A 45,968-nucleotide genomic window follows, 5' to 3' on the forward strand; every position below is an offset into this window, starting at 1 on the left:
GCGGAGATTTGTATAAGAGACAGAGCTGCTGGCCCGCGACACGGCCTCGCGGCGCAGCGTGGTGAGCGCGGCCGACATCGTCGGCATCATCGTGCAGCCGAGCCCGATGCCCCGCACGACCAGCGCGCCGCCGAGCAGCCAGTAGGAGGTGTCGGCCGTGACCAGGGCGAACGGGACGGTGCCGAGCACCAGCAGCGCGATGCCGAGCGGCACGATGCGGCCGGCCCCGAACCGGTCGGTGACCACACCGGCCACCGGCATCGCGAGGGCCGCGCCGATGCCCTGCGGGGCCAGCAGCAGGCCCGCGGCGAACGCCCCCTCGCCGTGCGCGGTCTGGTAGAAGAGCGGGATCAGCAGCATCGAGCCCATCAGCGCGATGCCGACGAGGAACACCGCGGCGGACGCGGTCGCGAACGTCCGGTCGGTGAACAGCCGGACGTCGATCAGGGAGCGCTCGCGGCGGCGCAGGCTGTGCAGCACGAACAGGCCCACCAGGACCGCGCCCGCGATCAGCCAGCCGACCGTCGTGGCGTTGCCGAAGCCGCCCTCGCTGCTCGCGGTGGACAGGCCGTAGATCAGCAGCGCGAACCCGGGCGGCAGCAGGAGCAGACCGCGCAGGTCCAGCGCCGACGCGCCGCCCTCGCCCCGGCCGCGCGGCACCTTCCACCAGGCGAGCGCGAAGGCGAGCGCGCCGACCGGCACGTTCACGAAGAAGATCCAGCGCCAGTCGACGTCCTCGACCAGCCAGCCGCCGATCACCGGGCCGAGGACGGGCCCGAGCAGCATCGGCACGCCGACGATGCTCATGATCCGGCCGAGCCGGCGCGGTCCGGCCGCCATCGTCAGGATGGCCATCCCGGTCGGCATCAGCATGCCGCCGCCGAGCCCCTGCACCACCCGGAAGACGATCAGCGAGCCGATGTTCCAGGCCGAGCCGGACAGCACGGACCCGGCCACGAACAGCACGATCGAGGTCAGCCACACGCTCCGCCCGCCGAACCGGTCGACGGCCCAGCCGGTGAGCGGGATGACGCTGCCCATGGCCAGCAGGTAGCCGGTGATGACCCACTGGATCGTGGACAGGTCGGTGTGGAAGTCGCGCCCGAGCGTCTCCAGGGCCACGTTGACGATCGTGGTGTCCAGGATCGCCATCACGGTGCCGGCGACGATCACGAGGCCGAGCACGATCGTGCGCCGGTCGAGCCGTTCGCCGCCGGTGCCGCCCGGCGGCGCCACCTTGGTGGACGGGCTTTCGGCCATGTCGCCCCCCTTGCCTGAAGGTCCGGTAGCCCGGAGTCCCCGTGGCTCAAGACGTGAAACATCTTGAAGTTCAATGTTTTGCAGTGCATCACGAAATATGTTGAACTTCAAGGTATGTCCGAGGACGGATTCGCCGCCGACGCGTCGATCGACGCCGACATGGAGACGATGGTGCAGCTCCTGAGCCGGACGATGCGCGGCATGAAGGGCGCGCGCCCCGAAGCCGAGGACCTCATCCACCGGGTGAAGGAGGCCGGGCTCGGGCCCCGGCACGTGCCCGCGCTGATGCAGCTCGTCCTGCACGGCCCGGCGCCGGTGGGCGTCCTCGCCCGGCACATGGCGCTCAACCCCGCCACGGTCAGCCAGCTCGTCGGCGAGCTGCAGCGCGGCGGCTTCGTCGAGCGCCGGCCGGACGAGCGGGACCGCCGCCGCATGATCGTCAGCCTGGCCGAGGCGCACCGCGCGGCGATCGAGCGGTTCGCCTGGCGCCGGCTGCGCCCGCTGCGCGCCACGCTGGAGGCGCTGACCCCGACCGAGCGGAGCCACTTCCTGCACGGCTGGCGCACGCTCGCCGAGAACATGGAGCGCGGGTGATCACCGCGGGCCGCGGTTCGGCGGCCGGGGTCAGCCGCGGCGCATGAGGCGGCCGACGGCGGCCATCAGCTCGGTGGACATCGCGTCGCCCTTGCCCTCCTCGGCGCCCTCCGCCACGCAGTGCCGGACGTGCCCGTCCAGCAGGCCGAGCGCCACCTTGTCCAGCGCGGCCTGGACGGCGCTGATCTGGGTGAGGATGTCGATGCAGTAGCGGTCGTCCTCGACCATCCGGTCGATGCCGCGCACCTGGCCCTCGATCCGGGCCAGCCGGGTCTGCAGCTGGTCCTTGGTGGCGGTGTACCCGCGGGTGGGGGTCTCGCTGGTCGCCATTACCGTCCTCCGCAATCCTTCCGAGGGCGCACGCCCGGGTACCCCTGGGGGACATCCCCCAACAGGTACCTTATGCGCTGCCCGGGGTTACGGCGGCGGGACGTTCCAGGCGCTGACGACCGGCCGGTCATGCTCGGTGCCGAGCGCCGAGAGCGTGCCGGTGCCGAGCATGAACAGCCGCCCGAGCGCGGGCTCCAGGCCGAGCCACCGCGCCGTCAGTACCCGCAGGAAGTGGCCGTGCGCGACGAGCGCTACGTCGCCCTTCGCGAGCAGGCCCTTCGCGAGCAGGCCCTCCGCGAGCAGGCCGTCCGCGAGCGGTCCGACCCGCGCGAGCACCGCGTCGGCCCGCGCGCCGACCTGGTCGACGGTCTCGCCCGGATGCCCGGCGTCGCCGGGGACGACCCCGTCGTCCCAGAGGAACCAGCCGGGGCGGGTCTCCCGGATCTCGGCCGTGGTGATCCCCTCGTAGCCGCCGTAGTCCCACTCCCGCAGGTCCGGGTCGGTCTCCGCGGCCGGCAGCCCGGCGAGCCCGGCGGTCCGCCGCGCCCGCTCCGCCGGGCTGACCAGCGTCCGCACGATGCGCCGCTCCTTGAGCGCCGGGCGCAGGGCCCGCGCCTGCTCCTCGCCGCGCGCGGTCAGCGGCACGTCCGTCAGCCCGGTGTGCCGCCGCGCCCGGCTCCACTCGGTCTCCCCGTGCCGCACCAAGATCAGCTCTCCCATGGTGGAGTGTCTACCCGGCGGGCGGGCGCACCGGAACCCCGGGAAGGGTGAGGACGCGGGGGAGATCCGTGTCAGTCCAGGACCGACGTGAGCGGGGTGTAGGGGAGGCCGTGGGCCTCGGCGACGTGGTCGTAGACGAGGTCGCCGGCGTGCGTGTTGAGGCCCCGCGCCAGTGCTCCGTTCTCGCGGAGGGCCCGGTGCCAGCCCTTGTCGGCGATCTGCACGGCGTAGGGGAGCGTCACGCCGGTGAGGGCGTAGGTCGAGGTGTTCGGGACGGAGCCGGGCATGTTCGCCACGCAGTAGAACGTCGAGCCGTGCACCGTGTAGGTCGGGTCGGCGTGCGTGGTGGGGCGGGAGTCCTCGAAGCAGCCGCCCTGGTCGATGGCGATGTCCACCAGGACGGAACCGGCCTTCATCGCGGCGACCAGGTCATTGGAGATCAGCTTGGGCGCGCGGGCCCCGGGGATGAGCACGGCGCCGATGACGAGGTCGGCGGCGCGGGCCTCCTGCTCGACGGTGTAGGAGTTGGACACGAGCGTCCGGAGCCGGCCCTGGTAGATCGCGTCGATGTGCCGCAGGCGGTCGACGTTCACGTCCATGACGGTCACGTCCGCGCCCATCCCGACGGCGATCTGCGCGGCGTTGAGGCCGGACACGCCGCCGCCGATGACGACGACCTTGGCCGGGGCCACGCCCGGCACGCCGCCCGGCAGCACGCCGCGCCCTCCGTTGGACGCCATGAGGTTGTAGGCGCCGACCTGCGGGGCGAGCCGCCCGGCGACCTCCGACATGGGCGCGAGCAGCGGCAGCGACCGGTCCGGCAGCTGGACGGTCTCGTAGGCGATCGCGGTGACGCCGGCGGCCAGCAGCGCGTCGGTGCACGCGCGGGACGCGGCGAGGTGCAGGTAGGCGAACAGGACCTGGCCGCGGCGCATCCGGTGGTACTCGGCCGCGACCGGCTCCTTGACCTTGAGGATCAGCTCGCCCTCGGCCCACACCTCGTCCGGGCCGTCCAGGATCTTGGCGCCGGCGGCGGCGTAGTCGTCGTCGGGGATCGCCGATCCGAGGCCGGCGCCGCGCTCGGCGAACACCTCGTGGCCGTGCCGGGTCAGCTCGTGCACGCCCGCCGGTGTGATCGCCACCCGGTACTCGTGGTTCTTGATCTCTCGCGGCACGCCGATCTTCACCGGGGGCTCCTCTGTCCACGCTGACCAGGACCTGTGCTTCCAGCGTGCGGTCGGGGGCCCGCCTCCGGCTACGAGCAGTGTGTCAAGGCATCGGCCCCATCGGCGACACTCTGTAAAGGCCGGCGGGCCCGGCGGCCGGTGGAACGTTGCACGCTACGGGCGCGTCGGCAGCCACTCGTCGGCGATCGCGACCGTCAGCTGCTCCAGCAGCGGCCCGGTCCGCCGGACGCGGCGCTCCTCGTCCGGCTCGATGTCGGCCAGCGCGTACGCGGCCTGGATCCGCGCCTTGCGCAGCTGCTCGCCGGTGAGCGCCCGGCGGCCGGCCACCGCGACGACCGGCGCGCCCGCCCGGGCGGCGGCGCGGGCCGCCCCGATCGGCGCGGTGCCGCGCAGCGACCGGGTGTCGAGCGTGCCCTCGCCGGTGACGACGAGGCGGGCGCCGCGCGCCTTGCCGGCGAAGCCCAGCAGGTCGAGCAGCAGCGCCGGGCCCGGCTCGATCGTCGCGCCGAGGAAGGTCAGCGCGGCGAACCCGACGCCGCCGGACGTCCCGGCGCCCGGCAGGTCGCGGGCCGCCCGGCGGGCCGCCGCCTCCGCGAGATCGGCCCAGCGGCGCAGCCCGGCGTCCAGCACCCGCACCTCGTCGCGGCTCGCGCCGCGGCGCGGGCCGTCCACGGCGGCGGCGCCGGTGCGGCCGAGCAGCGGCCCCGCGGAGTCGCCCGCCACCACCACCTCGACCCCCGACAGGTCGGGCAGCCCGCGCAGGTCGAGGGCGTGCAGCGAGCGCAGCGCCGCCCCGCCCGGCGGCAGGTCCTTGCCGAGCGCGTCCAGCAGCCGCCCGCCGAGCCCCTGCACGAGGCCGGCGCCGCCGTCGGTGCAGGCGCCGCCGCCGAGGCCGAGCACGATCCGGCGGGCGCCGAGCCGTAACGCGTGCGCGACCAGCTGGCCCGTCCCGAGGCTGGAGGCGGTCAGCGGGCGCGGCTTGCCGCCCGGCAGCCGGCGCAGCCCGGACGCCTCGGCCAGCTCCACCACCGCGCTGCGGCCGTTCAGCGCCAGCCGCGCGGTGACCGGCCGCCCCGTCGGCCCGCACACCTCGACCTGGACCCGGCGCCACCCGGCCGCGACCGCCGCCTCCACGGTGCCCTCGCCGCCGTCGGCCACGGGCAGCTCCACCAGCGGGACGTCCGGCCGGGCACGGCGCAGCCCGGCCGCGAGATGCCGGGCCGCCTGCGCCGCGGTCAGCGCCCCCGGGAACCTGTCAGGCGCCAGCAGGACGTGACCCGGCGGAGACGGACGGGAGGGAGAGTCCGCGGACACCACAGCCACGCCTTTCACGCCGGGAGGTAAAGCCCTACCTTCTGCTTACGCCATGACGGCACTATTTGACACCCGCAAACGCGTCCCAGAGTCTCAAATGGCCGCAGAGCCGTGTTCTCCCGGAGCGGCTACCGCACGTCCAGCCACTGCTCGATCGGGTTGATCGCGAAGAAGACCAGGAACAGCAGCACCACCGGCCACAGCCAGACCGACACCTCGCGGATCTTGCCCTTGGCCAGCTTGATCAGCGCGTAGGCGACCATCCCGCCGCCGATCCCGATGGTGATCGAGAACGTGAACGGCATCAGCACGATGGTGAGGAACGCCGGGATCGTCAGCTCCAGGTCGCTCCAGTCCACCTTGGCGACCTGCGTCATCATCAGCGCGCCGACGACGACCAGCGCGGGCGCGGCGGCCTGCGCGGGGACGGTCGCGGCGAGCGGGGTGAGGAACAGCGTCACCGTGAACAGCGCGCCGGTGGCGATGTTGGCGAGGCCGGTCCGGGCGCCCTCGCCGACGCCGGCCGCCGACTCCACGAACACCGTGTTGGCGGACGAGCTGGTGACGCCGCCGAACGCGGCGGACAGGCCGTCCACCGACAGGATCCGGCCGAGCCGCGGCACCTCGCCCTTCTCGTTCAGCAGGCCCGCCTCGTCGCTGACCCCGAGGATCGTGCCCATCGCGTCGAAGAAGCCCGACAGCACCAGGGTGAACAGCACGACCAGCGCGGTGATCACCCCGGCCCGGCCGAACCCGCCGAACAGGTCGATCTCCCCGAACAGTCCGAAGTCGGGCGCGGCGAACAGCTTGTCGGGCATGTTCGGGGTGACGATGCCCCAGCCGCCCTCCTTGATGGAGGCGTTCTCCTGGATGGCGACCGCGCCGATCGTCCCGGCGATGATGCTGATCAGGATGGCGCCGGGCACCCGCCGCACGTACAGCACGATCATCAGCAGCAGGGTGAGCGCGAACACCAGCGTCGGCCAGGTGGCCAGGTGGCCGCCGGTGCCGAGGGACAGCGGCGGGCTCGTCGCGCTGGAGGTGACGAACCCCGAGTCGTAGAGGCCGACCAGCGCGATGAACGCGCCGATGCCGACCGCGATCGCGTGCTTGAGCGCCAGCGGGATCGAGTTCATGATCCGCTCGCGGATGCCGGTCAGCGCGAGGACGATGATGACCACGCCCTCGATCACCACCAGGCCCATCGCCTGCGGCCAGGTCATCACCGGCGCCGCCTGGAACGCCACCACCGCGTTGATGCCGAGGCCCGCGGCGAGCGCCAGCGGCGCGTTCCCGACCAGGCCCATGATCACCGTGGTGACCGCGGCGGACAGCGCGGTCATCGTGGTCAGCTGCGGAATCGACAGCGTCGCACCGGTGACGTCCTTCGCCCCGCCGAGGATGATCGGGTTCAGCAGGATGATGTAGGCCATCGCGAAGAACGTGGTGACCCCGCCGCGCAGCTCGCGCGGCACCGTGGTGCCCCGCGCGGTGAGTTCGAACAGCCGCTCCAGCGGCCCGCCCCCGCCGGCCGGCGGCGATTCGTCGGTCTTCGCGGTACTGATCTTGGACATGGCGGGCGCTCATCTCTGCGCGGCGGTGGTTCCGGCGGCGTGGACGGGATTCGGGCGAGCACAGATTAGCCGGTGCGGACTCCGCAGCGTGACGGGGGCGATGGCGGGGCGGGGACGCGCCCTCCAGCCTGCCCCGATAGCCTGCCGTGGTGCGGATTCGAACACGCTTCGGTACCGAATACGGCGAATCGCGGGCCTGACCGGCCGGGGTATCGGCACACTTGAGGACCTGAGTCGGCTTCTTCCTCGCCCCGCGCGCGGCGATTACCTGGTAGGCGGTGGTCACACGATGGATCGGGAGACACTGGGGCAGCGCATCCGCGCCCTGCGGATCCGGCAGGGCGTGAGCCAGGCGCAGCTCGCCTTCCCCGAACTGTCCGACAGCTACATCTCGCTGATCGAGAGCGACAAGCGGGTGCCGGCCCCGAGCGTGGTGGAGCTGCTGGCCGCGAAGCTGAACTGCTCGGCGACCTACCTCGTCAGCGGCGTCAGCGAGGACGTCGTGGACGAGCTGCGCGTCACCCTCGACTACGCCGAGATCGCGCTCAGCAACGGCGCGGCGGCCGAGGCGCGGGCCCGGTTCGCCGAGGTCCTCGCGAGCGCGGACGCGGTCGCGCTGCCCGACATGCTGCACCAGGCGCGCTGGGGGCACGCGCTCGCGCTGGAGGCCGCGGGCGAGCTGGAGGGGGCGATCGCCGAGCTGACCGCGCTGACCGAGGAGGCCTCCGCCGAGGCCGACCTCGACCACTGGGCGAAGGTGCACGTCGCGCTGAGCCGCTGCCTGCGCGAGCGCGGCGACGTCAGCGCCGGCGTCGAGGCGGCCGAGCGCGCGCTGCGGCACCTCATCGCCACCGGCGCCGACTCGACCGACGCGGCCGTGCTCCTCGGCGCGGCGCTGCTCGCCGCGTTCATCGAGCGCGGCGACCTCGTCCGGGCCCGCCAGCTCGCCGCCCAGCTCGTCGAGCGGGCCGAGCGGATCGGCAGCCCCCGGGCGCGGATGGTCGCCTGCTGGGAGGCCGCCTACGTCGCCGAGATCCGCGGCGAGTACGAGGAGGGCGTCACGCTCGCCGAGCGGGCCCTGATGCTGGCCGGCGACGGCGAGGACCCCCGCGACCTGAACCGGCTCCGCGTGATCTACGCCGGGCTGCTGCTGCGCGCCCGCCCCGACCAGGCCGCCCGCGCCCGCGAACTGCTGGCCCGGGTGCGCGGCGAGATCAGCGCCAGCTCGTCCGGGGAGATCGACGTCGCCTGGTGCCTGACCGAGCTGGCCCGTGCGGAGACCGCGCTCGGCCGTCCCGCCGAGGCGGTGGCGCTCGCCGAGGAGGCCCTCGACCTGCTCGGGGACGCCCCGCGCCGGGCCACCGCCGGGGCGCTGACCGTGCTCGGCGAGGCGTCGGTGCGGCTCGGCCGCCGCGACCGGGCCGTCGAGGTGCTGACCCGCGCCGCGACCTGCCTGGAGCAGATGGAGTCCTCCCGCGAGGCCGCGCAGGCGTGGTTCGACCTCGCCGAGGTCCTGTCCGAGGCCGGCACCGCCGAGGAGCCCCGGATGGCCGCCTACCGCCGCGCGCTCACCTGCGTGGGGGTGTAGCCGAACCATCCCGAACCATCTCGGACGGCGCCGCGTCCATAATGCTGCGAATTGTTCGAGGTGGGGGAGTTGCTGGTGTTCGGTGTGGTTCGTCCGTGCAGGCATGTGCTGTGCGGCTCGCTGTTCAAGGACTGGACGGCCCACCTGTGCGGGCTGTGCCTGACGCTGCGGGCCGAGCACGGCCAGGCCGCGCGGCTCGTCACCAACTACGACGGGCTGCTGGTGTCGGTGCTGGTCGAGGCGCAGGCCCCGGAGCTGTCGCCGCGCCGCAAGGCCGGGCCGTGCGCGCTGCGCGGGATGAAGACCGCCGAGGTCGTCACGGCGAAGGCGCAGGGCGCGCAGCTGGCCGCCGCCGCGTCGCTGCTGCTCGCCGCGGGCAAGACGCGCGACCACGTCGCGGACGGCGACGGGCCCTACGCGCGCCGCCTGGTCGCCGCCGCGGCGGGGCGGATGGCCGACCGGTGGGACGCCGCCGGCGGCCGGACGGGCGCCGCGGTCGGCTTCGACCCGTCCGCGCTGCGCGACGCGGTCGCCCGGCAGCCGCTGCTGGAGTCGGCGCCGGGGCTCGGCCTCCTCGACCTGACCGAGCCCACCGAGACGGCCGTCGCCGCCGTGTTCGCGCACACGGCCGTCCTCGCGGGCCTGGAGGGCAACGCGGAGGCGCTCGCCGAGGCCGGCCGCTTCTTCGGCCGCGTCGCCCACCTCGTCGACGCCGTCGAAGACCTCGCGGACGACCGGGAGGCCGGCGCCTACAACCCCCTCCTCGCCACCGGCACCACCCTCGACGAGGCCCGCCGGCACGCGGACGACGCCCTGCACGGGCTCCGCCTCGCCCTCGCCGACCTGGAGCTGGAGCGGCCGCGGCTCGTCCGGGCGCTGCTGGACCGGGAGGTGGGCCGCTCCGTCGACCGGGTCTTCGCCGATCCGGAGAACCAGTCCAGGCACGGCCCCCGGCCGCCGCGCCCCGGCTGGCCGATCCCGTGTTTCACCGGGGCGGCCGTGTGCGTGACCTGCGGCGTCTTCCAGCCCGAGTGGAGCGATCACCACGGCGACTCGTGCGGCGACCGCTGCTGGTGCACCCGGCACTGCGACGCCTGCGACGGAAGCTGCTGCGACTGCTGCGAGTGCTGTGACTGCGATTGCGACTGCGACTGCTGCGACGGCTGCTGCTGCGACTGCAGCTGACCGCGCTCCCTCCTGGAACGTGGTAGCGCACGACCCGGAACGTGCCATGGCGACCGGCTCAGTAAGGTGGACGCAGCCCTTCAACTCACTACAGAACCCGGCCCTCCATGAACATCCGCAAGCCCCGCCGGGCCGTGCGGCGCCTCGGCGTCGTCGCGGCCCTCGCCCTCGCCCTCGGCACCGTGACCGCCACCCCCGCGCTCGCGCACACCCGGCTCCTCGACAGCACGCCCGGCAAGGGCGCGTCCGCCGAGTCGGTCACCGAGATCAAGCTGGTCTTCAGCGACAAGATCAGCCTGGCGAAGGTGGTCGTCACCGACGCGCAGAAGAAGACCTACCAGTCGGGTGAGGCGGAACGCTCCGGCACGACGGTGACGCAGAAACTGGCGGGGCCGCTGCCCGCCGGGTCCTACACCGTGGCCTACCGGGTCGTCGGCGAGGACGGGCACCCGATCGAGAACGCCGACCTGACGTTCACCGCGACCGGGGGCGAGGCCGCGGCGCCCGCGCCGTCTGCGGGCGCGGTCGGCGCCGAGGAGCAGGCGGGCACGGCGGCCACCACCGACGAGCAGCCGCTCAAGGCCGACCAGGAGGCCGCCGAGAAGAAGGACTCCGGCTCCGGGAAGATCCTCTGGACGCTGATCGTCGCCGGCCTCATGGTCGGCATCGGGATCGGGGCGGGCATCGTGTTCCGCGCCCAGCGCAAGCAGCGGGCGGCAAGCGGACGTGAATAAGGGCAGCCTGGTCGTCTGGCGGGCCGCCGCGGTCGCGGTGGCCGCGGCCGGGGCCGGCCTCGTCGCCGCCCTGGTCCTCGGCGGCTCGGTCACCGAGAAGGTCATCCCCGGCCTCGGTGACGCCGGCGCGCTGACCCGGTGGGGGCTGCCGGCCGCCCGCATGGCGATGGACCTGCTGTCCGCGCTGACCGTCGGCGCCCTGCTCGCCGCCGCCGCGTTCCTGCCCGCCGAGGGCGGGCGGGGTGCGTCGCGGCTGTCCAAGGACGCGATCGGCTACCTGAGCGTGGCGTCCTGGACCGCCGCCGGATGGGCCGCCGCCGCGGCCGCCACCCTCGTCTTCACCGTCGCCGACGTCCTCGGCCGGCCGGTCGGGGAGGTCCTCACCGGCAGCGAGCTGAGCAGCTATGTCGGCTCGCTGCCGCAGGGCACCGCCCTCATGATCGTGGTCCTGCTGGCCGTGGTCGTGGCGCTGCTGGCGCGCACCACGACCACGCCCGGCGCCGCCTTCGGGCTGCTCGCGATGGCCGCGATCGCGCTGTTCCCCGCGCCGCTGACCGGTCACTCGGCCTCGGCCGCCAACCACGCCACCGCGACGACCGGCGTCGCGCTGCACGTCGCCGCGGTCGCGCCGTGGGTCGGCGGGCTCGCCATCGTCGGCGCGCACGCGCTGCTGCGCCGCGACGGGCTCGCGGTCATGGCGGACCGGTTCAGCCGGATGGCCCTCTGGTGCTACATCACCGTCGGCGTCAGCGGCCTGGTGAACGTCATCGCCCGGCTGCCCGACCCCGCCGAGCTGGTGACCACGAACTACGGGCGGCTCGCCCTCGGCAAGATCATCGCGTTCGCGGTGCTCGGCTGGTTCGGCTGGTGGCACCGGGAGCGGACGCTGCCCGCCCTGCACGACCGCAAGCCCCGCGCCTTCGCCCGGTTCGCCACCGTCGAGGCGGCGGTGATGGCGGCCACCATGGGCCTCGCCGTCGCGCTGGCGCGCACCGCGCCGCCCCCGCCGACCGAGCCGGAGTCCGCGGTCAAGTCGCTGCTCGGCTACGACATGCCGCCCGAGGTCACCCCGGTGCGGCTGCTGACGCTGTGGCAGTTCGACCTGTTCTTCGCCGCCCTCGTCGCCGTCCTCGGCGGCCTCTACCTCGGCGCCGTCGTCCGGCTGCGGCGGCGCGGCGACTCCTGGCCGGCGGGCCGCACCGCCGCCTGGCTCCTCGGGCTGGTCAGCATCATCGCCGTCACGCAGACCGGCGTCGCCAAGTACGCGCCGATCCTGTTCAGCGTGCACATGGCGCAGCACATGGTGCTGAACATGCTGACGCCGATCCTCCTCGTCGTCGGCGCGCCGGTGACGCTGGCGCTGCGCGCGCTGAAGCCCGCCCGGGTGCGCGGCGACCGCGGCCCGCGCGAGTGGCTGACCGCGCTGCTGCACAGCCGCTACCTGCGGGTGATCGCGCATCCCGGGGTGGCCACGGTCATCTTCGTGGTGAGCCTGTTCGCGCTGTACTTCACGCCGCTGTTCGAGGCGGCGATGCGCAACCACCTCGGCCACATCGCGATGATGGTGCACTTCCTCGCGGCCGGGTCGCTGTTCTTCTGGGTGCTGCTCGGCGTCGACCCGGCGCCGCGGAAGCTGCCCTACCCCGCCCGGCTCATCCTGCTGTTCGTGACGATGCCGTTCCACGCGTTCTTCGGCATCGCCGTGATGAGCATGAGCCAGGCGCTGGCGCGCGGCTGGTACGCGGCCGTCGACCCGCCGTGGGGCACCACCGTCCTGCACGACCAGCACACCGGCGGCGCGATCGCCTGGGCGTTCGGCGAGATCCCGACGTTCATCGTCCTGATCGTGATGGCGTGCCAGTGGTACGCCGACGACCAGCGGCAGGCGCGGCGCTCGGACCGCAAGGCCGACCGCGCCGCCAGGCCGGGCGGCCGCCCCGAGGACGACGAACTGGCCGCCTACAACGCCCGCCTCGCCAAACTGGCCCAGCTGGACAGGGCCGCCGAAGAACAGGGCAAGGCGTAGGACCGCACTCCCTCTCACGGGGGAGGGGCATGGAGGAGCGGTCTGCCAGGATCGGGGGTGTGGTTCGTGTGCTGCGGCCGCTGATCGAGCGGACGACCTGGCAGCGCTGGTCGCACCTCGTGGTGGGCGGCGCGCTGCTGATGCCGTACTGGTTCCTGGCGATGAGCCTCTCCCCGCTGCTGCCGATCGGCAACACCGTGGTGGCGGTCGTGCTGATGCTGCTCGTGCTGCCGGCGGCGGCGACGTTCGTCACCGGGCTCGTGCCGACGGTGCGGCTGCTGGAGGCGTCCCTCGCCAGGGAACTGCTCAAGGGGCCCGCCGCGGCGCTCGTGCCGGGGTCGGCGCGCTCGTGGGAGAGCCGGCTCCGCGCCGCGGCGTGGTTCAGCCTGCATCTCGGCGCCGGCGTGGTGGTCAGCGGGCTCAGCCTGGCGGTGCCGCCGTTCGCGGTCGTGATGACCCTGGCGCCGGTGGTGGCCTGGGACACCCAGTTCCTGGAGGTCTGGGGGTGGCAGGACGACTGGCAGCAGTGGACGGCGCCGGCGATCGGGCTGGCGGCGCTGGCCGTGCTGCTCGCGCTGATCGTGGCCGCGGGCACGCTGCTGTCCGGGCTCGCGCCGTGGTTCCTCGGCCCGTCCGCCGCCGAGAAGCTCGCCGCCGCCGAGGACAGGGCGGTGAAGCTGGCCGAGCGCAACCGGCTGGCCAGGGAGCTGCACGACTCGGTGGGCCACGCGCTCAGCGTGGTGACGCTGCAGGCGGGTGCCGCCGGGCGGGTCCTGGACGCCGACCCGGCGTTCGCCCGGGAGGCGCTCGGCGCGATCGAGGAGTCGGCCCGCGCCGCGCTGGAGGACCTCGACCACGTGCTGGGGCTGCTGCGGGAGGACGCGTCCCGCCCCGCGCCGCAGGCCACGCTGAAGGACCTCGGGCGGCTGCTGGAGCAGACCCGGCTCGCGGGCGTGAAACTCGACGCGGAGGTGGCGGCGGAGGTGGAGCAGGTTCCGGCGGCCGTGTCGCGGGAGGCGTACCGGATCGTCCAGGAGGGGCTGACGAACGCGCTGCGGCACGCCGGGAAGGTCCCGGTGCGGCTGCGGCTCGGCATCGCGGGAGACAGGTTGGAGATGGAGATGAGCAACCCGCTCGGCGCGTACCGGGGCGACGGCGCCGACCACGGCGGCGGCCGCGGCCTCGCCGGGGTCCGCGAGCGCGTCACCGTGCTGCGCGGCGACATGGCCGCGGGGGCCGACGGGGACGCCTGGCGGTTCCGCGTCTCACTGCCGCTAAGGTCCGGGACATGACGATCAAGGTGCTGCTGGTCGACGACGAGCGGCTGATCCGCGCGGGCCTCGCCGCCATCATCGGCGCCGAGGACGACCTGGCCGTGGCCGGCGAGGCGGCCGACGGCTCCGAGGTGCCGGACGCGGTGCGGCGGCTGCGCCCCGACGTGGTCCTCATGGACGTCCGGATGCCGCGGCTCGACGGCATCCAGGCGACCCGCCGCATCCTGGAGACCGTGCCGGAGCCGCCGCGGATCATCGTCGTCACCACGTTCGAGAACGACGAGTACGTCTACGACGCGCTGAAGGCCGGCGCGCACGGCTTCCTGCTCAAGCGGACGCGGCCCGAGGAGATCCTGCGGGCGATCCGGATGGTCGCGCACGGCGACAGCCTGCTGTTCCCGGCGGCGATCCGGGAACTGGCCGCGCGGCACGGCGGCTCCGCCGGGGGCGGCGGCGCCGGCTGGCACGCGCAGCTCACCGAGCGGGAGGGGGACGTCCTGCGGCTGATGGCCAAGGGCCGCTCCAACGCCGAGATCGCCGGGGACCTGTTCGTGAGCCCGCAGACGGTGAAGACGCACGTCGGCAACATCCTCGCCAAGCTGCAGGCCCGCGACCGGACCCAGGCCGTGATCCTCGCCTACGAGACGTCCTTCATCACGCCCGGCTGAGCTGCCAGGGTGGGGGCATGAGGGACTTCCGCTTCGGGTTCAACTTCTTCGACATCGCCTCCCGCGAGGACTTCACCGAGCGGTGCCGGCGCGGCGAGCGGTACGGCTACGACATCGCGCTCGTGCCCGACCACCTCGGCGCCCCGGCGCCGTTCCCGACGATGGTCGCCGCCGCGGACGCGACCGAGCGGCTGCGCGTCGGCACGCTCGTGCTGAACGCCGGGTTCTGGAACGCGCACCTGCTGGCCCGCGAGGTCGCCACCGCCGACCGGCTCACCGGCGGGCGGGTGGAGCTGGGGCTCGGCGCCGGGCACATGAAGTGGGAGTTCGACGCGGCCGGGATCGCGTGGGAGCCGTTCGGCGCGCGGGCGGAGCGGATGGCCCGGCTGATCGAGGAGCTGGGCGGGCTGTTCGGCGGCGACGGCTACGAGCGGCACCGGCCGGTGGCCGAGCACTTCGGGCTGGCGCCGCTGGAGCCCGTGCAGCGCGGCGGGTTCGGCGGGTCCGGGCCGCCGCTGCTCGTCGGCGGCACCGGCGACACGGTGCTGCGGGCCGCCGCCCGGTACGCCGACATCGTCGGGATCGCGGGGGCGTACCAGGTGAAGGGCGAGGAGCCGGGGACGTTCCGGCTGGGCACCGCCGCGGAGGCGGAGGAGCGGGTCCGGTTCGTCCGCGAGCACGCGGGGGAGCGGGCCGCCGGCATCGAGTGGAACGTCCTGGTCCAGCACGTCCAGGTGACCCCGGACCGGCGCGCCGAGGCCGAGCGGATCCGGGCCGAGCGGCTGCCGTACCTGACCGCCGAGGAGATCCTCGACACCCCGTTCGTGCTGCTCGGCACGGAGGCGCAGATCGCCGAGCAGCTCCGGGAGCGGCGCGAGCGCTTCGGGTTCTCCAACGTCACCGTGCACGCGCCGTTCCTGGACGTCCTCGGCCCCGTGATCGCGCAGGTCTAGGCGGCCCCATCGGGCGGGGCTTACACCTGGTTTACCTGCCGGTAGCTACAAAAGAGACATAAGAGACATGGCTGACCGATCGGGGGATCATGGACGCCGTTACCCTGTCCGAGCTGCGCAAGCCGCGCGCCTATCCGGCGGTGTCGGTGCTGATGCCGACGCACCGGTCCGTCCCGGACAACCGCCAGGATCCCATCCGGCTGCGCAACCTCCTGTCCGAGGTGCGGCGCCGGCTGCACGACGACGCCCGGGTCGCGCCGGACGCCGCCGAGCACGTGCTGCGCGGGCTGGAGCGCGCCGCGGACGAGGTCGACCTGCGGCACGCCTCCGACGGCCTCGTGCTGTTCGCCGCGCCGGACGGCGAGCACCACGCGTTCGCGATCGGCCAGCCGGTGGACGAGCGGGTCGTCGTGGACACCGGGTTCGCGACCCGCGACCTCGTCGCCGCCTACACCCGCACCCCGCGCTACTGGCTGCTGTCGCTGTCGGACCAGCGGGCGCGGCTGTGGGACGGCCACGGCGAGGAGCTGGCCGAGCGCGCCGCCGCCGGGTTCCCGATCGCGCCGGAGCCGATCGACGAGGCCGGTTCCGGGCGGCAGGCGCGGCGCGCCGCGCAGGGCGGCGACGGCGAGCGGCAGCGCCAGGTCATGCGGGACGTGGTGGCCGCACTCGACCGGGTCCTCGCCCGCGACCGCCGCCCGCTGATCGTCGCCGGCGTCACCCGCCACCAGGCGTTCTTCGACGAGGTGGCCGGGCCGCACATCACGGTGGCGGGCCGCGTCGACGGCAGCTTCGAGGGCGCCTCGCCGAGCGCGCTCGCCGAGGGGGCCCGCCCGGCGCTCGCCGCCTACGAGGACCTCCGCGAGGTCGGCGTGCTCGCCGAACTGGAGGCCGCGCGCAGCATCCAGCGCTACGCGGGCGGCCTCTGCGAGGTCACGCCGCTGGTCGAGGAGGGCCGCGGCGAGCACCTGGTCGTCGAGCGCGGCTACTACGCGCCCGCGGTGAAGTCGCACGGCGAACTCGTCCCGGTGGACGGCATGCCGGGCGTCCTCAAGGGCGCCGACGTCGTCGACGACGCCGTGGACGACGTCATCGAGACGGCGCTGGAGTACGGCGGCGAGGTCACCTTCGTCTCCGACGGCTTCCTCGTCGACCACGGCCGCATCGCCCTCGTCACCCGCTACTGAGTCACCCGCCACCGCGCCCGCCACCGCGCCCGCCACCGAGCCGCCCGCTACCGAGCCGCCGCGCAGGCCGGGTCGTGCCAGGCCGCCCAGCCGGGCCGCGCGTGCACCCGCCAGCCCGCCGGGTGGGCGGGCCATGACGCCTCCGGGGACGTCCCGTCCGGCACCGGCACCACGACCGTGCACACGCCGGGCGCGGGCGGGCGGCCGTCGCGGACGTCGATCCGGCCGATCCGCGTCCACCACACCGGGTACATGAGCTTGGTCCGGGTCGCCCAGCCGAGCGAGACGTCTGCGACGACCCCGCCCGCCGCCGGGCCGGGCAGCGGCGGGACGGGCCGGACGCGCTCGCGCGACGGCGTCATGACGAAGGTCATCGCGGCCAGGTTCACCCCGGCCAGGGCGATGGCGGCGAGGGGCGCGCGGTCCACCCGCGAGAACAGCAGCAGCGCGCCGAGCAGTGCGGTCGCGGCGAGCGTCGCCTCCGGCAGGTGCAGTGCGGTGCGGTCGCCGGTCAGGAACATGATCTCGGGGAAGTCGAACGCGATGAACACGTGGGTGCGCAGCCGCTCGCCCGCGTAGCCGGTCACCCAGAGCCCGGTCCCGGCCAGGACGAGGACGGACGACGCCGCCGCCCCGAGCGCCGTCCGCGCGCCCGCGCGCAGCAGGACCGCCGCCCCGGCCAGCGCGTAGACGAGGGCGAGGCACGACAGGTACCGGCCGTAGGCGAAGTTGCCGACCCGGTGCTCGTCCGGCAGTGCCGCCGACGACGCGTACGCGATCCCGCACGTCGCGGTCAGCAGCACGGCCGCCATGAACCGGTCGGCGGCCGGGGCCCGGCGCCGCGCCAGCGCCGCCGCGACCGCCGCCAGCCCGGCGCCGGCCAGCCCCCACGTCGAGGCCACCAGGTACCAGAGCTGCCCGGCGGCCCCCGACAGCGCCCATCCCTGCCCGGCCACCGTGCCGAGCCTGGACTCCAGGATCCCGGCGAGGTCGCGCACGCCCCCGGGGTACAGCGCGTCCATGATCCGCGCGTTCAGCATCGAACCCGCCGCGTATCCGGCGAGGGCCGCACCTCCCGCGATCAGGCCCGCGCGCCGCCGCAGCGGGTGCAGCGCGAGGACGGCGAGCGCCAGCGCGTGGACGGCGAGCAGGACGGTTCCGCGCGTGTGCACGGCCGCCGCGTAGGACGCGACCGCGCTCGCGAGGACCGCGTCGCCCGCCCGGCCGCTCCGGGCGAAGCGGTCGAGGCTCAGCAGCCATCCGACGACGAGCGCTGGCAGGACGGCGTCCGCGAGCGCGAACGCGCCGAAGAACGTCGTGGCCGGCAGCAGCGCCGCCGCGAACGCCAGTGGCAGCGCGGTCCGGCGGCCGAGCCCGAACCGCCGCGCCGCCGCGTACCCGAGCGGGAACAGCGCGGCGCCCGCCAGCGCGTTGATCACCATGACGGCGGCGTAGACCGCTGCCGGATCGCTGGTGAACCAGTGCACGGGGGCGAGCAGCAGCGGATATCCGCCCTGGTAGAAGGTGTTCCCGGACAGGTCGGCGCCCGGCCCGCCGGCCAGCCGGCGGGCCGCGATCAGGTAGCCGGTCTCGTCCGGGTCCGCGGCCGGTCCGGTCCGGGTGCGGGCGAGCCACAGGCGCAGCGCCACCTGCGCGAGCACCCCGGCGGCGAGCAGCCAGCCGAGCGCGCGCCGGCGGTCCGCGCTCGGGGGAGCGGCCGGCGCGTGGGGACGTGCCGGGATGATCACGAGAGCCATGGGGCCCACCGTCCCCGTGCGGTGTCATCGTCCGGTGCGGGAAGTGTCCGGATTTCGTGACACAGCCCGGAGCTTGATCACAAATATCCGATAATGACCTGGTGGCGAGCATTCTCTTCGTGGAGGACGACCCCTCCGCCCGCGCGGCGCTGGAGCTGGCGCTGACCCGCCAGGGGCACGGGGTGACGTCCCGGGCCACCGGCGAGGACGGCCTGGCGGCGCTGCGCGCGCGGCGCCCCGAGATCGCGCTTCTGGACGTGATGCTGCCGGGCATCGACGGGATCGAGGTGTGCCGGCGCATCCGCCGCGAGGACTCGCTGCCGGTGATCCTGCTCACCGCGCGCGGCGACGACCTCGACATCGTCCTCGGCCTGGAGGCCGGTGCCGACGACTACGTGGTGAAACCGGTCGAGCCCCGGGTGCTGGACGCCCGCATCCGGGCCGTGCTGCGTCGCGCGGACCAGACGCGCACCGACCGCTCCGTCTACGGCGACCTGGTCATCGACCGGTTGTCGCTGAAGGTGACCAAGGCCGGCACCGACCTGCGCCTCACCCCGACCGAGCTGCGGCTGCTGCTGGAGCTGACGCGGCGCCCCGGGCGGGTCCTCACCCGCCGGCACCTGCTCGCCGAGGTATGGGAGCACACCTATCCGGGCGACTCCCGGCTCGTGGACGCGTGCGTGCAGCGCGTCCGCGCCAAGATCGAGGACGAGCCGGCCGAGCCGCGGCTGATCGAGACCGTCCGGGGGTTCGGCTACCGGTTCACCGCGCCGTGACGGGCCGGCGCCGGTTCACCGGCCTGCGGATGCGGCTCGCGGCGGCGTTCACGGCGGTCGCGCTGCTGGCGTCGGTGCTCGCGTCCGGGATCTCCTACGTGCTGATGCGGCGGGTGATGCTGCAGCGCGCCCAGGACGCGGTGCTGACCGACGTGCGCACCACGCTCGCCCAGCGCGTCCCCCAGCGCCTCCCACCGGAGGTCCAGGACACCCTCGGCGCGGACATGGCGATCGCGCTCGCCGCCGAGGGCCGCGAGGCGGTATGGGTGCCGGTGCCGCTGGACGGCACCGTCCCGCGGCCGGATCCCGACCTGCTGGACGTCCCCGTGAGCGAGGAGTTCGCGCGGCGCGCCATGCGGGGGATGGTCTTCCAGCGCATCGTCCGCAAGGACCGGGCGGACCGGAGCCATCCCTATCTCCTGATCGGTACGCGCGTCACCGGCTACGAGACGACGGCGGACGAGCCGTGGCGCACCACCCCGCCGATGGTCTTCGTCTCGGCGAGCCTCGCGCGGGAGGAGGCCGACCTGCGCTCGTTCACCCGGGTGCTGTCGGTCGCCGACGTGCTCGCGCTGGCGGCGGCGCTGCTGCTCGCGCTGCTGGCCACCCGCGGCGTGCTGCGGCCGGTGCGCCGCCTCGCCGCGGCCGCCGGCGCCCTCGGCGCGGGCGAGCTCGGGACGCGGGTCCAGGTGCGCGGCCGGGACGAGCTGGCCGACCTCGCGCGGACGTTCAACGGCACCGCGGCGGCCCTGGAGCGGACGGTCACCGAGCTGCGCGCGATGGAGGCGGCGTCCCGCCGGTTCGTCGCGGACGTCTCGCACGAGCTGCGCACCCCGCTCACCTCGATGATCGCGATGACCGGCGTGCTGGCCGAGGAGGAGGCGGACGGCCCGGACGGCGGCGCGGCGCGGCTCGTCGCGGCGGAGACCCGTCGGCTCGGCCTGCTGATCGAGAACCTGGTCGAGATCAGCCGGTTCGACGCGGGCGCCGCCGCGCTCGTCCTCGACGACGTCGACCTCGCGGACGCGGTCGCCGGCACGCTGGCGGCGCGCGGCCTGGCCGGCGGGGTCGCGGTGGAGGGGCCGGACGGCCTGCTCGTCCGGTGCGACCCGCGCCGGCTCGACGTCATCGTGGCGAACCTCGTCGGCAACGCGGTCCGGCACGGCGGCCCGCCCGTCACGCTGCGCTTCGGCCCGGCGTGCCGGGCGGGCGAGCGGGGCGTGGAGATCGCCGTCGCCGACCGCGGACCGGGCGTGCCGGAGGAGCTGCTGGGCGCGGTCTTCGACCGGTTCGTCAAGGCGGAGGCGGCCCGGTCCCGCAGTGACGGCAGCGGACTCGGGCTGTCGATCGCCAGGGAGAACGCGGTCCTGCACGGCGGGACGCTGGAGGCGGCCAACGGCCCGGACGGCGGCGCGGTGTTCACGCTGTGGCTGCCCGCCGGGCCCGACGGCGCGGAGGCGGTCGATGAGTAGGCGCCGTTCCGGGACCGCCGTGGCGGCTTTCGCGCTCGCGGCCGTGCTCGCGGCCGCGGGCTGCGGCGTGCGGCCCACCGGGATCCTCAGCGCGGGAAGCCACCCGGTCGCGGACGGCCAGGCGCCCACCATGACGCTCTACCTGGTGCGCGGGAAGCGGCTGGCGCGGGTCGCCCGCCCGGGGCTGGCCGGCCATCCGTATCTGCCGCTGGCCCAGCTCGGCCTGCCGGTCACCGCGGACGAGCGCCGCAGGGGCCTGCACAGCGAGATCGACGACTCCTCCGCCGTGACGGTGTACGAGGTGCGGCGCGGCGTCGTGGGCGTCCAGCTGCCGGGCCTCCGGTTCGCCGGCGGCCGGGCCGAACCGGGAGGCGAGTGGTCCCGCACGGCGCTGGCGCAGGTGGTGTGCACCGCGGAGGCGATCCCCGGCGTGTCCGCCGTCCTGGTCTCGAACGCGTTCGAGGAGGGGGAGTCGCAGACGATGCGCTGCGACCGGTTCGCCGACCTGCTCGAATGATCAGTTCCTGGTCAGCCACTGGGCGGTGACGTCGCCGAGGACCGACCGGACGGCGAGGATCGCGATGCCGAGGGTCAGGACGGGCATCACGACCCAGCGCTCCACCTTGCCGTCCGTCCTCGGGACGATCGGGACGTCGATCCGCCAGGGCAGCGGCCAGAACACCGGACAGCCCCGCGGTGTCAGGCAGTCTCCGGCGACGTGCGCCAGGCAGCCGAGTGTGACGGCGAACCCGACGAAGCTCATATCGATCTTGTGCATGAGCCAGACGGCGACGAGGGCGAGCGCGCAGTCGGCGAGCGCCGACTGGGGCTCCTTGCCCTCGAAGTCCAGCCCGACGCCGCGCAGCCCGAGTCCGACGATCATGAACAGGCAGGCCCACCAGGCGTAGACGTAGTGGGTCGCGAGGGTGTCCATCGCCCAGCCGATGCCGACCGCGAACAGGATCGAGTGGGTCGCGTGCCGGTGCCCGCCGGACAGCTTCCCGATCCACTTGCACATGTGGTGGGTGATGGGGCCGAACGTGTTGGCGATGCGGCCGTTGTGGTGGTCGATGTCCGGCAGGATGGCCGCGCCCGCGCAGACCACGGCGCCCGCGGCGACCTGCTCCACCGACAGCGAGACCGCATGGTCGCCGAGCAGCCGTTCGTAGCCGAGCACCGGGACGGCGGCCAGCCACGCCAGCGCGCCGCTCAGGGCGTGCGTCTTGCCCATCATGTGCCGTTCCCCCGCCTTTCAGAGCGCCCGCCGCCCGTACTCAGGGCGGGACTCTAACCCGCGCATGATCGGTTTCTGTGGCGACGCGCCGAAGCGGGTGCAACGTCCCTTTGATGCGGGGGAGCGCGGTCCGGTTCCGCCGTCAGGCGTGCGCCTCGCGGGCGGACAGGACGGCCCCGACGTTCTCCTCCGCCCAGTCGGCGACGGCCTTGATCGGCGTCTGCAGCGACAGGCCGAGCGGGGTGAGGGCGTACTCGACCCGGGGCGGCACCTCGGCGTAGACCGTCCGGACGAGGAGCCCGTCGCGCTCCATCGCGCGCAGGGTCTGCGTGAGCACCTTGGGGGTCACTCCGCCGATCGTGTCGCGGAGCTGGGTGAACCGGCGCGGGCCGCCGGTCAGGCTGAGCACGACCAGCACCGACCACTTGTCGCCGATGCGGTCGAGGATCAGCCGGGTCGGGCAGTCGGGGTCGAACGCGTCGCCTCTCATAGTTCCCAAAGGGTACCAATGGCACGTTGAAGTAACCAGTATCCGATGGATACCGTCGAAAGAACGACGTTCGAGGAGGTCACGTGAAGATCCTGCTGATCGGTGCGACCGGGATGGTCGGGAGCCGCGTCGCGGACGAGGCCCGCCGCCGCGGCCACGAGGTCACCGGCGTCACCCGCAGCGGCGGCGCGGGGACGGCGAAGGCCGAGGCGGGCGACGCCGCCGCGATCGCCGGGCTCGCCGCCGGGCACGACGCCGCGGTGCTGTCGGTCCCGCCGCCCCGCGACGGGTCGGAGACGACCGGCCCGCTGCTCGCCACCACGCGCGGCGTGCTCGACGGGCTGCGGCGGGCCGGCGTCCGCCGGCTGATCGTGGTGGGCGGCGCCGGCAGCCTGGAGGCCGCGCCCGGCGTCCGCCTCGTGGACACCCCCGAGTTCCCCGAGATGTACAAGGCCGAGGCGCTCGCGGCGGCGGAGCAGCTCGGCGTCATCCGGGCCGAGGCCGGCGACCTCGACTGGACCTACATCTCGCCCGCCGCCGTCATCCAGCCGGGCGAGCGCACCGGCGCGTTCCGGCTGGGCGGCGACCAGTTGCTCACCGACGCCGAGGGCAACAGCGCCATCAGCGCCGAGGACTACGCGATCGCGCTGATCGACGAGCTGGAGAAGGGGAACGCCGTCCAACGCCGCATCACCGTGGCCTACTGAGGCGGGGCCTGCCGAGACCCGCCTACGGGGACGAAGCGCCAGGCGCCGGACTCCTCGCCCGGCTCGTACGGGGAGTCCAGGCGCTTGGCGAGGACGCCCGGCAGGCGCTGGTCGCGGGCCGCGTCCCGGACGGCGTCGCCGTCACCCGGGAACCAGGGGGCCGTCTGCCACATCGGCCCCGACAGCCCGAGCCCGTCGAGCCGCACGCGCCGCTCCCGGTACGGGACGTCCAGCAGCGGATGCCCGTCCAGATGGAGCAGGTCGTAGATCATGTACGTCTCGCGGCCGTCCAGGACGGCCAGCTCGCCGTCCAGCACCGTCCGCCGGGCGCCGAGTTCGGCGCCGAGCCGGGAGCCGAGCCCGCCGGGCCCGTCCACGGCGCGGCCCCGGCCGTCGGTGAACCGGGTCCGGCCGCCCTCGACGTAGGCGGCCGTCCGCCGGCCGCCCCAGGCGAACTCGAACGCCCAGCCCTCCTGGTCGCGGGGGAGGCGCGCCTTCTCGGCCGGGCGCATCGGGAGCACCGACTCGGGCAGCGGCTCGGCGTCCGGGTCGGCCGGCGGGTCCATCCGGTGGATCATCCAGTTCCTGCCGCGCGTCCGGAACAGCGCGTACCGGCCGGACACCCGCGAGCCGTGGACGACGATCTTCACCTCGCGCTCGGACCACTTCTCGGTCTCGTACGTCCCGCGATCCCAGACGGTCATCTGCCCGGCGCCGTACTCACCGTGCGGGATCTCGCCCTCGAACGCCGCGTACTCCAGCGGATGGTCCTCGGTGCGCACGGCCAGATGGTTCGTCTCCGGGCTCCACGGCAGGCCCTTCGGGACCGCCCACGACACCAGCACACCGTCGCGTTCGAGGCGCAGGTCCCAGTGCAGGCTGGTCGCGTGGTGCTCCTGGACGACGAACGTGTCGTCGTTCCCCTGCGGCAGGGCCTTCTCCCGCGGGACGGGCTCCGGCGTCCTCCCCGGATCGCGCCTGCCCCGGTACTCCGCCAGCCGGTCGCCGCCGTTCTTCCGCTTCTTGGGGGCCACGCACGGTGCATACCCGAGATCAGCGGATGAAGACGGCGTAGTCGGCGAGGTCGCTCGTCAGCGACGGCGGCAGCCCCGCCACGGCCGACAGCTCCTCGGCGGACATGAACCCGCCCGCCTCCTCCCGGACCCGCTCGATCTTCCCCGCCAGCTCCGGGGTGATGCCGGGCAGCAGCGTCAGCGCCTCCGCCGGGGCGTGGTTGACGTCGACGAGCCCGCCGTCGTTGTACTGGCGCGGCAGGTCGGGACGCCCGATCCGCAGCTCCCTGGCGAGGCCCGGGTCGGCCGCGGCCAGCTCACGCGCCTTCTCCCGCAGCAGCCGCCGCCGCTTGACCCGCTCGACCACGGCCTCGTTGTCGACCGCCGACAGCCCGTGCGGGTCGAACACCCGGCGCCGGATCAGGAACGCGTGCCCGCAGCCGACCACCGCGAGGACGAACAGCAGGACGCCGACCGTCCGCTCGGTGCCGTCGTCCTTGCCGATGCCGGGGAGCAGGAACATCGCCGCCGCGAACACGCCCAGGTACGCGGCCGCCGACACCATGAGGTGCACGCTGCGCCGCCACAGCGCCGCCGCCGCGAACGTGAACGGCGTCGCGTAGCCGAGGGTCAGGAACGGGAGCGCCGCCCACGTCACGCTCAGCGCGGCCCGCCCCGGCGGCATGCTGTCGGACGGAACCCGCGGCTCATACGGCGCTGGGGCGTTCATCTCTAGAGACTCTCCCGGCCGGTAAGGGGACGAATCGGACCCTAGATCAACAGGACTGTCACGGCAGGGTGAGGATTTCGTGGCCGTCGTCGGTCACCAGCAGCGTGTGCTCGAACTGCGCCGTGCGCCTGCGGTCCTTGGTGACGACCGTCCAGCCGTCCGGCCACATGTCGTAGTCGTGGGAGCCGAGCGTCAGCATCGGCTCGATCGTGAACGTCATCCCCGGCTCGATGATCGTCGTGGCGTTCGGGTCGTCGTAGTGCGGGACGACCAGGCCGGAGTGGAACGTCGTGCCGATCCCGTGCCCGGTGAAGTCGCGGACGACCCCGTACCCGAACCGCTTGGCGTAGGACTCGATGACCCGCCCGATCACGTTCAGCGCGCGTCCCGGCTTGACCGCGCGGATGCCGCGCATGGCCGCCTCGTGGGTGCGCTCCACCAGCAGCCGCGACTCCTCGTCGACGTCGCCGCACAGGAACGTCGCGTCGGTGTCGCCGTGCACGCCGTCGATGTAGGCGGTGATGTCGACGTTGATGATGTCGCCGTCGCGCAGGACCGTGTCGTCCGGGATGCCGTGGCAGATCACCTCGTTGATCGAGGTGCACAGCGACTTGGGGAACCCCCGGTACCCGAGCGTGGACGGGTAGGCCCCGTGGTCGAGCATGTACTCGTGCCCGATCCGGTCGAGCTCGTCGGTGGTGATCCCCGGCCGGACGTGCCGGCCGACCTCCTGCAGCGCCTGCGCCGCGATCTTCCCCGCCACCCGCATCCGCTCGATGATCTCGGGCGTCTTGACGTCGGGCTCCCCGGTCCGCGGCCGCTTCTTCCCCACGTACTCCGGCCGCGGGATGCTCGACGGGACCTTGCGCATCGGTGAAACGTTGCCGGGCCGGAGCAGCTGGGTCGTCATAGTGATGGAGTGTAGTCAGCGGGATCGGGGCAACGAATCCCGTGCGAGCGCGAGCGAGAGGAGCGCCGATGGCGGACGACGACGGCGACTGGTGGTTCTGCCTGAAGCACATGAAGGTCGAGCACGGGGCGGGCTGCCCCGGCAAGGACCGCATGGGCCCGTACGCGTCCGAGGGGGAGGCCGCGAACGCCCTCGCGCTCGCCCGCGAGCGCAACGAGGCGTGGCGCAAGCAGAACGAGGACTAGCCCGATGGCCGGCCGCCTCCCCGCTAGTCGACGACGGGCCCCGACACGGCGTCGAGCAGTTTGGCGAGGCGGTGGCGGAGCCCGCGCGGAGTGCGCGCGGGCTCCTGCCCGGCCGCCGCGCTGACGAGGTGCTGCGCGCCGTCGAACGACATGAGCGCCTCGTCCTTCGGGACGGTCAGCGCCTCGTGGGCGAGGCCCCGCAGCTCCCGGTCGCCGCCCTCCAGCGCCAGGATGGTCGCGCCGGTGCGGCGCGCGTCGTCGACCCGCTCCAGCAGCGGGACGGGCGCGTCCTCCTCGGCGACGACGAACAGCGTCTCGCCGCGCCGCGCCGCCTCCAGCCGCTCCAGCCCGATGCGCAGGTGCGCGGGCGCGTTCGGCGGCGGCGTCCAGCGCACCAGCGTGGGCGCGAGGCCGGGGGCGCCGCCGAGCCGGCTCTCGTCGTCCAGGTGCGCCGCCAGGTGCCACGGGTCGCCGCCGGGCGTGCCGACCAGCAGCAGCCCGCCCGGGGTCCGGGAGGTGGTGCGCAGCGCGCGGCCGAACTCCCCGGTCCGCTCCAGCCAGCCCGTCGTCGACAGGACCTCGCGCAACATGGTGATCTGCTCGGCGTCCACGGGCACCATGGTGCCGCACCGGAACCCCCGATCAGGCCGTTTCCGCCGATACGGGAGCCCGGGGCACCGTCCGCCGGACCGGGTTTGGCAGACTCGGCGCCATGACTGAGCAGCAGCGCAAGACGCCCTACGACCTTCCCGACGTCGACGGCCTGTCGATCGGCATCCTCGGCGGCACCGGCGACCAGGGCAAGGGGCTCGCGCGCCGGTTCGCGCTGGCCGGGCACACGGTGACGATCGGGTCGCGCAAGGCCGAGCGCGCCCAGGCCGCCGCCGACGAGCTGGCCGCCGAGCGGGACGGCCTGCGGATCTCCGGTGCGGAGAACCCGGTCGCCGCCGGGCGGTCGGACGTGGTCGTCGTCGCCGTCCCGTGGGACGGCCACAAGGCCACGCTGGAGTCGCTGCGCGCCGAGCTGGCCGGCAAGATCGTCGTGGACTGCGTGAACCCGCTCGGCTTCGAGAAGGGCAAGGGCGCGTTCGCGCTGCCGGTCGAGGAGGGCAGCGCCGCCGAGCAGGCCGCCGCGGTGCTGGCCGACAGCCGCGTCGTCGCCGCGTTCCACCACGTCTCCGCCAAGCTGCTGCTCGACCCGGGCGTGGACGAGATGGAACTGGACGTCCTCGTCCTCGGCAACGACCGCGAGGCCACCGACCTCGTCCAGTCCCTCGCCGGCCGCATCCCCGGCATGCGCGGCGTCTACGGCGGCCGCCTCCACAACGCCCACCAGGTCGAGGCGTTCACCGCCAACCTCATCTCCATGAACCGCCGCTACAAGGCCCACGCCGGCCTGCGCATCACGGACGTGTGACCGTTTAAGGTCGGTCCGGTGCCGAGCTTGAACGATCCTGAGGCGGCGCGGCGCCCGCTGGTGCTGCTGCCCTCGTCCACGACGGGGCCGCTGCGCGCGGTGGCCAAGCGCGTCGGGATCGCGCTGCTGCTGCTGTTCGCCGTGGTCGCCGCCGTGTACGCCGACCGCGACGGCTACCGCGACAGCGGCGACGGGAGGCTGTCGCTGCTGGACGCCTTCTACTACGCGACGGTCACCGTCTCCACCACCGGCTACGGCGACATCACGCCGGTCGGGGAGGGGGCGCGGTTCGTCAACATCGTCTTCATCACCCCCGTGCGGGTGCTGTTCCTCATCGTCCTCGTGGGCACGACCCTGGAGGTACTGGCGGAACGCACCCGCGAGGACTGGCGCAAGTCACGCTGGAGGGCACGCGTGCGCGACCACATCGTGGTGGCCGGCTACGGCACGAAGGGCCGCAGCGCCATCAAGACCCTGCTGAGCACCGGCGTCGAACGCGACTCCATCGTCGTCGTGGACCCGGACCCGCGCGTGGTCGCCGAGGCGGCGGAGGCCGGGTTCGTCAGCATCGTCGGGGACGCGACGCGCAGCTCGGTGCTCAAGCAGGCGGCGGTGCAGCGGGCCCGGGAGATCGTGGTGGCGAGCGCCCGCGACGACACCGCGGTGCTGATCACCCTCACCGCGCGGCAGCTGAACCCGCACGCCGGGATCCAGGCGTCGGTGCGCGAGTCGGAGAACGCCCCGCTGCTGCGGCAGTCGGGCGCCGACCGCGTGGTGACCTCGTCGGAGGCGGCGGGGCGGCTGCTCGGGATGTCCACCAGCCAGCCGAGCGTCAGCGAGGTCATCGAGGACCTCCTGGAGCAGGGCAGCGGCCTCGACCTGGTGTCGCGCGAGGTGCTCGCGGAGGAGGTCGGCGGGTCGCTCGGCGCGGTGCGCCAGCCGGTGCTCGCGGTCGTCCGGGACGGCCGGACGCTGCCGTTCGACCACCCCGAGTGCACGGTGCTCGAAGCCGGCGACCGGCTGATCGTGGTGCGCTCGTCGCCGCGGCTGCGGGCCGCGTCCAAGGACAAGGACAAGGACGGGGACGGGGCGGGCGCGTCGCGCGCGTCCGGCCGCTGACGCGGGAGGACCCGGCCGCGTCCCCGCGTGCGCGCGGGGTGCGGCCGGGCCTCCGGGCGCGGCTCAGCGGTAGGCGTGCTCGGGCGCGGGGTAGACGCCGCTGACGACCTCGTCGGCGTAGCTGCGCGCGGCGTCGCCGAGCAGGGTGTTCATGTCGGCGAACTTCTTGACGAACTTCGCGGTGTGCGGGGTGAGGCCCGCCATGTCCTGCCAGACGAGGACCTGCGCGTCGGTCCGGTTGCCGCCGCCGATGCCGATCGTCGGGATGGACAGCGACGAGGTGACGCGGGCGGCGAGGTCCTCGGGGACGCATTCGAGGACGACGGAGAACGCGCCGGCGGCCTCCAGGGCCTTCGCGTCGGCCATGAGCTCGTCGCCGTCCTGGCCGCGGCCCTGCACCCGGTAGCCGCCGAAGGCGTTCACCGACTGCGGGGTGAGGCCGAGGTGCCCCATGACCGGGATGCCGGCGGCGACCATCGCCTCGACCTGCGGGATGTTCCGGCGGCCGCCCTCCAGCTTGACGGCGTGCGCGCCGGTCTCCTTCATGAAGCGGGTGGCGGTGGTCAGCGCCTCCGCGACGCCCGTCTGGTACGAGCCGAACGGCAGGTCGGCGACGACCATGGCGCGCTTGGAGCCGCGGACGACGGCCGCGGTCAGCGGGATGAGGTCGTCCACGGTGACGGGGATCGTGGAGTCGTAGCCGTAGACGACCATCGCGGCCGAGTCGCCGACGAGCAGCACGGGGATGCCGGCCTCGTCGAAGATCCGTGCGGTGAGCGCGTCGTACGCGGTGAGCATCGGCCACTTCTCGTGCCGCTCCTTGGCGGCGGCGATGTCGCGTACGGTCACCCTGCGCCCGCTCGTACCGCCGTACAGTGCGGTCGGCTGCGCCGGGGGCATGGCAGAAGAAGACATGCGGGATCCTCCCGTCTTGAGGCGCCACGGTGGCGTACCCAGACAGCTCCGATCGTGCCACTTGGGAAACGATTCGGGAACCCCCGCGATTCCCGATTCCGGACGGCCGGGAACAAGTTCCGAAACGATACGGTTCCGTATCGACATGGACCCCCAGACGATCCGGCGGCGCCGCTGGTACATCCTCGGCGTGCTGACCATGAGCCTGCTGGTGGTGGTGCTCGACAACACCATCCTCAACGTCGCGCTCAAGACCATCGCCGACCCGGAGAAGGGGCTCGGCGCCACGCAGAGCCAGCTCGAGTGGTCGATCAACTCCTACACGCTCGTCTTCGCGGGCCTGCTGTTCACCTTCGGCGTGATCGGCGACCGGATCGGGCGCAAGCGCGTGCTCATCGGCGGCATGGCGGTGTTCGCCCTCGCCTCGCTGGTGTCGGCCTACGCGCAGTCCCCGGACCAGCTCATCTACGCCCGCGCGCTGATGGGCCTCGGCGGCGCCGCGGTCATGCCGCAGACGCTGTCGATCATCACCAACGTCTTCGAGCCGGCCGAGCGCGCCCGCGCCATCGGCATCTGGGCCGGCGCGGTCGGCCTCGGCGTCGCGATCGGCCCGCTCACCGGCGGCCTGCTGCTCGCCCACTTCTGGTGGGGCTCGGTCTTCCTCGTCAACGTTCCGGTCATCGCGGTCGGTGTGACGCTCATGGCGTTCCTCGTGCCCGAGTCGCGCAACCCCGAGCCCGGACGGCTCGACCCGCTCGGCGTCGTGCTGTCGGTCATCGGCCTGGTCGTCCTGTCGTACGGGATCATCCAGGGCGGGGAGAAGGGCGACTGGCTGGCGCCGTCCGTGCTCGGCCCGATCCTCGCCGGCGCCGCCGTCATCGCGCTGTTCGTCGCGCACGAGGCGCGCTCCTCGTCCCCGGCGTTCGACGTCCGGCTGTTCAGGGACCCGCGATTGTCGGCCGCCGTCGCGTCCATCGCGCTGTGCTTCTTCGCCGCGAGCGGCGTGTTCTTCTTCGCCAACTTCTACATGCAGTCGGTGCGCGGGCTGACCCCGCTGGAGTCCGGCGCGATGGTGCTGCCGTTCGCGATCGCCCAGCTCGCGTTCGCGCCGCGCAGCGCCGAGATGGTCCGCCGCTTCGGCGCCAAGGCGGTCTGCACGACCGGCCTCCTGCTCGTCGCCGCCGCGCTGGCGAGCTACCGGTTCGTCGGCACCGACACCCCGATGTGGATCCTCGGCGTGATCTTCTTCGTGCAGGGCACCGGGATGGCCAACGTCATGCCGCCCGCCACCGAGTCCGTCATGTCGGCGCTGCCCCGCGAGAAGGCGGGCGCCGGCTCGGCCATCAACAACGTCGCCCGGCAGGTCGCCGTCGCGATGGGCGTGGCCGTGCTCGGGTCCGTCGTCGCCTCCGTCTACCGCCGCGACCTGGACGGCGACCTCGCCGCGCTGCCCGCCGGCGCCCGGGAGGCCGCCGGCGAGTCCATCGAGGGCGCGCACGCCGTGGCCGCCCGGCTGGGCGCCGCGGGGGAGCGGCTCGCCGGGCACGCCGACATCGCGTTCGTCAACGCCATGCACACCGCGTCCGCCGCCGCGGCGGTCATCGCCGTCCTCGGCGCGCTGGTCGTCCTCACATGGATGCCGGGACGCGCCCAGGCCGCGCCCGCCGCGGAGACCGACGCGCCGCGGCGGCCGGAGAAGGCCGCGGTGTGAGAGCGTGAGGGAACCATGACCGAGACCGAGCGGCGCGGCGGACGGCCCCGCAGCGAGCGGGCCGAGAAGGCCATCATCGAGGCGGCCCTCGACCTCCTCGCCGAGGAGCCGGGGCTGGCGGGCCTGTCCATCGAGGCGGTCGCCGCCCGGGCCGGCGTCGGGAAGACGACCATCTACCGGCGCTGGCCCAGCAAGGACGCGCTGATCCTGGACGCGCTCGGCGCGGCGAAGACGCCGCTGCCCGAGCCGTCCGGCGGGTCCGTCCGGGACGACCTCGTCGAACTGGCGCTCGCGCTGACCGACGAGCGCAACAGCCGGTACTCGCGCTGCTTCTGGAACGTCGCCGGCGGCGCGGAGAAGCATCCCGAGCTGTACGCCCGCTACAAGCGCGACATCATCGAGCCGCGCCGCGACATCGTCCGCCGGGTGCTGCGGCGCGGCGTCGGGACCGGGGAGCTGCGCGCCGGCCTCGACGTGGAGGTGGCGATGTCGATGCTGCTCGGCTCGCTGCTGCCGCGCAGGCCGCAGGAGACCGTCCCCGCCGGGCACGCCGAAGCCGTCGTCGACACCCTCCTGCGGGGCATCGGAGCGCCCGCGCGGTGACGCGCGGGCGGCGGAACCGAAGCGATTTCGGCACGGTAAGCGTGATCTTCTCCCATCGCGAGGGGGTCATGCCCCATACTGTCGCTGGGTAGTGCTGAGACGACCGGCTGTCTGGAGCGCGTCAGGTGAGATCCGTCATGGCGCCGCGAGGCGATGCGCCCGCCACCGATTCGGCGTCCCGGACCCTGGTCCTGGGCATCGACGGTGCCAGGCGGATCGTGCAGTGCGGGCCGAACGCCCGGGCCGTCCTCGGCCGGGCCCCAGAGGACCTGATCGGCCGTCCCGCCACCGACCTGGTGGGGGACGAGGCCAAGGCCGAGCTGGAGGCCCTGCTGGAGGTCGGCGACCAGGAGCGCAACGGCGTGATGACCGTGCTGCGCGGCGACGGGGGGTCCGGCAACGCCCTCGTCACCGTGCAGCCGATGGTCGGCGGCGACGAGGGCGCCGCGCCCGCCGCGCTGCTGTTCGTCCGGGTCGAGCTGCCGCCCAGCGAGCGCTACCAGGACCCGGCCCTCATGCGCCGCGCGCTGATGGACGACCAGCTCACCCGGTTCGGCGCGTCCCTCGACCTCGACCAGTCCGCCCGCGGCCTCGTCGACGTCGTCGTCCCGCACTACTGCAACGCCGCGTCCGTGCTGGTGCTGGAGAGCCTCGTCGCCTCCGACGAGGTGCACAGCGAGTCGGGGTCGGCGGTGCTGCGCCGCATAGCGGTCACCTCCGACGACGGCAACCCGGCGTGGACGTCCACGTTCCCCGTCGGCGAGGTGCTCGTCTTCCCCGAGGGCACCCCGTACCGGCAGGTCATGGAGACGGCCCGGCCCGTCCACCTGCCGCACGTCACGATGGACGCCGCGAGCGAGATCGGCCGGCTGTGGCGCCGCGGGCCGGCCGGTGACCTGCTGTCCGACGTGTCGATGGTGCTGCTGCCGATGATCGCGCGCGACACCCTGCTCGGCTTCATCGCCTGCACCCGCGTCCCCGGGTTCCGCAAGTTCGACGCCTACGACGTCGAGATCGGCATGGAGTTCGCGACCCGCGCCGCGATCGTCATCGACAACGCCCGCAAGTTCAGCCGCGAGCGCTCCACCGCCCTCGCGCTGCAGCGCAGCCTGCTGCCGCTGCGGCTGTCGGCGCCGTCCTCGGTCGAGGTCCGGCACCGCTACCTGCCCGGCAGCAAGCTCGTCGAGGTCGGCGGCGACTGGTACGAGTCGATAGCGCTGCCCGGCGCCCGCGTCGCCCTCATCGTCGGGGACGTCGCCGGGCACGGCGTCCGCGCCGCCGTCACCATGGGCCGGCTCCGCACCGCGCTGCACACCCTCGCGAACCTGGAGCTGCCGCCCGCCGACGCGCTGCACGTCATGCACGAGCTGATGATCGAGCTCGGCGAGCAGGAGCCGCACTTCGCCACCTGCGTCTACGCGGTGTACGACGCGACGACGGGCACGATAGAGATCGCGTCCGCCGGGCACCTGCCGCCGCTGCTCGCGACCCCCGCCGGCGACAACGAGTACCTGCAGGTCCCGCCCGCGCCGCCGCTCGGCGTCGCCGGCGGCGCCGCCATCGAGAGCCGCGAGTTCACCGTCGAGGACGGCAGCCTCTTCGTCATCTACACCGACGGCCTCGTCGAGAACCGCGGCCGCGACATCGACGACGGCCTCGCCCGGCTGCAGAAGATCTTCGGCCCCGACTCCGTCGACCGCTCCATGGAGGACCTCGCCAAGGCGACCCTGGCCGGCGTCTACGCCGACCAGCACCGCGACGACATCGCCGTCCTCATCGCCCGCCTCCGCCGCCTCCCCGAGGACCGCTACGCCTCCTGGACGCTGCCCGCCGACCCGGCCGCCGTCCGCCGCGCCCGCGGCCTCGTCAGCTCCAAGCTGGAGGAGTGGGGCCTCGGCGACCTCGACTACACCACCGAGCTCCTCGCCTCGGAGCTCATCACCAACGCGCTCCGCTACGCGCCCGGCCCCATCGTGCTGCGCCTCCTCCTGGAGCGCACCCTCGTCTGCGAGGTCCTGGACCGGTCCGCCGCGCTGCCCCGCCTCCGCCGCGCCGAGGACGACGACGAGAACGGCCGCGGCCTCCTCGTCGTCAGCCAGCTCGCCCACCGCTGGGGCACCCGCCGCACCGCCGCCGGCAAGGTCGTCTGGTGCGAGCAGATCGTCCCCGGCATCGACCCCGACGCCTCCGAACAGGTCCCCGCCTATCCCGAGGAGACCTGGCCCGGCGAGAGCCACCACAGGGGCTGAGACCCGCTACCTCTCGCGCCAGGCGTTGGTGATGGGGAGGCGGCGGTCGCGGCCGAAGTTCTTGGGGGTGATCTTGGGGCCCGGGGGGTACTGCCGGCGCTTGTACTCGGCTATGTCGACCAGGCGGATGGCGCGGTCCACCAGGTCCGGGGCGTGGCCGGCGGCGATGAGGGACTCGCGGCCCATGTCGCGCTCCACGTAGTCGGCGAGGACCGGGTCGAGGACCGTGTACTCGGGGAGGGAGTCGCGGTCGCGCTGGCCGGGACGGAGTTCGGCGGACGGCTCCTTGACGATGATCGCCTCGGGGATGGGCTCCTGCGCGAACGGGTGCAGGAACGGCAGGTCCCTGCTTGTCTCGCTGTTGCAGCCGGCCCGGGTGTTGCGCCAGCGGGCGAGGTCCCAGACGGTGAGCTTGAAGACGTCCTTGATGGGGGCGAAGCCGCCGGCGGAGTCGCCGTAGAGGGTGGAGTAGCCGGTGGCGAGCTCGCTCTTGTTGCCGCCGGTCAGCACGAGGTGGCCGTGCTCGTTCGACAGGGCCATCCAGACGTTGGCGCGGATGCGGGCCTGGAGGTTCTCGGCGGCGAGGCCGTGCAGGTCGAGGTGCCTCTCGAACGCCTCCACCATGTCGGCGATGGGGACGGTGCTCGAGTTGATCCCCTGGCGTTTGACGAGGTCCTCGGCGTCCACGACGGAGCCCTCGGAGGAGTAGCGGCTGGGGAGCAGGACGGCGTGCACGTTCTCCGGGCCGATCGCGTCGGAGGCGATGGTGGCGACGAGCGCGGAGTCGATGCCGCCGGACAGGCCGAGGACGACCGAGCGGAAGCCGTTCTTGCGGACGTAGTCGCGGGTGCCGAGGACCAGGGCCGCGTAGATCTCGGCGAGGTCGTCCATGGGCGCGGCGGCGCTCTGCGGCAGCACCGGGTAGGCGGGCAGCGGGTCCGGGGTGAGGACGTGCCGGTCGACGGTGATCGTGGTGCCGTCGGGGGCGTCGACGGGGGTGCGGCCGGGTTCGGACGCGTCCGCGGCGGGCAGCGCCAGGTCGGCGACGAGGAGGTGCTCGACGAACTGGGGCGCGCGGGCGAGGGGGGTGCCGTCGGGGCCGACGATGACCGAGTCGCCGTCGAAGACGAGCTCGTCCTGGCCGCCGACCATGTTGACGTAGGCGAGGGCGCAGCCCGCCTCGCGGGCGCGCTCGGCGCACAGGTCGAGGCGGACGTCGTCCTTGTTGCGCTCGTAGGGGGACGCGTTGATGGACAGGAGCAGCCCCGCGCCGGAGGTCGAGGTGACGCTGACCGGGCCGCCGTCCTGCCAGAGGTCCTCGCAGATGACGGTGGCGACGTCGACGCCGTGGACGCGGACGACCGGCAGCCGGTCGCCGCGCACGAAGATGCGGTACTCGTCGAAGACGCCGTAGTTCGGCAGGTGGTGCTTCGCCGAGCGGACCAGCACCTCCCCGTTGTGCAGCCACGCCGCGGCGTCGAGGGGCGCGCCGGCCGGCTGCCCGGAGCGGACGAGGCCGACGGAGCGGCGGTCCAGGTAGCCGGTGACGACGGGGAGGCCGCCGAGGCCCTCGTCGGCGAGCCGGCGGGCGAGCCGGTCCAGGGCCCGCCGGCACGCCTCGACGAAGGACGCGCGGAGCGCGAGGTCCTCCACCGGGTAGCCGGTCAGCATCATCTCGGGGAAGGCGACCAGGTGCGCGCCCGCGTCGGCGGCGCGCCGGCTCCATTCCACGATCAGGTCGGCGTTGCCGTCGAGGTCGCCGACGGTCGGGTTCACCTGCGCGAGCGCGATCCTGAGCTGTGCCACGCTCCCAGGGTAGAACGCCGGAGGTGGTTTCGTCACTTTGACGAGAAGTGTGCGTCGAGGGCGAGGGCCCTGCGGCGCCTGATCGCGGGGGCCAGGGCGAGCTGGGCGGCCGCCGCTACGAAGGCCAGTGCCGCGCAGGTCAGCCATAGCGCGGCGGCCCCGCCGGTGCCGAGCAGCTGGGTGCCGCCGAGGGGCGCCAGCAGGAAGCCGCCCGACCACGCCATCCCGTACAGGCCGCCGTACCGGCCGCGCAGGTCCGCGGGGGCGAGGTCGGCCACGACCGCCTGCAGGACGGACGCCGCCGTGATCTCCCCGAGCGTCCACACCAGGATCGTCGCGGTGTAGGCGAGGACGGTCGAGGCGAGCGAGGTGAGCCCGTAGCCGATCCCGACCAGGACGAACCCCGCGACCATCACCAGGCTGTGGTCGCGCCGGGCCAGCCAGGCGTTCACCGGCGGCTGGACGATGATGATCAGCACCCCGTTCGCGGCGATGGCGAGGCCGTAGGCCTGCGGCCCGAGACCGTCCTCCTTCATCGCGAGCGGCATCGTCGTCATGCCCTGCATCAGCACGAACGTGTACACGAGGGTGACCAGCACGTAGCCGACCATGACCCGGTCGCGCAGGGCGCGCCCGAACCCGCCGCGCTTGTCCGGCGGGACGTCCCGCGACCGCGTCTCCGGGATCGCGCGCCACACCAGCACCCCGAACCCGGCGCAGGTGAGCGCGTCGATCCAGAACAGCCACAGGAAGCCCTGCTGCGCGAGCGTCCCGCCGAGCACCATCGCGACCGCCCAGCCGAGGTTGATCGCCCAGAACAGCAGCCCGAACGCGCGCGGCCGCTCGGTGGGGGAGATGATGTCGGCCACCATCGCCTGCGCGGCGGGCCGGTACATGTCCAGCAGGACGCCGAGCAGCAGCGCCGCCGCGACGATCGCGGCGATCCCCTGCGCGTAGCCGAGCGCGAGCATCGCCGCGCCGGTGCCGACGGTCGCGAGCGTCAGCGTCGCGCGCCGGCCGAGCCGGTCGGCGAGCAGGCCGCCGGCGATCTGGCCGCCGAGCGAGCCCGCGCCGAGCACCGCCATCACCACGCCGGCCTGCGCCAGCGACAGCCCGCGCACGGTCGTCAGGTAGAGGCCGAGGAACGGCTCGACCATGGTGCCGAGCCGGTTGAGCAGGGTTCCCGCCCACAGCACCCAGAACGGCCGCGGGAACCCGCCGACGCGCGGGTGCAGGAACGCCGCGATCCGGCCCCGGCCGGGCGCGACGGGAGTGTCGTCCAGAGTGGTCACCCGCCGATGGTGGGGTGTCGGCCGCCCGGACGGTAATCATTTAGCCTGGACTAAATGATCGAGTTCGTGCTCGCGCCGGACGACGTGGCCCGCGTCCGGTTCGCGTTCTCGCCGCTGTGGGAGCTGGTGCGCAGCCTGCGGGTCCTCGCCGACCCGTCCGGCCACGCGCTGCACCTGCCGTGGGTGCGCACGGTCCGGCCGCGGCTGCGCGGGCTCGGCCTGGAGCCGCTGTTCGCGGCCGTCCCGCCGGCCGGCTACATCCCCGACTTCCTCACCCCGCCGCCGCGGACCCCGCTGCCCGACCTCGGCGCCGAACTGGCGGTCGTCCGGGCGACGCCGCCCGCGGTCGTCGCCGCCGAGCTGCGCTGGACCGAGCGCGGAAACCGGCCGGGCCCGGCCCGGCTGGCGCTGGCCGCCGACCCCGCACGCTCCCTGGAGCGGCTCGCCGGCCTGCTCGAACGGTACTGGGAGGTCGCGGTGGAGCCGTACTGGCCGCGCGTCCGCGACCTGCTGGAGGGGGAGGTCCTGCGCCGCGCGGGCGCGCTCGCCGCCGAAGGGGCCGCCGGGGTCTTCGGAGACCTGCACGAGGCCGTGTCGTGGCGCGCCGGGACGCTGACCGTCGACCGCCGCTGGAGCTTCCGCGGCGAACCGGCCGGACGCGGGATGCTGCTCGTCCCGAGCGCGTTCGTCTGGCCGAACGTGTCGGTGATGGTGCCGCCCTACCAGCCGATGCTCAGCTACCCGCCGCGCGGCGTCGCGACGCTGTGGGAGAGCGGCCGCCCGGCCGAGCCGAGGGCGGACGCCCTCGCCGCGCTCATCGGGCGCCGCCGCGCCGAACTGCTCGCCGCGCTGGCCCGTCCCGCCTCGACGACCGACCTGGCCCGGCGGCTCGGCGTGACGGCCGGCGCGGTCAGCCAGCATCTCGGCGTGCTGCGCGCGTGCGGGCTGGTCACCGGGCACCGCATGGGCCGCCGCGTCCTGTACGTCCGCACCCCGACGGGCGACGCCCTCGCCGGCGGCTAGAAGGGTCACCGGATGCGTTGACCTGCGGCGTGTTGTTGTTATGAGCGCGTCGGAAACAACAACACGCCGCAGATCAACGACGTGGTGACAGCATCAGCGCAGCGAGGCGAGCGCGTCGAGCCGCAGCGGGCCGGTGCCGGGCGCCGACTCGCGCTCGTAGCGGCCCGACTCGGCGAGCCAGTCCAGGTGGGCGCGCGGCGTGTCCAGCAGCACCTTCACGACCTGCGCGGCGGCGGCGCGCTGCGCGACGGTCAGCTCCAGCCGGTCCAGCATGTCCGGCAGCCGCCGCGCCGCCGCCCACGCCTCCTCCAGCCGGTCGACGATCTTCTCGGCGACCGCGGCGGCGGCCTGCGCGGCGTCGAGACCGCGGGTGCGGGCCAGCACGGCGGGCAGGTCGTGGACGTCGCCGCGGGCCGACTCCAGGTCGTGCGAGGCGAGGTCGTTGGACCAGGCCACGACGTCGGCGACGCCGTCGGCGAGGGTCTTCCAGCGGGGCGTGCGCAGCAGCCGGGCCGGCAGCTCGACGCCGAGGACCGGCTCGACCAGGTCGTACATGAACGGCCCGCACGCGCGGCGGCGCAGCGGCGCGTACTCCGCCTCCGTCGGGACGTGCCGGATCCGCCGGTTGACCGACTCCTCCGCGCACCCGTCCCGGTGCGCCTCCAGCTGCAGCATGAACCTGCGCCGCCAGTCGCGGCTCATGTCCTTGGACGTGGCGTGCCACAGCTCCACCAGCGCGGCCTCCAGCGGCCGCGCGCCCGGCCGGGCGTGGCCGCGCCGCATCGCGCGCAGCAGGTCGTCGTACAGGGCGTGCACGGCGCTGCCGCTGTCGGCGAGCGGCGGATGGTCCATGGTGTCGTCGAGCGCGAGCGTCCAGACCAGCCAGCGCGCGAGCAGGTCCACCCCGGCGAGGTCGGCGGACGGCAGGACGCGGGCGGCCAGCCGCTCGCAGCGGGCCCGGCCGAGCGGCGAGGTGTCGGGATCCCCGAGCACGAGGCCCCGGCCGCGGGCCCAGGCCTCTACCTGCGCGCACAGCCGCCACGACTCCGGGTGCATGGCCGACGGGGTCGCCAGCGCGGGCACCCGGTCGCTCATCGAGAGAAGAAGAGAGATGTCCACGACGCTGTCCACGCTAATGATCACTTCGTCGAGCGACCATGATCGCCACGTCAATTTCCGGGAAAACGATCTCCGGCGCCGATAGACGACGGCCGGCCCGCCGGGCCTGTCGCCCTGCGGGCCGGCGGCCTTGGTGCTGATGGGGGAGCCGTGTCCTGAGCGCCGGGGGCCGCCGTGGATCTGCGGCGGCTCATCGACTGGACGTACCGAGCGTGAGTGCTCCTGCCGGGCGGCGCTCGGAGTCCGGCAGCGGAGTCTCGGCCCGCGGCCGGAGAAAGGCACTTGACAGAACGTCGCCGCCAGCCGGAACTCGGTGGCTAGGAATGAACCACGTCGAACCCGTTGATGAAGGCGGCGTCCGCGCAGCCGACATCGATGTACTGGTTGGGGTTATATGGACCCCAATACCGTTCGGGCCGGCCCGGAGGGCAGTCCAGGACCACTGCGAAATAGAAGTTGCACGTCCCGGCGACGGACCGGTGCCCGTCGATCAGTCGCAGTGTGCAGCCAGGCTCGGCGGATGCGCCGGCGCTTACTCTTAGTTGATCAAGCTAGGTTGATCATGCCGCTCCTGCAATATCCCCTTGGTGTGATGAAGAACACGTTGATGACGTATTGCATTCTGGACGATTGCAGTCTCGCTGTTTGACTTCATTTTTGACTATGAGGAATTAATTGGCTGCGCCGTCGGGGACGGCCGGTGGAGGATGCATGCCCGGCAAGGGCGAAGGCGGGAGGCCGCGCTGCCTCTCGCGATGCGGAGGCGCCCGCGAGCGTCGGCGCGGGACCGCCGCCCGCGCGGGGGGCGGCGGCCGTGCGGTGTTCGCGGACGGCGGCGCCGCGCGGATCGGGGAGGGTGACTAGTCGGATATCTTCCCGTGAGCGGGAAAGGCCGGACGTAACGTCGCGGTAACAGCGACGGGGCATACTGCGAGGTAGCCGGACCGTCTCTCGCGGCCGGCATGCGTCCCCCGCCCCGATGACACCGGCAGGGCAGTACCGAGGGAGAAGGCTTTGGAGCGTCAGCAGGAGTTCGTGCTCCGCACGCTGGAGGAGCGCGACATCCGCTTCATCCGGCTGTGGTTCACCGACGTGCTCGGCTTCCTGAAGTCGGTGGCCGTCGCCCCCGCCGAGCTGGAGGGCGCGTTCGGCGAGGGCATCGGCTTCGACGGGTCGGCGATCGAGGGCTTCGCGCGGGTGTACGAGGCCGACATGATCGCCAAGCCCGATCCGTCCACCTTCCAGGTGCTGCCCTGGCGCTCGGAGTCGCCCGGCGTGGGCCGGATGTTCTGCGACATCCTCATGCCGGACGGGACGCCGAGCTTCGCCGACCCGCGCTATGTGCTGAAGCGGGCGCTGGGCCGGGCCGCCGACCTCGGGTTCACCTTCTACACCCACCCCGAGATCGAGTTCTTCCTGCTCAACGACAAGCCGGAGGACGGCAGCGAGCCCGAGCCCGCGGACGCCGGCGGCTACTTCGACCACACCCCGCACAGCGCCGCGCACGACTTCCGGCGCAACGCGATCATGATGCTGGAGGCGATGGGCATCTCGGTGGAGTACAGCCACCACGAGGGCGCCCCGGGCCAGCAGGAGATCGACCTCCGGTACGCCGACGCGCTCACCACCGCCGACAACATCATGACGTTCCGGCTGGTGATGAAGGAGGTCGCGCTGGAGCAGGGCGTGCACGCGTCCTTCATGCCGAAGCCGTTCACCGAGCACCCCGGCTCGGGCATGCACACCCACATGTCGCTGTTCGAGGGCGACCGCAACGCCTTCTACGAGCCGGGTGCGGAGTTCAAGCTGTCCAAGGTCGGGCGGGCGTTCATCGCCGGGCTGCTGCGGCACTCCGCGGAGATCACCGCGGTGTGCAACCAGTGGGTCAACTCCTACAAGCGGCTGTGGGGCAACGTCGGCTCGGCCGCAGGCGCCGGGGGAGAGGCCCCGTCCTACATCTGCTGGGGGCACAACAACCGGTCGGCGCTCGTCCGCGTCCCGATGTACAAGCCGCACAAGGGCCACTCGACGCGCATCGAGTTCCGGTCGCTGGACACGGCCGCGAACCCCTACCTGGCGTTCGCGGCGATCCTCGGCGCCGGGCTGAAGGGCATCGAGGAGGGCTACGAGCTGCCGCCGGGCGCCGAGGACGACGTCTGGGCGCTGACCGTCGCCGAGCGGCGCGCCCTCGGCATCGAGCCGCTGCCGCAGGACCTCGACGACGCGATCCACGCGATGGAGCGCAGCGAGCTGATGGCGGACGTCCTCGGCGAGCACGTGTTCGACTTCTTCCTGCGCAACAAGAGGCAGGAGTGGGAGGACTACCGCCGGCAGGTGACCGAGTTCGAGCGCCGGCGGCTGCTGGCGGTGCTCTGAAGGGGCGGCCCGGTCTACGGTTGATGCTGTGACCGAGTCGCGGACGCCCGAACGCCGTTCCTCCCTCGCCGGGCGCCTCGCGCGGCTCGGCTTCACCGACGCGGCGCGGGCCGAGTGGCTGCTGCGGGACGCCGAGCGCGGCACCGGGTCGCGGCCCGGCGACGACCTCCTCGACGCGCTCGGCGGCACCGCCGACCCCGACCTCGCGCTGGACGGGCTGCTGCGCCTCCTCGCGTCCGCCGACGAGCACGGCGCCGGCGGCGAGCTGCGCGCGGCCCTCGCCGCCGAGCCGGGCACCCGGGAGCGGCTGACGGCCGTGCTCGGGGTGAGCGCCGCGCTCGGCGACCACCTGGCCCGGCACCCGGACCACTGGCGGGTGCTGCGCGACGGCCCGGCCGCCCCGGCCGGTGACCCCCGCGCCGAACTGCTCGCCGCCGTGGGCGCCGACCCGTCCGCGCAGGAGCCGGTGGCCGGCGGCGACGGCGCGCTCGCCGCCCTCCGCGTCGCCTACCGCCGCCGGCTGCTCGCGCTGGCCGGCCGCGACCTGATCGGCTCGGCGGACGTCGCCGAGGTCGCCGCCGAGCTGGCCGACCTCGCCGCCGCCGCGCTGGAGGCGGGCCTCGCGATCGCGCGCGCCGGCGTCCCCGAGCACGGGACGTGCCGGCTCGCCGTGATCGGCATGGGCAAGGCCGGGGGCCGCGAGCTGAACTACGTCAGCGACGTCGATGTGATCTTCGTGGCGGAAGCGCGGGGCGCCGGTGAGACCAGTGACGGGCACGACGAGGACGCCGCGCTGCGCACCGCGACCCGGCTGGCGTCGGCGATGATGCGGGCGTGCTCGGCCAGCACCGAGGAGGGCGCGCTCTGGGAGGTCGACGCGGCGCTGCGCCCCGAGGGCAGGGCCGGGCCGCTGGTGCGGACCCTCGCCAGCCACCGCGCCTACTACGAGCGGTGGGCCAAGACGTGGGAGTTCCAGGCGCTGCTCAAGGCCCGTCCGGTCGCCGGGGACGCCGGCCTCGGCGCCCGCTACCTCGACATGGTCACCCCGATCGTGTGGAAGGCCGCCGAGGGGGAGAGCTTCGTCGAGGACGTCCAGGCCATGCGGCGCCGCGTCGAGACCGACCTGGACCGGCGCACCGCCGACGCAGAGCGGCAGCTCAAGCTCGGCCCCGGCGGCCTGCGCGACGTCGAGTTCTCGGTGCAGCTGCTCCAGCTCGTGCACGGCCGCGGTGACGAGACCCTGCGGGACCGCGCCACCCTCGACGCCCTGGACGCCCTGTCGAGGGGCGGCTACGTCGGGCGCGACGACGCCGCGGTGCTGACGTCGGCGTACCGGTTCCTGCGGCGGGTGGAGCACCTCGTCCAGCTGCACCGGCTGCGCCGCACCCATCTCGTCCCGGACGAGGCGGACGGGCTGCGCCGCCTCGGCCGCGCCCTCGGCCTGCGCACCGACCCGGTGGGGGAGTTCACCGCGCTGTGGCGGCGGCATGCGCGGGAGGTCCGCCGCATCCACGAGAAGCTGTTCTACCGGCCGCTGCTGCGGGCCGTGGCGCGGTTGCCGGGGGAGGAGGCGCGGCTCACCCCCGAGGCCGCCCGGACCAGGCTGGAGGCGCTCGGCTACGCCGACCCGGCGGGCGCGCTCCGGCACATCGAGGCGCTGACCTCGGGCGTGTCGCGGCGCGCCGCGATCCAGCGGACGCTGCTGCCGGTGATGCTCGGCTGGTTCGCCGACGCCCCCGACCCGGACGCGGGCCTGCTCGGGTTCCGGCAGGTCAGCGACGCGCTCGGCACCACGCCCTGGTACCTGCGGCTGCTGCGGGACGAGGTGACCGTCGCAGAGCGGATGGCGTGGGTACTCGGCTCCAGCCGCTACGCCACCGACCTGCTGCTGCGCGCCCCCGAAGCGGTCGCGCTGCTCGGCGGCGAGGGCGACCTCACCCCGCGTCCGGAAGAGGCGCTGCGCGCCGAGGCGCTGGCCGCGGTCCGGCGGTACGGAGGGGCGTCCCCCCAGAAGGACGCCGCTGAAGGGAGCCGGTCGGCGGAGGAGGCCGTCGGGGTGGTGCGCGGGCTGCGGCGCCGGGAGCTGTTCCGGGTCGCGGTCGCCGACCTGCTCGGGCTGGCCGGCGTCCGGACGGTCGGGGACGCCCTCACCGGCATCGCCACCGTCACGATCGAGGCCGCGCTGGCCGCCGCCGTCCACAAGATCGAGATGGAGGCGCGGGCGCCGCTGCCGACCCGCGTGGCGGTCGTCGCGATGGGCCGGTTCGGCGGGCACGAGCTCGGCTACGGCAGCGACGCCGACGTGATGTTCGTGCACGACCCGCCGCCCGGCGCGGACGAGGCGGCCGCCGGGCGCGCCGCGCACGCCGTCGCCGAGGAGCTGCGCAGGCTGCTCGCGCTGCCCGCCCCCGACCCGCCGCTGGTGATCGACCCGAACCTGCGCCCGGAGGGCCGGCAGGGGCCGCTGGTGCGCACCCTCGCGTCCTACGCCGCCTACTACGCCCGCTGGTCGGAGCCGTGGGAGGCGCAGGCGCTGCTGCGCGCCGACCCGCTGATCGGCGACGCGGGGCTGCGCGACCGGTTCCGCGCGCTGATCGACCCGGTCCGCTGGCCGGAGGGCGGCATCGGCGAGGACGCCGTCCGGCAGATCCGCCGGCTGAAGGCGCGGATGGAGTCCGAGCGGCTGCCGCGCGGCGTCGAGCGGCGGCTGCACACCAAGCTCGGGCCGGGCGGCCTCGCGGACGTCGAGTGGGTCGCGCAGATCCTCCAGCTCAAGCACGCGCACGACGTCCCCGGGCTGCGCACCACCCGCACACTGGACGCGCTGGACGCCGCCGTCGCGGCCCGGCTGCTCGACGCGGGCGACGCCGAGGTCCTCACCGAGGCGTGGTGCCTGGCGACCCGCATCCGGGGGGCGATCATGCTGGTGCGGGGCCGCGCGTCCGACCTGCTGCCGACCGACCACCACCGGGAGCGCAGCGCCGTCACCCGGGTCCTCGGCTACCCGGGGCCGGGGGACCTGCTGGAGGACTACCGCCGCCACACCCGCCGCGCGCGGGCCGTCGTCGACCGCGTGTTCTACGGCGCCGAGTGAGCGCCCGGCGGGCCCGAGTAGTACCAGGGTTGTACGTACCGCAGGGGGCGTACGCCGGTCAGGGCCGCCCGGCGCGGCAGGGGGCGGCGGAACCGGCCCCCGAGCGGCTCGCGCCGCGCCCGCCGCGCTGCGCGAGCCGGTGGGTGATGCGGGCCCGCGCGATCAGGATCGGCACGGGGCAGCGCATATAGAGCATCCACGACACCGCCAGCGCGCCGCCGATCAGCGCCATCCCGGCCACCGCGTCCAGCACGTAGTGGTTGGCGGTGGACAGGATCACGAACACGGTCGTCGCGGGGTACAGCGCGCCGAGGACCTTCGCCCACAGCGGCGTCGCCAGCCTGACCAGGATGACCCCGCACCACAGCGACCAGCCGGCGTGCATCGACGGCATCGCCGCGTACTGGTTGGTGAGGCTTCCGGACGCGTCGCTGGCGTACAGGCCGAGCGAGTGCAGCGCGGTCACCGGGTCGACGAAGCCCTCGCTGTGCAGGAACCGCGGCGGGGCGAGCGGGTACAGCCAGAAGCCGATCAGCGCCACCCCTGTGGCGACCATGATGGACGTGCGCAGCCACCGGTAGTGCTGCGGCCGGTAGCGGTACAGCCAGACGACGACGCCGAGCGTCACGATGAAGTGCATGGTGGCGTAGAAGATGTTGGCGGTCCGCGCGAGCCACGGCACGGCCAGCAGCGTGTGGTTGAGGTGCAGCTCGACGTCCAGCCCCAGGCCGCGCTCCAGGCGCAGGATCTCTTCCGCGTGGGCGAACGCCGGGCCCGTGCCGTCCTGAACCAGCACGACGCGCGTCAGCGTATATCCGGTGTAGAAGAGGAGCACCAGCAGAAGCTCACGCCAGACCGGGGGCGCGGTGAGCACCCGGTGCCGCATCCGCGCGACGGCCTGGCCTCTGCGGGCTGCTGGGGGGGCGGGTTGAGCCATGCTACCTATCTTTGCCTCAGGGCCCCCTGAATGAGATCACCGCAATGAATGGTCTTCATCTCAGCCTTGAGTAGTACGACCCTGATGCGGTATCCGGACTTTCGGGGGAGGGCCTTGGGGACGCCTGGCGGATCCCCCCGCGCTTCCCTCCTCGTGTGGAGCCTATGGAGTTGATCAGGAGTCAGCATAGGAGGCCCTGGGTAGGTCCCGATCGCCCCCCGTGACACGAACGGAGGGACGAATGGCCAGGTATTGGGCCATATCCGGCATTGCGGTAGTGTCCGCCGCCGCACTGGCCGTTTCCGGACTGATCTCCCTCTCGGGGACGACCGGGCACCGGCGCACGGTCGCCGGCGCTGTCTCTTATACACATCTCCGC

Annotated in this window: 40 protein-coding genes; 22 read left to right on the forward strand and 18 right to left on the reverse strand. The window is 73.9% G+C overall.

Going from position 1 to position 45,968, the window contains the following annotated elements; all coding sequences use genetic code 11:
- Positions 1-1,260 (reverse strand): DHA2 family efflux MFS transporter permease subunit (locus E1284_RS08280; protein WP_131938417.1); only part of this gene is annotated, 1,260 nt, incomplete at its 3' end.
- Between the two features lie 114 nt (positions 1,261-1,374).
- Here E1284_RS08280 and E1284_RS08285 point away from each other — a divergent pair.
- A complete protein-coding gene (locus E1284_RS08285; RefSeq protein ID WP_131938418.1) occupies positions 1,375-1,854 on the forward strand; it encodes a MarR family winged helix-turn-helix transcriptional regulator in 480 nt (159 codons plus the stop codon).
- A gap of 30 nt (positions 1,855-1,884) precedes the next feature.
- Here E1284_RS08285 and E1284_RS08290 read toward each other — a convergent pair whose 3' ends face one another.
- From E1284_RS08290 to E1284_RS08310, 5 genes are all read right to left on the reverse strand, one after another.
- Entirely contained in the window at positions 1,885-2,184 is a 300-nt protein-coding gene (locus E1284_RS08290) for a metal-sensitive transcriptional regulator (protein ID WP_067631628.1), read from the reverse strand.
- Positions 2,185-2,271: 87 nt separating this feature from the next.
- Complete coding sequence (locus E1284_RS08295) at positions 2,272-2,904, reverse strand: histidine phosphatase family protein (RefSeq protein WP_131938419.1); 633 nt, start codon at positions 2,902-2,904, stop codon at positions 2,272-2,274.
- A gap of 71 nt (positions 2,905-2,975) precedes the next feature.
- Positions 2,976-4,091, reverse strand: coding sequence for an alanine dehydrogenase (ald, locus tag E1284_RS08300; RefSeq protein ID WP_131938420.1), 1,116 nt, complete (start codon positions 4,089-4,091; stop codon positions 2,976-2,978).
- A gap of 153 nt (positions 4,092-4,244) precedes the next feature.
- Positions 4,245-5,408 carry a glycerate kinase gene (locus E1284_RS08305; protein WP_424923477.1) on the reverse strand — a complete coding sequence of 388 codons (1,164 nt, stop codon included), beginning with the start codon at positions 5,406-5,408 and terminating at the stop codon, positions 4,245-4,247.
- 125 nt (positions 5,409-5,533) lie between these two features.
- Positions 5,534-6,979, reverse strand: a complete 1,446-nt coding sequence (locus E1284_RS08310; RefSeq protein ID WP_131938421.1) for an NCS2 family permease — start codon at positions 6,977-6,979, stop codon at positions 5,534-5,536.
- A gap of 289 nt (positions 6,980-7,268) precedes the next feature.
- Between E1284_RS08310 and E1284_RS08315 the strand changes: the two genes are divergently transcribed.
- From E1284_RS08315 to E1284_RS08350, 8 genes are all read left to right on the forward strand, one after another.
- Positions 7,269-8,567 (forward strand): helix-turn-helix domain-containing protein, encoded by a 1,299-nt coding sequence (locus E1284_RS08315; RefSeq protein WP_131938422.1) that lies wholly within the window; start codon positions 7,269-7,271, stop codon positions 8,565-8,567.
- Positions 8,568-8,627: 60 nt separating this feature from the next.
- Positions 8,628-9,752 (forward strand): DUF5685 family protein, encoded by a 1,125-nt coding sequence (locus tag E1284_RS08320; protein WP_341770380.1) that lies wholly within the window; start codon positions 8,628-8,630, stop codon positions 9,750-9,752.
- Positions 9,753-9,859: 107 nt separating this feature from the next.
- Complete coding sequence (locus E1284_RS08325; protein ID WP_131938423.1) at positions 9,860-10,486, forward strand: copper resistance CopC family protein; 627 nt, start codon at positions 9,860-9,862, stop codon at positions 10,484-10,486.
- On the forward strand, positions 10,479-12,512 hold the full coding sequence (locus tag E1284_RS08330; protein ID WP_131938424.1) for a bifunctional copper resistance protein CopD/cytochrome c oxidase assembly protein: 2,034 nt from the start codon (positions 10,479-10,481) through the stop codon (positions 12,510-12,512). The genes E1284_RS08325 and E1284_RS08330 overlap by 8 nt, the downstream gene beginning before the upstream one ends.
- Before the next feature lie 59 nt (positions 12,513-12,571).
- Positions 12,572-13,804, forward strand: a complete 1,233-nt coding sequence (locus E1284_RS08335; RefSeq protein WP_243714342.1) for a sensor histidine kinase — start codon at positions 12,572-12,574, stop codon at positions 13,802-13,804.
- Positions 13,801-14,454, forward strand: a complete 654-nt coding sequence (locus E1284_RS08340) for a response regulator transcription factor (RefSeq protein WP_131938426.1) — start codon at positions 13,801-13,803, stop codon at positions 14,452-14,454. The genes E1284_RS08335 and E1284_RS08340 overlap by 4 nt, the downstream gene beginning before the upstream one ends.
- A 17-nt stretch (positions 14,455-14,471) precedes the next feature.
- Positions 14,472-15,407 (forward strand): TIGR03621 family F420-dependent LLM class oxidoreductase, encoded by a 936-nt coding sequence (locus E1284_RS08345; RefSeq protein WP_131938427.1) that lies wholly within the window; start codon positions 14,472-14,474, stop codon positions 15,405-15,407.
- An 89-nt stretch (positions 15,408-15,496) separates the two neighbouring features.
- Entirely contained in the window at positions 15,497-16,594 is a 1,098-nt protein-coding gene (locus tag E1284_RS08350; protein WP_131938428.1) for a baeRF3 domain-containing protein, read from the forward strand.
- A gap of 47 nt (positions 16,595-16,641) precedes the next feature.
- Here the strand turns inward: E1284_RS08350 and E1284_RS08355 are convergent, their stop codons facing one another.
- Positions 16,642-18,351, reverse strand: a complete 1,710-nt coding sequence (locus E1284_RS08355) for a hypothetical protein (RefSeq protein WP_131938429.1) — start codon at positions 18,349-18,351, stop codon at positions 16,642-16,644.
- A gap of 101 nt (positions 18,352-18,452) precedes the next feature.
- On the opposite strand from E1284_RS08355, the gene E1284_RS08360 reads away from it, so the two are divergent.
- Genes E1284_RS08360 through E1284_RS08370 form a run of 3 tightly spaced genes read left to right on the forward strand, consistent with a single transcriptional unit; the run spans position 18,453 to position 21,116 of the window.
- Positions 18,453-19,127 (forward strand): response regulator transcription factor, encoded by a 675-nt coding sequence (locus tag E1284_RS08360; protein WP_131938430.1) that lies wholly within the window; start codon positions 18,453-18,455, stop codon positions 19,125-19,127.
- Positions 19,124-20,599, forward strand: coding sequence for a sensor histidine kinase (locus tag E1284_RS08365; RefSeq protein WP_243714343.1), 1,476 nt, complete (start codon positions 19,124-19,126; stop codon positions 20,597-20,599). Before E1284_RS08360 ends, E1284_RS08365 begins: the two co-directional genes overlap by 4 nt.
- Positions 20,592-21,116 carry a hypothetical protein gene (locus tag E1284_RS08370; protein ID WP_131938431.1) on the forward strand — a complete coding sequence of 175 codons (525 nt, stop codon included), beginning with the start codon at positions 20,592-20,594 and terminating at the stop codon, positions 21,114-21,116. Before E1284_RS08365 ends, E1284_RS08370 begins: the two co-directional genes overlap by 8 nt.
- On the opposite strand, the gene E1284_RS08375 is transcribed toward E1284_RS08370, so the two are convergent.
- Positions 21,117-21,833 carry a metal-dependent hydrolase gene (locus tag E1284_RS08375; RefSeq protein ID WP_207923635.1) on the reverse strand — a complete coding sequence of 239 codons (717 nt, stop codon included), beginning with the start codon at positions 21,831-21,833 and terminating at the stop codon, positions 21,117-21,119.
- Positions 21,834-21,975: 142 nt separating this feature from the next.
- The gene (locus tag E1284_RS08380) at positions 21,976-22,323 is read right to left on the reverse strand and encodes a winged helix-turn-helix transcriptional regulator (RefSeq protein WP_131938432.1); all 348 of its coding nucleotides are present in this window, start codon (positions 22,321-22,323) and stop codon (positions 21,976-21,978) included.
- An 83-nt stretch (positions 22,324-22,406) separates the two neighbouring features.
- Between E1284_RS08380 and E1284_RS08385 the strand changes: the two genes are divergently transcribed.
- The gene (locus E1284_RS08385; protein WP_131938433.1) at positions 22,407-23,030 is read left to right on the forward strand and encodes an NAD(P)-dependent oxidoreductase; all 624 of its coding nucleotides are present in this window, start codon (positions 22,407-22,409) and stop codon (positions 23,028-23,030) included.
- Here E1284_RS08385 and E1284_RS08390 read toward each other — a convergent pair.
- The 3 genes from E1284_RS08390 to map are packed head-to-tail and all read right to left on the reverse strand — an operon-like array spanning position 23,024 to position 25,683.
- Positions 23,024-24,064 (reverse strand): DNA polymerase ligase N-terminal domain-containing protein, encoded by a 1,041-nt coding sequence (locus E1284_RS08390; protein WP_131938434.1) that lies wholly within the window; start codon positions 24,062-24,064, stop codon positions 23,024-23,026. The genes E1284_RS08385 and E1284_RS08390 overlap by 7 nt on opposite strands.
- A 19-nt stretch (positions 24,065-24,083) precedes the next feature.
- The gene (locus tag E1284_RS08395; RefSeq protein ID WP_131938435.1) at positions 24,084-24,773 is read right to left on the reverse strand and encodes a ComEA family DNA-binding protein; all 690 of its coding nucleotides are present in this window, start codon (positions 24,771-24,773) and stop codon (positions 24,084-24,086) included.
- 58 nt (positions 24,774-24,831) lie between these two features.
- Positions 24,832-25,683 carry a type I methionyl aminopeptidase gene (gene map / locus E1284_RS08400; RefSeq protein ID WP_131938436.1) on the reverse strand — a complete coding sequence of 284 codons (852 nt, stop codon included), beginning with the start codon at positions 25,681-25,683 and terminating at the stop codon, positions 24,832-24,834.
- A 68-nt stretch (positions 25,684-25,751) separates the two neighbouring features.
- On the opposite strand from map, the gene E1284_RS41300 reads away from it, so the two are divergent.
- Positions 25,752-25,928 (forward strand): hypothetical protein, encoded by a 177-nt coding sequence (locus E1284_RS41300; protein ID WP_165965176.1) that lies wholly within the window; start codon positions 25,752-25,754, stop codon positions 25,926-25,928.
- A 23-nt stretch (positions 25,929-25,951) separates the two neighbouring features.
- Here the strand turns inward: E1284_RS41300 and E1284_RS08405 are convergent, their stop codons facing one another.
- A complete protein-coding gene (locus E1284_RS08405; protein ID WP_131938437.1) occupies positions 25,952-26,548 on the reverse strand; it encodes a hypothetical protein in 597 nt (198 codons plus the stop codon).
- Positions 26,549-26,640: 92 nt separating this feature from the next.
- Between E1284_RS08405 and npdG the strand changes: the two genes are divergently transcribed.
- Both npdG and E1284_RS08415 read left to right on the forward strand, forming a co-directional pair.
- Positions 26,641-27,345 carry an NADPH-dependent F420 reductase gene (npdG, locus tag E1284_RS08410; protein WP_131938438.1) on the forward strand — a complete coding sequence of 235 codons (705 nt, stop codon included), beginning with the start codon at positions 26,641-26,643 and terminating at the stop codon, positions 27,343-27,345.
- A gap of 27 nt (positions 27,346-27,372) precedes the next feature.
- Positions 27,373-28,464, forward strand: a complete 1,092-nt coding sequence (locus tag E1284_RS08415; RefSeq protein WP_131938439.1) for a potassium channel family protein — start codon at positions 27,373-27,375, stop codon at positions 28,462-28,464.
- Positions 28,465-28,527: 63 nt separating this feature from the next.
- On the opposite strand, the gene panB is transcribed toward E1284_RS08415, so the two are convergent.
- Positions 28,528-29,379 (reverse strand): 3-methyl-2-oxobutanoate hydroxymethyltransferase, encoded by an 852-nt coding sequence (gene panB / locus E1284_RS08420; protein WP_131938440.1) that lies wholly within the window; start codon positions 29,377-29,379, stop codon positions 28,528-28,530.
- A 145-nt stretch (positions 29,380-29,524) separates the two neighbouring features.
- Here panB and E1284_RS08425 point away from each other — a divergent pair, with 145 nt between their 5' ends.
- The 3 genes from E1284_RS08425 to E1284_RS08435 all read left to right on the forward strand — a co-directional run bounded on the left by E1284_RS08425 (position 29,525) and on the right by E1284_RS08435 (position 33,942).
- Positions 29,525-31,090 (forward strand): MFS transporter, encoded by a 1,566-nt coding sequence (locus E1284_RS08425; protein WP_131938441.1) that lies wholly within the window; start codon positions 29,525-29,527, stop codon positions 31,088-31,090.
- Positions 31,091-31,105: 15 nt separating this feature from the next.
- Positions 31,106-31,693 carry a TetR/AcrR family transcriptional regulator gene (locus tag E1284_RS08430; protein WP_131938442.1) on the forward strand — a complete coding sequence of 196 codons (588 nt, stop codon included), beginning with the start codon at positions 31,106-31,108 and terminating at the stop codon, positions 31,691-31,693.
- Between the two features lie 137 nt (positions 31,694-31,830).
- Positions 31,831-33,942 carry a SpoIIE family protein phosphatase gene (locus E1284_RS08435; RefSeq protein ID WP_131938443.1) on the forward strand — a complete coding sequence of 704 codons (2,112 nt, stop codon included), beginning with the start codon at positions 31,831-31,833 and terminating at the stop codon, positions 33,940-33,942.
- 6 nt (positions 33,943-33,948) lie between these two features.
- Here E1284_RS08435 and E1284_RS08440 read toward each other — a convergent pair whose 3' ends face one another.
- The gene (locus E1284_RS08440; RefSeq protein ID WP_131938444.1) at positions 33,949-35,748 is read right to left on the reverse strand and encodes an NAD+ synthase; all 1,800 of its coding nucleotides are present in this window, start codon (positions 35,746-35,748) and stop codon (positions 33,949-33,951) included.
- A 32-nt stretch (positions 35,749-35,780) separates the two neighbouring features.
- Positions 35,781-37,040: an MDR family MFS transporter gene (locus E1284_RS08445; protein ID WP_243714345.1), complete on the reverse strand. Its 1,260-nt coding sequence runs from the start codon at positions 37,038-37,040 to the stop codon at positions 35,781-35,783.
- A gap of 54 nt (positions 37,041-37,094) precedes the next feature.
- Here E1284_RS08445 and E1284_RS08450 point away from each other — a divergent pair, with 54 nt between their 5' ends.
- Positions 37,095-38,063: an ArsR/SmtB family transcription factor gene (locus E1284_RS08450; protein ID WP_131938445.1), complete on the forward strand. Its 969-nt coding sequence runs from the start codon at positions 37,095-37,097 to the stop codon at positions 38,061-38,063.
- Positions 38,064-38,156: 93 nt separating this feature from the next.
- Here the strand turns inward: E1284_RS08450 and E1284_RS08455 are convergent, their stop codons facing one another.
- Positions 38,157-39,194 (reverse strand): terpene synthase family protein, encoded by a 1,038-nt coding sequence (locus E1284_RS08455; RefSeq protein WP_243714346.1) that lies wholly within the window; start codon positions 39,192-39,194, stop codon positions 38,157-38,159.
- A gap of 1,002 nt (positions 39,195-40,196) precedes the next feature.
- On the opposite strand from E1284_RS08455, the gene E1284_RS08460 reads away from it, so the two are divergent.
- Positions 40,197-41,558, forward strand: a complete 1,362-nt coding sequence (locus tag E1284_RS08460; RefSeq protein WP_131938446.1) for a glutamine synthetase family protein — start codon at positions 40,197-40,199, stop codon at positions 41,556-41,558.
- Positions 41,559-41,586: 28 nt separating this feature from the next.
- Entirely contained in the window at positions 41,587-44,652 is a 3,066-nt protein-coding gene (locus E1284_RS08465) for a bifunctional [glutamine synthetase] adenylyltransferase/[glutamine synthetase]-adenylyl-L-tyrosine phosphorylase (protein ID WP_131938447.1), read from the forward strand.
- A gap of 58 nt (positions 44,653-44,710) precedes the next feature.
- On the opposite strand, the gene E1284_RS08470 is transcribed toward E1284_RS08465, so the two are convergent.
- Entirely contained in the window at positions 44,711-45,589 is an 879-nt protein-coding gene (locus E1284_RS08470) for a phosphatase PAP2 family protein (protein ID WP_243714347.1), read from the reverse strand.
- Positions 45,590-45,968: the final 379 nt, after the last annotated feature.

This window comes from Actinomadura bangladeshensis (assembly GCF_004348335.1).
Taxonomy (GTDB): Bacteria; Actinomycetota; Actinomycetes; order Streptosporangiales; family Streptosporangiaceae; genus Spirillospora; species Spirillospora bangladeshensis.

Excerpts from the sequence above, each read along its gene's own strand:
- E1284_RS08285 (WP_131938418.1), top strand. The coding sequence starts at position 1,375 with ATGTCCGAGGACGGATTCGCCGCCGACGCGTCGATCGACGCCGACATG.
- E1284_RS08290 (WP_067631628.1), bottom strand. The coding sequence starts at position 2,184 with ATGGCGACCAGCGAGACCCCCACCCGCGGGTACACCGCCACCAAGGAC.
- E1284_RS08295 (WP_131938419.1), bottom strand. The coding sequence starts at position 2,904 with ATGGGAGAGCTGATCTTGGTGCGGCACGGGGAGACCGAGTGGAGCCGG.
- E1284_RS08310 (WP_131938421.1), bottom strand. The coding sequence starts at position 6,979 with ATGTCCAAGATCAGTACCGCGAAGACCGACGAATCGCCGCCGGCCGGC.
- E1284_RS08315 (WP_131938422.1), top strand. The coding sequence starts at position 7,269 with ATGGATCGGGAGACACTGGGGCAGCGCATCCGCGCCCTGCGGATCCGG.
- E1284_RS08325 (WP_131938423.1), top strand. The coding sequence starts at position 9,860 with ATGAACATCCGCAAGCCCCGCCGGGCCGTGCGGCGCCTCGGCGTCGTC.
- E1284_RS08340 (WP_131938426.1), top strand. The coding sequence starts at position 13,801 with ATGACGATCAAGGTGCTGCTGGTCGACGACGAGCGGCTGATCCGCGCG.
- E1284_RS08345 (WP_131938427.1), top strand. The coding sequence starts at position 14,472 with ATGAGGGACTTCCGCTTCGGGTTCAACTTCTTCGACATCGCCTCCCGC.
- E1284_RS08350 (WP_131938428.1), top strand. The coding sequence starts at position 15,497 with ATGGACGCCGTTACCCTGTCCGAGCTGCGCAAGCCGCGCGCCTATCCG.
- E1284_RS08355 (WP_131938429.1), bottom strand. The coding sequence starts at position 18,351 with ATGGCTCTCGTGATCATCCCGGCACGTCCCCACGCGCCGGCCGCTCCC.
- E1284_RS08370 (WP_131938431.1), top strand. The coding sequence starts at position 20,592 with ATGAGTAGGCGCCGTTCCGGGACCGCCGTGGCGGCTTTCGCGCTCGCG.
- E1284_RS08375 (WP_207923635.1), bottom strand. The coding sequence starts at position 21,833 with ATGATGGGCAAGACGCACGCCCTGAGCGGCGCGCTGGCGTGGCTGGCC.
- E1284_RS08380 (WP_131938432.1), bottom strand. The coding sequence starts at position 22,323 with ATGAGAGGCGACGCGTTCGACCCCGACTGCCCGACCCGGCTGATCCTC.
- E1284_RS08395 (WP_131938435.1), bottom strand. The coding sequence starts at position 24,773 with ATGAACGCCCCAGCGCCGTATGAGCCGCGGGTTCCGTCCGACAGCATG.
- map (WP_131938436.1), bottom strand. The coding sequence starts at position 25,683 with ATGACGACCCAGCTGCTCCGGCCCGGCAACGTTTCACCGATGCGCAAG.
- E1284_RS41300 (WP_165965176.1), top strand. The coding sequence starts at position 25,752 with ATGGCGGACGACGACGGCGACTGGTGGTTCTGCCTGAAGCACATGAAG.
- E1284_RS08405 (WP_131938437.1), bottom strand. The coding sequence starts at position 26,548 with ATGGTGCCCGTGGACGCCGAGCAGATCACCATGTTGCGCGAGGTCCTG.
- npdG (WP_131938438.1), top strand. The coding sequence starts at position 26,641 with ATGACTGAGCAGCAGCGCAAGACGCCCTACGACCTTCCCGACGTCGAC.
- panB (WP_131938440.1), bottom strand. The coding sequence starts at position 29,379 with ATGTCTTCTTCTGCCATGCCCCCGGCGCAGCCGACCGCACTGTACGGC.
- E1284_RS08425 (WP_131938441.1), top strand. The coding sequence starts at position 29,525 with ATGGACCCCCAGACGATCCGGCGGCGCCGCTGGTACATCCTCGGCGTG.
- E1284_RS08430 (WP_131938442.1), top strand. The coding sequence starts at position 31,106 with ATGACCGAGACCGAGCGGCGCGGCGGACGGCCCCGCAGCGAGCGGGCC.
- E1284_RS08435 (WP_131938443.1), top strand. The coding sequence starts at position 31,831 with ATGGCGCCGCGAGGCGATGCGCCCGCCACCGATTCGGCGTCCCGGACC.
- E1284_RS08450 (WP_131938445.1), top strand. The coding sequence starts at position 37,095 with ATGATCGAGTTCGTGCTCGCGCCGGACGACGTGGCCCGCGTCCGGTTC.
- E1284_RS08470 (WP_243714347.1), bottom strand. The coding sequence starts at position 45,589 with ATGGCTCAACCCGCCCCCCCAGCAGCCCGCAGAGGCCAGGCCGTCGCG.